Origin of the sequence: Roseomonas sp. CAU 1739, assembly GCF_039839775.1 — a bacterium.
Taxonomy (GTDB): domain Bacteria; phylum Pseudomonadota; class Alphaproteobacteria; order Acetobacterales; family Acetobacteraceae; genus Neoroseomonas.
Map to the genome: position 1 here is coordinate 1 of NZ_JBDOQQ010000027.1, position 52,971 is coordinate 52,971.

At 69.9% G+C, this 52,971-nt stretch carries 49 protein-coding genes and 1 pseudogene; 30 read left to right on the top strand and 20 right to left on the bottom strand.

Annotated elements, in window-relative coordinates; genetic code table 11:
- Positions 1-305 (top strand): integrase core domain-containing protein (locus AAFN86_RS27235; RefSeq protein ID WP_347546768.1); only part of this gene is annotated, 305 nt, incomplete at its 5' end.
- A 335-nt stretch (positions 306-640) separates the two neighbouring features.
- Here AAFN86_RS27235 and AAFN86_RS27240 read toward each other — a convergent pair.
- Both AAFN86_RS27240 and AAFN86_RS27245 read right to left on the bottom strand, forming a co-directional pair.
- Positions 641-2,128: a DASS family sodium-coupled anion symporter gene (locus tag AAFN86_RS27240; RefSeq protein ID WP_347546769.1), complete on the bottom strand. Its 1,488-nt coding sequence runs from the start codon at positions 2,126-2,128 to the stop codon at positions 641-643.
- Between the two features lie 87 nt (positions 2,129-2,215).
- Complete coding sequence (locus AAFN86_RS27245; protein ID WP_347546770.1) at positions 2,216-3,016, bottom strand: SDR family NAD(P)-dependent oxidoreductase; 801 nt, start codon at positions 3,014-3,016, stop codon at positions 2,216-2,218.
- 105 nt (positions 3,017-3,121) lie between these two features.
- Here AAFN86_RS27245 and AAFN86_RS27250 point away from each other — a divergent pair, with 105 nt between their 5' ends.
- Complete coding sequence (locus AAFN86_RS27250; RefSeq protein WP_347546771.1) at positions 3,122-3,892, top strand: helix-turn-helix domain-containing protein; 771 nt, start codon at positions 3,122-3,124, stop codon at positions 3,890-3,892.
- 153 nt (positions 3,893-4,045) lie between these two features.
- Here the strand turns inward: AAFN86_RS27250 and AAFN86_RS27255 are convergent, their stop codons facing one another.
- The 3 genes from AAFN86_RS27255 to AAFN86_RS27265 all read right to left on the bottom strand — a co-directional run bounded on the left by AAFN86_RS27255 (position 4,046) and on the right by AAFN86_RS27265 (position 10,748).
- The gene (locus tag AAFN86_RS27255) at positions 4,046-5,014 is read right to left on the bottom strand and encodes a tripartite tricarboxylate transporter substrate binding protein (protein WP_347546772.1); all 969 of its coding nucleotides are present in this window, start codon (positions 5,012-5,014) and stop codon (positions 4,046-4,048) included.
- Positions 5,015-5,054: 40 nt separating this feature from the next.
- Positions 5,055-5,618, bottom strand: coding sequence for a carboxymuconolactone decarboxylase family protein (locus AAFN86_RS27260; protein ID WP_347546773.1), 564 nt, complete (start codon positions 5,616-5,618; stop codon positions 5,055-5,057).
- A 444-nt stretch (positions 5,619-6,062) separates the two neighbouring features.
- The gene (locus AAFN86_RS27265; protein ID WP_347546774.1) at positions 6,063-10,748 is read right to left on the bottom strand and encodes an NAD-glutamate dehydrogenase domain-containing protein; all 4,686 of its coding nucleotides are present in this window, start codon (positions 10,746-10,748) and stop codon (positions 6,063-6,065) included.
- 106 nt (positions 10,749-10,854) lie between these two features.
- On the opposite strand from AAFN86_RS27265, the gene AAFN86_RS27270 reads away from it, so the two are divergent.
- From AAFN86_RS27270 to AAFN86_RS27285, 4 genes are all read left to right on the top strand, one after another.
- On the top strand, positions 10,855-12,075 hold the full coding sequence (locus AAFN86_RS27270) for a JmjC domain-containing protein (protein ID WP_347546775.1): 1,221 nt from the start codon (positions 10,855-10,857) through the stop codon (positions 12,073-12,075).
- Positions 12,072-12,494, top strand: a complete 423-nt coding sequence (locus tag AAFN86_RS27275; RefSeq protein ID WP_347546776.1) for an OmpA family protein — start codon at positions 12,072-12,074, stop codon at positions 12,492-12,494. The genes AAFN86_RS27270 and AAFN86_RS27275 overlap by 4 nt, the downstream gene beginning before the upstream one ends.
- Positions 12,495-12,863: 369 nt before the next feature.
- Positions 12,864-14,324 carry a hypothetical protein gene (locus AAFN86_RS27280; protein ID WP_347546777.1) on the top strand — a complete coding sequence of 487 codons (1,461 nt, stop codon included), beginning with the start codon at positions 12,864-12,866 and terminating at the stop codon, positions 14,322-14,324.
- Positions 14,321-15,145, top strand: a complete 825-nt coding sequence (locus AAFN86_RS27285) for a hypothetical protein (protein WP_347546778.1) — start codon at positions 14,321-14,323, stop codon at positions 15,143-15,145. Before AAFN86_RS27280 ends, AAFN86_RS27285 begins: the two co-directional genes overlap by 4 nt.
- A gap of 296 nt (positions 15,146-15,441) precedes the next feature.
- On the opposite strand, the gene AAFN86_RS27290 is transcribed toward AAFN86_RS27285, so the two are convergent.
- The 6 genes from AAFN86_RS27290 to AAFN86_RS27315 form a co-directional block, all read right to left on the bottom strand.
- Positions 15,442-16,392: an alpha/beta hydrolase gene (locus tag AAFN86_RS27290; protein WP_347546779.1), complete on the bottom strand. Its 951-nt coding sequence runs from the start codon at positions 16,390-16,392 to the stop codon at positions 15,442-15,444.
- Between the two features lie 130 nt (positions 16,393-16,522).
- Positions 16,523-17,047 (bottom strand): dihydrofolate reductase family protein, encoded by a 525-nt coding sequence (locus AAFN86_RS27295; protein ID WP_347546780.1) that lies wholly within the window; start codon positions 17,045-17,047, stop codon positions 16,523-16,525.
- The gene (locus AAFN86_RS27300; RefSeq protein WP_347546781.1) at positions 17,044-17,619 is read right to left on the bottom strand and encodes a hypothetical protein; all 576 of its coding nucleotides are present in this window, start codon (positions 17,617-17,619) and stop codon (positions 17,044-17,046) included. Before AAFN86_RS27300 ends, AAFN86_RS27295 begins: the two co-directional genes overlap by 4 nt.
- 10 nt (positions 17,620-17,629) lie before the next feature.
- Positions 17,630-19,300: a glucans biosynthesis glucosyltransferase MdoH gene (gene mdoH, locus AAFN86_RS27305; RefSeq protein WP_347546782.1), complete on the bottom strand. Its 1,671-nt coding sequence runs from the start codon at positions 19,298-19,300 to the stop codon at positions 17,630-17,632.
- Positions 19,301-19,568: 268 nt separating this feature from the next.
- Positions 19,569-20,540: a tripartite tricarboxylate transporter substrate binding protein gene (locus AAFN86_RS27310; RefSeq protein WP_347546783.1), complete on the bottom strand. Its 972-nt coding sequence runs from the start codon at positions 20,538-20,540 to the stop codon at positions 19,569-19,571.
- Between the two features lie 394 nt (positions 20,541-20,934).
- Entirely contained in the window at positions 20,935-22,176 is a 1,242-nt protein-coding gene (locus tag AAFN86_RS27315; protein ID WP_347546784.1) for a methyltransferase, read from the bottom strand.
- 429 nt (positions 22,177-22,605) lie between these two features.
- Here AAFN86_RS27315 and AAFN86_RS27320 point away from each other — a divergent pair, with 429 nt between their 5' ends.
- Positions 22,606-23,130, top strand: coding sequence for an invasion associated locus B family protein (locus AAFN86_RS27320; RefSeq protein ID WP_347546785.1), 525 nt, complete (start codon positions 22,606-22,608; stop codon positions 23,128-23,130).
- Entirely contained in the window at positions 23,103-24,308 is a 1,206-nt protein-coding gene (rlmN, locus tag AAFN86_RS27325; RefSeq protein ID WP_408906636.1) for a 23S rRNA (adenine(2503)-C(2))-methyltransferase RlmN, read from the top strand. Before AAFN86_RS27320 ends, rlmN begins: the two co-directional genes overlap by 28 nt.
- Positions 24,309-24,342: 34 nt before the next feature.
- On the opposite strand, the gene AAFN86_RS27330 is transcribed toward rlmN, so the two are convergent.
- The 4 genes from AAFN86_RS27330 to AAFN86_RS27345 all read right to left on the bottom strand — a co-directional run bounded on the left by AAFN86_RS27330 (position 24,343) and on the right by AAFN86_RS27345 (position 26,062).
- Positions 24,343-24,720 carry a rhodanese-like domain-containing protein gene (locus tag AAFN86_RS27330; protein WP_347546786.1) on the bottom strand — a complete coding sequence of 126 codons (378 nt, stop codon included), beginning with the start codon at positions 24,718-24,720 and terminating at the stop codon, positions 24,343-24,345.
- 67 nt (positions 24,721-24,787) lie between these two features.
- Positions 24,788-25,180 (bottom strand): MAPEG family protein, encoded by a 393-nt coding sequence (locus AAFN86_RS27335; protein WP_347546787.1) that lies wholly within the window; start codon positions 25,178-25,180, stop codon positions 24,788-24,790.
- Positions 25,180-25,659: a YbaK/EbsC family protein gene (locus AAFN86_RS27340; RefSeq protein ID WP_347546788.1), complete on the bottom strand. Its 480-nt coding sequence runs from the start codon at positions 25,657-25,659 to the stop codon at positions 25,180-25,182. Before AAFN86_RS27340 ends, AAFN86_RS27335 begins: the two co-directional genes overlap by 1 nt.
- A 10-nt stretch (positions 25,660-25,669) precedes the next feature.
- Positions 25,670-26,062, bottom strand: coding sequence for an MAPEG family protein (locus AAFN86_RS27345; RefSeq protein ID WP_347546789.1), 393 nt, complete (start codon positions 26,060-26,062; stop codon positions 25,670-25,672).
- Between the two features lie 50 nt (positions 26,063-26,112).
- On the opposite strand from AAFN86_RS27345, the gene hemW reads away from it, so the two are divergent.
- Positions 26,113-27,267 carry a radical SAM family heme chaperone HemW gene (gene hemW, locus AAFN86_RS27350; protein ID WP_347546790.1) on the top strand — a complete coding sequence of 385 codons (1,155 nt, stop codon included), beginning with the start codon at positions 26,113-26,115 and terminating at the stop codon, positions 27,265-27,267.
- A 117-nt stretch (positions 27,268-27,384) separates the two neighbouring features.
- Positions 27,385-28,097: pseudogene (locus tag AAFN86_RS27355) on the top strand (IS5 family transposase).
- Between the two features lie 206 nt (positions 28,098-28,303).
- Here the strand turns inward: AAFN86_RS27355 and AAFN86_RS27360 are convergent.
- The 3 genes from AAFN86_RS27360 to AAFN86_RS27370 form a co-directional block, all read right to left on the bottom strand.
- Positions 28,304-29,362 (bottom strand): NAD(P)-dependent oxidoreductase, encoded by a 1,059-nt coding sequence (locus AAFN86_RS27360; protein ID WP_347546791.1) that lies wholly within the window; start codon positions 29,360-29,362, stop codon positions 28,304-28,306.
- Between the two features lie 70 nt (positions 29,363-29,432).
- Complete coding sequence (locus tag AAFN86_RS27365; protein WP_347546792.1) at positions 29,433-29,750, bottom strand: cytochrome c; 318 nt, start codon at positions 29,748-29,750, stop codon at positions 29,433-29,435.
- 57 nt (positions 29,751-29,807) lie between these two features.
- Complete coding sequence (locus AAFN86_RS27370) at positions 29,808-30,551, bottom strand: SDR family oxidoreductase (RefSeq protein ID WP_347546793.1); 744 nt, start codon at positions 30,549-30,551, stop codon at positions 29,808-29,810.
- Between the two features lie 97 nt (positions 30,552-30,648).
- On the opposite strand from AAFN86_RS27370, the gene AAFN86_RS27375 reads away from it, so the two are divergent.
- From AAFN86_RS27375 to AAFN86_RS27415, 9 genes are all read left to right on the top strand, one after another.
- Complete coding sequence (locus AAFN86_RS27375; protein ID WP_347546794.1) at positions 30,649-31,416, top strand: SDR family oxidoreductase; 768 nt, start codon at positions 30,649-30,651, stop codon at positions 31,414-31,416.
- Between the two features lie 75 nt (positions 31,417-31,491).
- Positions 31,492-32,703, top strand: coding sequence for an acyl-CoA dehydrogenase family protein (locus tag AAFN86_RS27380; RefSeq protein ID WP_347546795.1), 1,212 nt, complete (start codon positions 31,492-31,494; stop codon positions 32,701-32,703).
- Positions 32,696-33,682, top strand: a complete 987-nt coding sequence (locus AAFN86_RS27385) for a phosphotransferase family protein (RefSeq protein ID WP_347546796.1) — start codon at positions 32,696-32,698, stop codon at positions 33,680-33,682. Before AAFN86_RS27380 ends, AAFN86_RS27385 begins: the two co-directional genes overlap by 8 nt.
- Positions 33,672-34,004 (top strand): DUF6285 domain-containing protein, encoded by a 333-nt coding sequence (locus tag AAFN86_RS27390; RefSeq protein ID WP_347546797.1) that lies wholly within the window; start codon positions 33,672-33,674, stop codon positions 34,002-34,004. Before AAFN86_RS27385 ends, AAFN86_RS27390 begins: the two co-directional genes overlap by 11 nt.
- Before the next feature lie 5 nt (positions 34,005-34,009).
- Positions 34,010-35,614, top strand: a complete 1,605-nt coding sequence (locus tag AAFN86_RS27395) for an AMP-binding protein (RefSeq protein WP_347546798.1) — start codon at positions 34,010-34,012, stop codon at positions 35,612-35,614.
- A 627-nt stretch (positions 35,615-36,241) separates the two neighbouring features.
- The gene (locus AAFN86_RS27400; RefSeq protein WP_347546799.1) at positions 36,242-37,192 is read left to right on the top strand and encodes an ABC transporter substrate-binding protein; all 951 of its coding nucleotides are present in this window, start codon (positions 36,242-36,244) and stop codon (positions 37,190-37,192) included.
- A 1-nt stretch (position 37,193) separates the two neighbouring features.
- Positions 37,194-37,967 (top strand): ABC transporter permease, encoded by a 774-nt coding sequence (locus AAFN86_RS27405; protein WP_347546800.1) that lies wholly within the window; start codon positions 37,194-37,196, stop codon positions 37,965-37,967.
- Complete coding sequence (locus tag AAFN86_RS27410) at positions 37,964-38,776, top strand: ABC transporter ATP-binding protein (protein ID WP_347546801.1); 813 nt, start codon at positions 37,964-37,966, stop codon at positions 38,774-38,776. The genes AAFN86_RS27405 and AAFN86_RS27410 overlap by 4 nt, the downstream gene beginning before the upstream one ends.
- Positions 38,777-39,384: 608 nt before the next feature.
- Positions 39,385-39,780, top strand: coding sequence for a hypothetical protein (locus tag AAFN86_RS27415; RefSeq protein ID WP_347546802.1), 396 nt, complete (start codon positions 39,385-39,387; stop codon positions 39,778-39,780).
- A gap of 96 nt (positions 39,781-39,876) precedes the next feature.
- Here AAFN86_RS27415 and AAFN86_RS27420 read toward each other — a convergent pair whose 3' ends face one another.
- The gene (locus AAFN86_RS27420; RefSeq protein WP_347546803.1) at positions 39,877-41,322 is read right to left on the bottom strand and encodes a S8/S53 family peptidase; all 1,446 of its coding nucleotides are present in this window, start codon (positions 41,320-41,322) and stop codon (positions 39,877-39,879) included.
- Between the two features lie 161 nt (positions 41,323-41,483).
- On the opposite strand from AAFN86_RS27420, the gene AAFN86_RS27425 reads away from it, so the two are divergent.
- From AAFN86_RS27425 to AAFN86_RS27475, 11 genes are all read left to right on the top strand, one after another.
- On the top strand, positions 41,484-43,316 hold the full coding sequence (locus AAFN86_RS27425) for an adenylate/guanylate cyclase domain-containing protein (protein ID WP_347546804.1): 1,833 nt from the start codon (positions 41,484-41,486) through the stop codon (positions 43,314-43,316).
- Positions 43,317-43,362: 46 nt separating this feature from the next.
- Entirely contained in the window at positions 43,363-44,439 is a 1,077-nt protein-coding gene (locus tag AAFN86_RS27430; RefSeq protein WP_347546805.1) for a phosphatase PAP2 family protein, read from the top strand.
- A gap of 151 nt (positions 44,440-44,590) precedes the next feature.
- On the top strand, positions 44,591-45,283 hold the full coding sequence (locus AAFN86_RS27435) for a Crp/Fnr family transcriptional regulator (protein ID WP_347546806.1): 693 nt from the start codon (positions 44,591-44,593) through the stop codon (positions 45,281-45,283).
- 381 nt (positions 45,284-45,664) lie between these two features.
- Entirely contained in the window at positions 45,665-46,438 is a 774-nt protein-coding gene (locus AAFN86_RS27440; RefSeq protein ID WP_347546807.1) for an SDR family oxidoreductase, read from the top strand.
- Positions 46,435-46,827 carry a dihydroneopterin aldolase gene (locus AAFN86_RS27445; RefSeq protein ID WP_347546808.1) on the top strand — a complete coding sequence of 131 codons (393 nt, stop codon included), beginning with the start codon at positions 46,435-46,437 and terminating at the stop codon, positions 46,825-46,827. Before AAFN86_RS27440 ends, AAFN86_RS27445 begins: the two co-directional genes overlap by 4 nt.
- Before the next feature lie 286 nt (positions 46,828-47,113).
- Positions 47,114-49,009 carry an excinuclease ABC subunit UvrC gene (gene uvrC, locus AAFN86_RS27450; RefSeq protein ID WP_347546809.1) on the top strand — a complete coding sequence of 632 codons (1,896 nt, stop codon included), beginning with the start codon at positions 47,114-47,116 and terminating at the stop codon, positions 49,007-49,009.
- 12 nt (positions 49,010-49,021) lie between these two features.
- On the top strand, positions 49,022-49,639 hold the full coding sequence (gene pgsA / locus AAFN86_RS27455) for a CDP-diacylglycerol--glycerol-3-phosphate 3-phosphatidyltransferase (RefSeq protein ID WP_347546810.1): 618 nt from the start codon (positions 49,022-49,024) through the stop codon (positions 49,637-49,639).
- 52 nt (positions 49,640-49,691) lie between these two features.
- Positions 49,692-50,285, top strand: coding sequence for a hypothetical protein (locus AAFN86_RS27460; RefSeq protein ID WP_347546811.1), 594 nt, complete (start codon positions 49,692-49,694; stop codon positions 50,283-50,285).
- A gap of 4 nt (positions 50,286-50,289) precedes the next feature.
- Positions 50,290-50,541, top strand: coding sequence for a molybdopterin converting factor subunit 1 (moaD, locus tag AAFN86_RS27465; RefSeq protein ID WP_347546812.1), 252 nt, complete (start codon positions 50,290-50,292; stop codon positions 50,539-50,541).
- 1 nt (position 50,542) lies between these two features.
- The gene (locus AAFN86_RS27470) at positions 50,543-50,998 is read left to right on the top strand and encodes a molybdenum cofactor biosynthesis protein MoaE (RefSeq protein ID WP_347546813.1); all 456 of its coding nucleotides are present in this window, start codon (positions 50,543-50,545) and stop codon (positions 50,996-50,998) included.
- The gene (locus tag AAFN86_RS27475) at positions 50,995-51,363 is read left to right on the top strand and encodes a VOC family protein (protein ID WP_347546814.1); all 369 of its coding nucleotides are present in this window, start codon (positions 50,995-50,997) and stop codon (positions 51,361-51,363) included. The genes AAFN86_RS27470 and AAFN86_RS27475 overlap by 4 nt, the downstream gene beginning before the upstream one ends.
- A 499-nt stretch (positions 51,364-51,862) precedes the next feature.
- Here AAFN86_RS27475 and AAFN86_RS27480 read toward each other — a convergent pair whose 3' ends face one another.
- On the bottom strand, positions 51,863-52,843 hold the full coding sequence (locus AAFN86_RS27480; RefSeq protein ID WP_347546815.1) for a DUF2950 domain-containing protein: 981 nt from the start codon (positions 52,841-52,843) through the stop codon (positions 51,863-51,865).
- Between the last annotated feature and the right edge of the window lie 128 nt (positions 52,844-52,971).

The window sequence follows — 52,971 nt, forward strand, 5'->3', positions numbered from 1 at the left end:
TCATGACCGACAATGGCTCCGCCTACAAAAGCAAAGCCTTCGCCCAGGCCATCGCGGCCCACGGCCTGAAACACAAGCGAACCCGACCCTACACACCAAAAACCAACGGCAAGGCCGAACGCTTCATCCAGACCAGCATCCGTGAATGGGCCTACGCCTCGCCGTTCTCATCCTCCGCAGATCGCACCCGCGCCATGCACCCCTGGCTGCACGCCTACAACACCCTCAGGCCCCACTCCGCACTCAAGGGATTGCCACCAGTCTCCCGCATCCAAAGGGACAATGTCCTTGGCAATGACAACTAAAGCGCGATCGCCGCAGGTGGGATCACCGGAGGCGTGAATCACACCATCAGACAAAGGCATGGAGCAGGAGGCGTGAGCGAAAGCGAACGGATCCTGCTTTATGGCACATTCGGTTCGTCCAGGCCTCCGGCATCCGCTCCAGCCCCAAGTCTCAGCGAGCCTCGTCACCCGATCAGGTGAATCCATCTGATCGGGATCTGCTCGAAGGAGGGCTGATGGGGGCCTTGCCCCTCATCGCATCAACGGCGGCCCGGCGACGTTGCGCGGCAACGCCGGAGCGCGCCCCTGGCCCTGATTCTTCGATGGATGCTTACGGGCGTCGCGTGTCGATCGAATCACAGCACCCCCATCATCGGCCACAACGTCGCGGACAGCAGCACGATCATGGCCAGCCCCGCGATGGTGACGATCACTCCTACCTTGGCGAATTGCGCGATGGAGAAGGCGCCCGTGCCGTAGCACAGCATGTTCTGCGGCGCGTTGGTCGGCAGGATGAAGCCGAAGGACACCACGAAACTCTGGATCAGCACGATGCCGAACGCGGTTTCCTTGCTGACCGGCAGGGTCTGCGCGAAGGCGATCATGATCGGGATCAGCGTGCTGGCCAGCCCGGTCGCCGAGGCGAAGCCAAGATGCAGCACGATGCTGAACAGCGACAGCGTACCCACCACCACGAAGACCGGCAGCGCCGACAGGCCCATCTGGCCCAGCGTGACCTGCGCCAGCCAGGCCGCGGCCCCGGTCGTCGCCATCAGCGTGCCGAGCGAAATGCCTGCGGCGAACAGGATGATGGTCCCCCAGGGCACCAGCTTTTCCGCCTGCGACCAATGCATCACGCCGAAGCGCGGCATCAGCAGCAGCGCGATGCCGATCTGCGTCGTGGTGGTGGTGTCGAGCGGATGCAGCATGCCCTCGGTGGACCACAGCAGCAGCAGCAGGCCGGCGACCAGCATCAGCCGCCGCTCGGCCGGCGTCACCGGCGCAAGCTTCGACAGTTCCTCGGAGAGCCGCGCCTCGGCCTCGGCCTTGCCTGGCACTTGCGGACGCAGGATGACCATGGATGCGAGGTAGAGCACCATACACATGCCGATGGTGAAAGGCAGCGCGGTGATGAACCAGCCACCCCAGGTCATGGCATGGCCGAAGGATTGCTGCATGAAGTTCAGGCTGATCAGGTTCTGCGCTGCACCGGTCTTGATCGCCATGTTGAAGATCGAACAGGCCGATGCGGTCACGATCATCAGCGTCGCGCCAAGGCTGCTCGTCACCGGCAGCCCGAGGGCCGCGGTCACGCCGACCATGATCGGGATCACCGCGCCGACACGCGCGGTGGCGGATGGGATGAACAGCGCCAGCACGAAGCCGACCAGCATCGCGCCCAGGATGAGCCGTGACGGCGAAATGCCGACCTTGTTCATCACCAGCAACGCCATGCGCTTGTCGAGACCCGTCAACTTCAGCGCCACTGCAAGGAACAGCGCCGCCGCAACCAGCAGCACCGCGGTGGAGGAAAAGCCCGTCAGCATGGTGGTGAGCGCGCCGGCGGAGGAAAGCGGCGGTCCGCCGGCATGCAACGGCTTGCCCATGAGCCCGAGCACTGCCGCACCGGTCAGCACGATGGCGCTGTTGGCCGGGGACACGCATTCGCTGATCCACAGCACGATAACCAGCATCAGCAACCCGAGCGCCACCTGGCCTGAAGCCGAGAGACCCGCCGGCGTGGGCAGCAGCAGCATGCCGAGATACAGGGCGATGGCGACACCGAGCCAGGCGAGCTTGCGGTTCGAATCGGGTTCGGCAGGCGAGACGAAGGTGAAGGACATGGTGCCGCTATCCCCGCGCTTGGCGGGCACACAGTCACCCGTTCGGGGTCACCCCGTCTTGACCAGGATCAAGAGGCTGGCTGCGCATCAGCCGCAGCGCACCGACATGCCCCCATCGACCACGAGTTCCGTGCCGGTGATGAAGCGCGCTTCATCCGATGCCAGGAACAGCACGGCATTCGCCGTGTCCCGCCCATCCCCCGCGAAACCCATCGGGATGCGCGCCACGCGCTGCTTGACCAGCGCATCCACATCGCCGCCGGTGCGCTGTCCGGCGAGCCGCACCTCGACCATCGGCGTGTGCATCTGCCCCGGCACCACCGTGTTCACCCGAATGCCCTTGGCCGCATACTGCACGGCAACGACGCGGCCGAACTGGATCACGCCCGCCTTGCAGGCCGCATAAGCCACCTGCGCCGAGCCGGTCCAACGGATGCCGGATGTCGAGGCGAGGTTGACGATCGCGCCGCTGCTCTGCGCCTCCATGATCGGCAGCACATGCTTGCAGGTCAGGAAGACGCTCTTGAGGTTGAAGTCGACCTGGGTGTCCCAGACCTCCTCGCTCATCTCCACCGGGCCGCCGGCGGCCGATCCTCCGACATTGTTGACCAGCACGTCGATGCGGCCGAAGCGCGCATGGCAGTCGGCCACCATGTCCCGCACCGCGGCGAGGCCGGTCACGTCGCATTCAACCGGTGTGAAGCTGCCGCCGAATGCCGCGATCCGTTCGGCGGTTTCCGCCATGGCGGCGAGGTTGCGGTCCACGCCATAGACCTTGGCACCTTCCTGCGCGAACAGCACCGCCGCCGCACGGCCATTGCCCCAGCCGGGACCGACCGACCCCGCGCCGCTGACAATGACGACCTTGTCCTGGAAGCGCTGGGACATGGGGGCTACTCCTTCGGGCATGCGGATGCGCGCGGACCGTAGTGACGACTTCCATGCCATGCAACGTGCTTCCGAAACCGGCCCGTCCGCGATAGCGTCGCGCTCGTGACACGCCTTTCCCCCCGCGCACCCAAGGGTGGCCTGCTGCCGGACAAATCGCGCGGCGCGCTCGCCGATGGCAGCGTGCGCGCGGTGGACCGGGCACTCGCCCTGCTCTGCGCTTTCCGCGACGATGACGGGCCGCTCGGCCTGGCCGAGATCTCGCGCCGCGTCGGGCTGAACATGACCACGGCGCTTCGGCTGCTGCAAACGCTCGAAGGGCAGGGCTTCATCCAGCGCCTGCCCTCCGGCGGCTATCTGCTCGGCGCCGCGCTGCTGCTGCTGGGCGAACGCTTCCGCCGTTCCCTCCGGCTCGACGACCACGTCATGCCGGCCTTGGAACGGCTGCGCATGGAAAGCGACGAAAGCGCCGTCTTCTTCGTCCGCGACGGCAACCGGCGCCGCTGCGTCTATCGCCTCGATTCACCGCAACTGGTGCGCGCCTATGCCCCGATCGGGGAAGTCTTCGCCCTCGGCCACGGCGCGCACGGGCGCGCGCTCATCGCCCTGGAGGCGGCCACGCGCCAGCCCTTGCCGGTGGTCACGCGTGCCGAGCGCCACCCCGACCTGGCCGCTATCGCTGCGCCGGTCCTCGATGCCGCGGGACAGGTGGCGGGGTCGATCGGCATCTCCGTACCCCTGTACCGCTTCACGCCGCGGATGGATGCGCTGTGCCAGCGCCTGACGATGCGCGAAGCCCTGCAGGTGACACGCGAATTGGGCGGCCCGGTCGAGCGGCTGCTGGCGGCGCAAGGGGCCATCCCTCCAGGACCTTAGAACAGCGTCCGCTCGCCCTGTCTGGCGAAACCGCCTTTCATGCATCGCTTTCGCGACCATCGGCACCCGACCGGGTGATCCCATCCGATCGGCCATCGACAGGGTGAGGTTGGCACGGGAACACGCCCGTCTCCGCAACCCCACCTCGCCGGCTCACTCGGGTGAAATGTTGTTCCGCCGGATCACCTCGCCCCACTTCCGGCCTTCGCTGGCGATGAAGGCGCCGAACGCCTCCGGGCTGTTGCCGCCGGGCACGGCGCCCTGCTGATTCAACCGCTGGCGCACCTCCGGGTCCTGCAGCGCGGCGATGGCGGCGCGGCGCAACGCATCAAGCGGCCCGGCCTGGGTGCGGGCCGGGGCAACCAGCCCATGCCAGTTGCTGGCATCGACACTTGGCAGGCCGAGTTCGGCGAAGGTCGGCACATCCGGCAGCCAGGGCATGCGTTCCGGCGTTCCAACCGCCAATGCGCGCATCGTGCCCGCCTGGATGTTCGGCAGCAGGACTGGCAGGTCGGCGAAGCCCAGCTGAACCTCATTGCGCAGGATCGCGGTGGCGAGTTGCCCACCGCTGTTGTAGGCGATCTGCACGAGGTCCAGGCCAGCGGCGGCACGCAGCTGCTCAGCGGCCAGATGCGGCATCGACCCGTTGCCGGTCGATCCGAAATTCAGCGCACCGGGCCGTGCGCGCGCATCGGCGATCAGGTCCTGCAGACTGCGGAAGGGCGACGCACCCGGCACCACCAGGGGTTCGGGCACCAGCACCCCCAGCGTGATCGGCGCCAGGTCCGTCAGCGGATTGTATGGCGTGCCACGGCCGAGGCTGGGCGAGATCGCCAGCGCCCCGGCACTGCCGATGCCCAAGGTGTAGCCGTCCGGCGCGGCCTTCGCGACCACATCCACCCCGGTCACGCCGCCGGCGCCCACGCGGTTGTCGATCACCACCGGTTGGCCGAGCGTCGCCGACATGTGCGGCGCCATGATGCGGGCGACGATGTCGCTCGGCCCGCCAGCGGCGAACGGCACGACATAGCGGATCGGCCGCGTCGGGAAACGGTCCTGCGCGGTGGCCGGCAGGGCGGCCAGGCCGCCCAGCAGGGCGGCCAGGATGGCGGTCAATTTCATTGTCGTTCCTCCGTGCTGCATTCGGTTCCGAACGCGGCCATCAGGCGAAGTCGGGATCCTCGAGTTCCGGCGCCACGCTGCCGGGCAGGCCGAGTTCGAAGGTGTTCAGCGTCAGCGCGACCATGCAGTAGTAGCCAAGGATGCCGACCAGCTCGACCATGCCGCGCTGGCCCAGCGCCGCGACGCCGCGCTCATAGACAGCTGGCGCCACCCGCCCGGTGGCGAGCAGCGTGGTCGACACGTCATAGACCGCCTGTTCACGGGCATCGCCCAGCACCGGCGAGCGGCGCGCGGCGATCGCGGCGATCACCGCCGGATCCATGCCGGCCTTCAGCCCTTCGCGCTTATGCGCGGTCCATTCGTGGTGGGATGTCCAGTGCCGCCCGCAGACCAGGATGGCGAGTTCCGACAGGCGGGGTTCCAGCGTCGTCTGGTAGCGCAGCAATTCGCCGAGCTTCTGGCCGCGGCTGGCAAATTCGGGGTTCTGGATCCAGGCAACCATCGGCGCCGGAACGCGGCCACGGATGCCGGCCACGGCCTCGGCGCAGGCGGCCTTCTGCGCATCGGACATCTCGGCCTCTGGCGGCAGCTCCAGGCGGGGCATCGGGCTCACTCCTCGGTCGGTGGGATGGCGTGGGAATGGGTGGCTGCGGCGCTGTCCGGCAGCACCGGGCCTGCATGGCGCGGCCTGCGCGCAAGCGGCGCGGCCAACGTCTTTCCGGTGTCCCTCACGCAATCCCTATAGGCGCGTCTTCCACCAGTTGGAAGGTTGCTCCATGCAATGGAGGTCTCGCGAGGCCGGGCAGTGCCGATGACCGTCAATGGCCCTGCCAAGCAGTCCTGCCCTGCCGCGACCACGGCGACCGGCCTCACGCCAGGAAGCGCCTGTCGGCCATCAGCGTCACGACCGCGGACCGCGCACCGATTGCCCTCCCATCATCCCTCGCTGAAGACCCAAAGACAGCATTCCAAAGGCCGATTGGCCCGCGCCGGGTTGGCCTGGGGAGGCCATGCCCTCCCCAAGCCTTCGGCAACGCGTCCGCACCCTTCACCCGCCCAGCGTGGCAAGCCCCCGCACAGCCACCGTCACCGCCGCGAGGTCCCGCGCCGTGGCCGCTTCCTGCACCAGGGCAGCGACCGAGGCCGCCCGACTGGCCGGCGGCGCCCCGCCGGCCAGTCGCTGGGCCGCCAGTCGCATCTGGCTTGCCGCCAGTTCCTCGGCCAGGACCGCCCGGGCGCGCGGGCCATAGGCACCGGGGGCCGGTGCCGCGGCGATCCCGATACGCAGGGCATCCAGAGCATAGGCGTCCTCGATGGCCGCCCAGGCACCGGCCGCGGTGGCGGCATCGACCCCGGCATGCCCTGCCAGGCGCACCACGGCCGGCGCCGCGGCCAATCGTGGCGCTGCGGCGGCGAGGGCTGCGGCCTCCGCCGGCAGGCTGGCCGGCGGGGCGGGCAGGCTTGCTGCCGCGGCCGCCGCCAACGCCGCGATGCCTGGCCGCAGCGTGGCCAGCGCCTGCTCCAGCGATTGCACGGGCGCGCCGAGCAGGTCGTGCGCCGCTGCTTCCTGCAGTCGCCGCAGGGACAGCAGGGCGGTCAGCCGCGTGTCGGCGGCGGCGGGCGCGGCGTCGATCGCGTCGCAGGCGGCTTCCAGGCCGAAGGCCTCGGCGGCGAGCAGCGCGGCGCGGCAGGCGGCGACAGGGTCGGCGGCCATCGTCAGTCGCGCCAGCGCGGCGCAGCCCAATCGGTTGGCCACCGCATTGGCGACGATGGTCGCCACCAGGTCGCGGCGCAGCCGGTGGCGTTCGATGTAGCGCGCATAGGCATCCCGCAACGGATGCGGGAAATAGGCGACGAGTGCGGGCAGCAGCGCCGGTTCGTCCGGCAGGTCGGAATCGCCCAGCGCATCGGTCAGCCACAGCTTGGCGAAGGGCAGCAGCGCGGCGATCTCGGGCCGTGTCAGCGCATCGCCGGCGCCGATCCGCCGCGCCATCGCTGCCGCATCCGGCAGCCCGGCCACCGCGCGGTCGAGCAAGCCGGCGTGTTCCAGCGTGTCCATCAGCGCGGCCTGCGCCGACAACTCATCCGCACCGCCCATCTGTTCCAGGGTGACGGCGAGCGACTGCTGGTGGTTGTCGCGCAATACCAGCCCGGCGACCTCGTCGGTCATCGCGCGCAGCAACTCGTCGCGGTTGCGTCGCGTCAGCACGCCCTCGCCTTCCGCATCGGCAAGCAGGATCTTGATGTTCACCTCATGGTCGGAGGTGGACACGCCGGCGGAATTGTCGAGCGCATCGGTGTTGATGCGGATGCCCTGGCGCGCCGCCTCGATGCGTCCGGCCTGGGTGACGCCGAGATTGGCACCCTCCCCCACCACCTTCGCGCGCACCTCGCTGCCGTTGATGCGGATGCTGTCGTTGGCACGATCGCCCGCATCGGCCTGGGATTCGGTGCTCGCCTTCAGATAGGTGCCGATGCCGCCGAAATAGAGCAGGTCGACCTCCATCCGCAGGATCGCCTGCATGATGACGACGGGTTCGGCGCGTTCGGCGGCGATGCCAAGCATGGCCTGCGCCTGCGCGCTCAGCGGAATCGTCTTGGCATTGCGCGCGAAGACACCGCCGCCGGCGCTGATCAGCGATGCCGTGTAGTCCGCCCAGGACGACCGCGGCAGCGCGAACAGCCGCTCGCGTTCGACGAAGGACGCCTCGGCATCCGGATCGGGGTCGAGGAAGATGTGGCGGTGGTCGAAGGCGGCACGCAGCCGCGTCTGGCGCGACACCAGCAGCCCGTTGCCGAACACGTCGCCCGACATGTCGCCGACGCCGACCATGTCGAAGGGCGCATCCTGCACGGAACGGCCGAGCGTCTCCTGGAAATGCCGGTCGATCATCACCCAGGCACCGCGCGCGGTGATGCCCATGCCCTTGTGGTCGTAGCCGGCGCTGCCGCCGGAAGCGAAGGCATCACCCAACCAGAAGCCGTATTCGGCCGACAGCCCGTTGGCGATGTCGGAGAAGGTCGCCGTGCCCTTGTCGGCGGCGGCGACGATGTAGGGATCCTCCCCATCGCGGCGGATGATGCCTGGCGGCGTGACAACGGCGGTGCCCTGGTAGTTGTCGGCAAGGTCGAGCATGCCGCGGACGAGCAGCTTGTAGCAGGCGATGCCCTCGGCCTGGAACGCCTCGCGATCGGAGGCCGGCGGCGGATGCTTCAGCACGAAGCCGCCCTTCGCCCCGGTGGGGACGATGATGACGTTCTTCAGCCGCTGCGCCTTCATCAGCCCGAGGATCTCGGTGCGGAAATCCTCCCGCCGGTCGGACCAGCGGATGCCGCCGCGTGCGACCGGGCCGGCGCGCAGGTGGCAGCCTTCCATCCGCATGCCGTGTACGAAGATCTCCCGCCAGGGGCGCGGCAGCGGCATCTCGCCGGCCAGCGCGCTGTCCAGCTTGAAGGCAATGGTGTCCTTGTTCTGGAAGAAGGTGGTCCGCAGCATTGCATCCAGCAGCACGCGCAGCCGCGTCAGGATGCGGTCCTCATCCGGGTTCTCGATGCCATCCAGCAGCATCGTCCACGCGGCCTCAGCCTTGGAGGTGTCGCGGTCGGTCGCGTCGGGGTCGAAGCGGCGACGGAAGATCTCGACCAGCAGGCGCGCGGCTTCCGGTTGCGCCGACAGTGCGGCTTCCACGGATGCCTGGGCGAAGGGAAAACCGACCTGCTTGGCCCAGCGGAACATCGCCCGCAGCAGCCAGCATTCGCGCCAGTCCAGCCCCGCGCGCAGCACCAGCCGATTGAAGCCATCGGCCTCCGCCGCGCCATCCAGAAGTGCGGACAGCGCGCCGAGGATTTCGTCGAAGCGATCCTCCGGGCAATCCGCACCGGCTTCCAGCCGATAGACATGCAGCACGGTGGGCGGCCCCTCGGCGGGGGTCAGGTGGTAGGGTTGTTCCTCCACCGCCCGCAGGTCGAGGCTTTCGAACAGCGGCAGCGCATCGGCCAGCGCCAGCGGCCCGCCCGCATTGGCCAGCCGCAAGGTCAGCGCACGCGGCCCGGCACCCGGTGCGCGCTGCAGGTCGGCGCGCGGCCGGCCGGCGGCGATGGCGCGTTCGCTCAAATGGATATCGGCCACGCCCTGCGCCGCCGTCACCGTCTCGCGATAGGCGGCGGGGAAGGAGTCCCGCCAGCGCGCCAGCCGCGCCGCGGCCTCGGCCTCGCCTTCGGTGGCGGTCAGCGCCTCGGCCAGCCTTTCGCCGAAGCCGCGCGCCGCCTGGGCGATGGCGGATTCCAATGCGGCCGTATCGACCGAGGGCACCTCGCCCGGCTTGGTGGCGATGATGTAGTGGATGCGCGCCAGCGGCGCATCGCCGAGCGCGATGTAGAAGGCGGACAGCCGCCCACCGAAGGCGCGCGCGATCATCTGTCCGGCACGTTCGCGCAGCCTGGTGTCGAAGGTGTCGCGCGGCAGCCAGGCGATGGCGGAGACGAAACGCTCGAAGGGATCGTGCCGCACCACCAGCGCGGCACGCGGGCGGATGGTCAGGTCCAGCGCACGGCGCGCGCCGTCGAGTATCACCTCGGCCGGTGCCTGGAACAGCTCGTCGCGCGGCCAGGTATCGAGGATGTTGCGCAGCGCGCGGCCGTCATGGCTGTCGGCCTCGACGCCGGCGATCGCCAGGATGTGGTCGACCTTGCGCCGCAGCAGCGGAATGGAGCGCGGGTTGCGGTTGTAGGCCGCCGCCGCGAACAGCCCAAGGAACAGCCGTCCGCCGATCACGTTGCCGTCGGCATCGAAGATGCGCGTCGCCACCACATCGGCATGCTGCGGGCGATGCACCGTCGATCGCATGTTGGCCTTGGCGACGGCGACCGGGGTCGGGTGCGCCAGAGTCGCGCGCACGGCGGGCGGGATCGCCGACAGGTCACGCAGCGCGTCGAAGACGGGCACCGCGGGGTCGCGCAGCAGGCCGAGATTCTCCTCCGGCACGATGGCGATCGCGCCATCCGCGGCCAGCGCGAAGCGGCGGTGGCCGAGCAGCACGAAATTGTCCTCCGCCAGCCAATGCAGGAAGGCGGCGGCTTCCTCGGCATCGGCACTGCCAGGGGCGGCAACCTCGCTCTCGGCGGTGTGCAGCAGGTCCAGCATGGTCGGGAAGGCAGCCGTGGCGGCGCGCACATCGATCAGCGCGCCCGCCAGCGCCTGTTCCAGCCGGTCGAGCGCTTCCGCCGGTCGGGCGGCGGCCCCCGACAGTACCGGCCCGGCGGCGCCGAGGGTGACGCGCATCATGCTCTCGCGCGTCGACGCGGCGGGGTCGAGGGCCAGCAGGCGCCCTGCCGGGTCCCGCCGGACGCGCAACACCGGATGCAGCAGGGACGCCACCGCGCGGCCGTGCAGCGCCAGGGCGGAGAGCACCGTATCGACCAGGAAGGGCATGTCGTCGGTGACGATTTCCGCGACCGGCCGGGGGCCGCTGCCGGGGCCGGCCGGCAGGATGCGGACCTTGGCCGTGCCAGGCGCGCGGTCGGCGGCGAAGCCGTAGAGGCTGGCGGCGGCGGTGGCCAGAGCCTCGGGCGGGGTGGCGGCGAGTTCGGCGGTGGGCACCGCGGCATGCAGCGCCCGCAGCAGGTCCGTTGCATCGGCGGGCAAGGCGGGGGCCTGGGCGGCCAGGGCCTCGGCGGCGGCGCGCAGGACTTCCTCCCGCGTCGTGTCGGGCAGGGCTCGGGCGTCGTCAGCCATGGCGTTTCCTCCAGTTTATTGGCCCCGGCGGAGCCTGCGCCGGGGGTGACCCCGGCGTCCAGCCCGACGCTGACGCGGTCGCGTGATCCAGGCTAGACTTCGCGGCATGAAGATGACGTTGCAAGACCTGCTCGCGCCGATCACGCCCGAACGCTTCTTTGCCGAGTTCCACGACCGGCAGCCACTCCACATCGAAGGCCACCCGGCGCGCTTCGCCGAGGTGCTGGACTGGGCCGGCATCAACCGCCTGCTCGACATGTCCCACATCTGGACCGAGACCAGCTTCCGCTTGGTGCTGGACAGCGTTCCCGTGCCGCCCTCGCAATACAGCGTGAAGGCGACATCGCGTGACGGCGCCTCGGTGCTGCAGCCGGTCGCGCAGAAGGTGCAGGACTGGGTGCGGCGCGGCGCCTCCGTCGTGATGAACGACGTGGACAGCCTGACGCCCGGCCTCGCCGCTGTGTCGGACGCGCTGGAGGGCGCCGGGCTGGGGAAGGCGCAGGCCAACGTCTACATCTCGTTCCAGCAGCACAAGGCGTTCCACTCGCACTATGACACCCACGATGTCTGGGCGGTGCAGGTGGAAGGCGAGAAGACGTGGAACATCTGGGAAGGCCGCGCGGACTACCCCATCCCGCACCCGATCTTCCGCGGCCAGAAGCAGGACCATCATGACCGTGCGAAGGGCGCGCTGCGTGGCCAGGTGCTGCTGAAGAAGGGCGACATCCTGTACCTGCCGCGCGGCTGGTATCACGACGCGCTGGCCGAGGCGCCGAACTCCGTCCACATCGCCTATGGCGTGCATGCGCCGCTTGGGATGGATGTGCTGAACATCCTGTCGGAGCGCGCGATCTACGACACCGAGTTCCGCAAGCCGCTGCCGCGGCAGGACGGGTCCGCGGCGGCGAAATACGCGCTGTCGCAGCAACTCGCGGCGCTGGGCGCGCGGCTGACCGACCTGGCGAAGGACCCCAAGGTGCTTGAGGTGCTGGAGGGCTTCATCCGCGACTACCGGTTCCAGCGTGGCGGCTTCGACCTGCTGGCCGCCCGCGGTGGCGCGCCTCCAGCCGCGATGGACGCCACGCCGACAGGCCCGCGCTTTCGCGTCGCGGAACCAGGCGCCAAGCCAGTGCGGCGCGGCAATGATTTCGGCCTGCGGACCGCCGGCGGCGTGGTCCCGCTATCCTTCGGCGAGGTCGAGGCCACCGCCTGGATCCTGGCCCGTCCGGTTGTCGCGGAATCCGAGTTGGCGGCAGCCTGGCCGGGGCTCGACGCACCGGCGCTGATCGCGCGGCTGCGCAAGGCGGGGGTGCTGGCCGGCCCATGACCCGCCTCGCGCTCCTGCTCGTCCTGCTGGCCGTGCCGGCCATGGCCGAGGTCGCCCCGTTCAATTGCGTCGGCGCCCTGCAGATCGAGGACGACGTCTTTTCCATCCCCTTCGCGCGTGGGTCGGCCCGCATGGGGGATGCCACGCGCACGCCGCTCGAGTCCGTGCTCGAAGCGCTGGCCGGTGATCCGGCGCGGGTCGCCTGCATCCTGGGTCATGCCGGGCAGGAAGGGGGTGCGACCACCTCCATCCGCCTGGCCGCCGAGCGTGCGCGCGCGGTGGCCGATGCGCTGGCCGGCCGTGGCGTATCGCGCGACCGGCTGCGCTCGGAAGCACGCAGTGCGCAGTTCAGCCCGCGCGTGCGGGCGGAGATGCCGCCCTCCCGCACGGTCACGGTGGTCGTGCTGCCCGCGCCCTGACCGCCGCATCCCTTCACATCTGCCGGGCTGAAGCGTCGGCCGCGGCCTTCGGGACGCGTGCGTGCCCCCCCTGCGCACTGTGCGCCTGAACCCCGTGCCTCCCTCCCCCCCTTCGGCCCAACGCCAACAGATCGCGGTCCAGGGGGCCGCAGCCCCCTGGCGGGGTGGTGTGGAGGGGCAGAGCCCCTCCAACCTTCCGGCGCCAAGCGTCGAAGGAACCGGCGCCCCCCCGAACGCCCGCCTGAGAACGCGTCGCAACCCGGCCTTCCGCATGCATTTTTCCCGCCGACCGTGTCGTGGCTGCGCTTGCGGAGGCCCGGCCCCGGCCTTCATTCTCGACGACGTCTAAATCCCCCCGAAAGGCCCTTCATGCGCCTGCCTTCCCTGGCGATGGCCGTCTGCATCGCCCTGGCCCCGCTTGCGGCCCTGGCCCAGCCCGCGCCCCGTTCCGCCGCCCCCGCCCCCCAGGCCCAGCCGCGCGAACGCGAAGCCACCATCACCAACCAATCCGGCCAGACGCTGCGCGAACTCTACGCCGCACCACCGGGTGCCGCCGATTTCGGGCCGGACCTGCTGGGCTCCGACACGGTGCCAGACCGCGGCACCTTCCGCGCGCGCATCCAGGGTGCGGCCTGCGACCTCGAATTCCGCGCCGTCTACCAGGACGGCACCGAGGATCGCCGCCGCCAGAACATCTGCCAGAACCGCCGCGTCCAGTTCGGCGACACTGCCATCCCGCTGCGCGAGGTGACGGTGCGCAACGAGACCGACGCGATCCTGCTGCAGATCTTCGCGGCCCCCCCCAACGCGCCCGGCCGCGGCCCCGATCGGCTCGGCGAGAACGTCATCCCCGCCGGGCGGGAATGGCGTGTCCGGCTTGGCCGCACGCGCGACTGCATCTTCGACGTCACCGCGGTGTTCGAGGACGGCGAGGAGGAGACGCGCCCCGCGCTCAACCTGTGCCGCGAGGCACGGGTGATGTTCGGCGACCCCAATGCGCCGCGACGCGAGGCGCGCATCAGCAACAGCGGCGACCGTGCGATGCGCGAATTCTTTGCCTCGACCCGCGCGCCGCTCGCCTGGGGTCCCGACCGGCTCGGCACCGACATCCTGCCCGCCGGCGGCGACTTCACCCTGCGCGTGCGCGGCGCGGCCTGCCTTTGGGACCTGCGCGCCGTCTATGAGGATGACGCCGAGGAAGTGAAACAGGGCGTCGACCTGTGCCGGAACCGCGATGTCGTCTTCGACGGCTCGGGCGCGCCGCGCCCGCCGGAACGCCGCGTCACCCTGGTCAATCGCCACGGCGCCGCGGTGCAGGAGGTCTACATCTCCGGCAGCGCCGAGGAGGATTGGGGTCCCGACCGCCTGGGCGAGGAGGTCCTGCCGCGCGGCCAGCGAATCGAGGTCTCGGCCCGGCTGCGCGAATGCGAGGCCGATCTGCGCATCGTCTTCGAGGAACGCCGCGCCGCCGAGGAACGTGCCGCGATCAATCTGTGCGAGACGCCGGTGATCGTGCTGCGGCCGGGTTGGACGCTGGCCGACCGGCTCGATGCCGATGAACCGCAGGACACCGGCCCGCGCCCGGGGAGCGTGCGGCTGCGCAACAGCGCGGATGTGCCGGTCGCCGAGTTGTACGCCTATCCAGCCGGTGGCGAACGTGGGCCGGACCGGCTTGGCCGCACCGTGCTCGGCGTGGGCGAGACGCTGGACTTCGCACCGCCCGAGGGGACCGGCTGCCAAGCCGAACTGGCCGTGGTGTTCCGCGACGGGCGGGAGGTGATCCTGACCGGGATGGATCTCTGCGCCGGGGTGGAGCTGGTGTTGCAATGAGGCGCCTCCTGCTGGCGGCGCTGCTGTTCATGGCGGCGCCGGCAGCGGCGCAGGGCGTGCCCGAGGCACTGCGCGGCAATTGGGCCGCCGGATCCTGCGCCGCCCCCGAGGCCCTGTTGCATGTGACGGCGCGCGGTGTCGTGCGGCTGCCCGCATCCGGGCCGGCGCGACTGGTGCGGTTTCGCGCCTTGCGCCTCCAGGACGGGTGGACGCTCGGCACCGGCGCCGGGGCCGAGGCACCACGGATGATGCTGCGGCCGAATGCGGATGCACTCGACCTCGCCGAACCGGACGCCAAGCTGCGCGACGACCGGTTGCCGGGGGCAACGCCGGTGACGCGCTGGCTGCGCTGCCAGGCGGGGTCCACCGGGCTGGCGCTGCTGCATGGCGAGGGGCTCGCCTTCCTCGGCACGCTGGAGAAGCTGGAAGCGGTCTGCCAGGCAGGGCCGATGCCCATCTGCATCGCCGGGCTGATCGCCGAGGCGGATGTATCCGGCGACGGTTTGCTGAGCGTGGCCGAGGTGGCGCGGCTGCTGCGGGGTGCGACCTGGGCGCTGGCGGCACAGCAGGGCAGCGAGCCCGAGGCGATCGCGGCGGCCGGGGGGCTCGGCAGCATCGCGGCGCTGGCGGCGGCGCGGCTGGTGGTGGCGAGCCTCGACTACGATGGCGATGGGCGGCTGTCGGCGGCGGAACTGGCGCAGGACCGGCTGGTCTTTCCGCCCGGGACGGGCAGCGCGGATGGTCAGCCGGCGATGATCGAAGCCCTGGCCGAAGGGGCGGGGCTGCTGCGGAACCTGATCGAGCGCCTGGCGACGGAGTAGGGGCGCAGCAGGCGCTGGAAGGGATCGGGGCGGTGCGGAACCGGAGAGGGCCTTGCCCCCTCCGGACCTCCCCAACCAAAGGCCAGTGGGCCTTTGGAAACCGTCACTTGGCGCCATGCCGATGGAAAGTCGCCCTGGGTGCCGGGGGGTCCCGGTACTACGCTCGCTGCTGGTGCCCTGTGCCAAAGCATTGGTTTCCAAAGGCCCTGGGCCTTTGGCGGGGTGGCTTGGAGGGGCAGCGCCCCTCCAACCTTCAACCTATCCCACGACCAACGGACTGCCGCCCCTGCAGCGCGTCACCCCACGCCCCAATGCGCCCGCAACGCCGCCGCCGCCTGGCGCAGCGTCAGGTCCGAGGTCGGGATCAGCCGGCCCATCGTCAGATAGGCGTGCATCTGGTTCGCCACATGCAGATGCGTCACCGCCACGCCTTCGACATCCAGCCGCTCCGCGAAGGCGATGCCTTCGTCGCACAGCGGGTCGTGCCCACAGGTCATCACGAAGGCCGGTGCGACACCGGCCAGTGACGCGGCGCGCAGCGGGGAGGCCCGCCAGTCGATGCGCGTTTCCGCCTCCGGCAAATAGTGGTCGATGAACCAGCGCATCGTCGCTGAGGTCAGCGGATAGCCGTCGATGCACCGATCGTAGGAGGCGCGCGTTCCGCCGGCGAGATCTGTGGCCGGATAGAGCAGCAACTGGAAACCCGGCGCCGGCACGCTGCCGTCGCGGCCCATCAGCGCCAACACGGCGGACAGGTTGCCGCCCGCGCTGTCGCCGCCGACCGCGATGCGCGACGGGTCGATCCGCAGTGCCGCCGCCGCGGCGTTGATGAAGCGCAGCGCGGCGGCGCAATCGTCCACCGCGGCGGGAAAGCGATGTTCCGGCGCCAGGCGGTAATCCACCGAGATCACGCAGGCGCCGAGGTGGTTGGCGAGGCTGCGGCAGAGCTGGTCATAGGTGTACAGGCTGCCGATCACCCAGCCCCCACCATGGATGAAGACCAGGCAGGGCAGCGCGGCGGCGGGGTCGGTGCCGAGGCCGCGATACCGCCGCAGCCCGATCGGGCCGGCCGGGCCCGGGCAGGCCAGGTCCTCGACTTCGGCGACATCCGGCGGATCGGGCTGAAGTATGGGGGTGGAGGCGGTGGAGACCTCGCGCGCCTGGTCGGGCGTGAGGGTATGCAGGGCGGGGCGACCGCTGTCGCGGATCAGGTCGAGGACGCTCTGCGCGCCGGGATCGAGGGGCATGGTCTCTCCGTGATTGCGCGACGCGGGGTCCAGTGCGGCAAGGCCCGCGACCTGCCGGGGGGTGCCGATGCCCATCTACCCGGGCAGGCCCGTGGGGATCAAACGGGACCGCGACAAGGACCCACCCGCCTCAGCCGTGCCGGTATTCCAGCCCGACCACGCCATTCGGGAAAGGCCGCGCTGCATCCAGGCGCCAGCCCCGCGGCACGCCTTCCCGGCCAAACAGACGGATGCCATCCCCGAGCGTCACCGGAATGACGAAGATTTCGAGTGTATCCACCAGCCCCTGCGCCAGCGCGGCCTGAGCCACCGCAGCACCGCCCAGCAGCCAGATGTCGCCCGTCGTCTCCACCCGCAGCCGCGTGACGATGGCGGCCAGGTCGCCGGCGGCGGCCTCAACCCCTTCCGGCGGATCGGAGTCGAGCGGCCGGTGCGTCAGCACCACGACCCGCTTGCCCGGATACGGCCAGTCGGCAAAGTCGCGTACCTGATCATAGGTCGCGCGCCCGGTCAGCAGCGCGCCGATGCCGGACAGGAAGCCCACCATCCCGTAATCCTGCGCGTCGAATGGCGCGAGCCAGGCAATGCCGCCCTCGGCATCCGCGAGGCAGCCATCGATCGACATCGCGGCATAGAGCCGGACGCGCGCCGTCATGCGCGGCGCTTCCATTGCGCGCGCACGGCGCGGACACGGTCGATCAGGCCGGGTCCATTGCCGAAGACCAACGCCCGAGCGCGCGCAGCGAAGGCGCGCGCCAGCATCTTCATCCGCCGCATCGCCCGCCGCGCCGCACGCCAACTGGGCGAGGCATCGAGATAGGCATGTGCGCGCGCCAACAACCCGAACACGAAGTTCCGCACCCGCGCAAAGACCGCGATCTGCATCAGCTTCGGTTCCGCCACGTTGTAGAGATGCGCCGAGATCGCGGTGCCGAGGAATTTCGCGGCGACCAACAGCACGACGCCCTTGATCGGGTGTCCGCCGCCGATCAACCACACCGCGGCGAATTTCAGCGGGATCAGCCCGAGCAGCGGCACCAGGAACAGCAGCAGCACGACCCAGGGGTCGAGGCGCAACACCAGCCGTTCCAACCCGGCGAATACCGGCAGCCGGGCGATCTGCGCGCCGAGCAGACCGGCCCAGTGCCAGATCGTCTCCTCCAGCACGACCCAAAGGAAGGCCAGCAGCAGGAGCGGGGCGCGCAGTAGGCGACGGAGATGCAGCATGGCCGGCAGCTTACCCCGTCCGGCCGGGGAATTCCTCAGGCAAGGCGCAAATCTCCTCCCGCCGCAGCCAGGCGGAGAAGCCGGCATCCGCCGTCAGCACCGCGAAGGGAATGGCGAGCAGCAGCGACAGCAGCACCGGCATGGCCAACAGCAGCGCCAGCGGGGAGGCCGCGGCGAAGGCGATGGCCAGCACCATCCCGGCCAGCGTCGGCGGCCAGAACTGCCGCGCCGCATCGGCCCATGACACGCCGCGATCGGCGCGGTTCTGCGGCACCCAGCCGACCTTCAACCCGAAAGGCAGGGCGACCATGAACAGTGACTGCGCCATCAACCGTGCCGGTTCCATCAATGTGGTGAAGGCGATCTCGGCCGCCACGCTGCGCAGCACATCGTCGCGGCCGCCATGGACCGCGGCCAGGGCCGGCTTCACCAGCAGTTCGACATAGCCGGCCAGTTTCGGCGCGTAGTGGCACAGCCAGCCGGCCAGAAGCAGCAGGACCAGCAAGCCGGTCGGCGTCGCCGCCCCGCCGCCGGTCAGCGCATTGACCGCCGCCAGCACCAGGATGGCGCACCACAGCGGCGCGCCGACGAACAGCAGCATGGCCTGCACCAGTTGCCAGCGCGCCATCCACGTCTGGCCCGGCAGCCGCAGCAAGGCCAGGTATTGCATGTTGCCCCCCGCCCAACGCAGGTCGCGGGTGACGAAATCGCCGAAGGTGGGCGGGTTGGCCTCGCTGCTGCCGGTGTCGTCGGGCAGCACGCGCACCTTCCAGCCGACCGCGGTCAGCCGCGTCGCCTCCACCTGGTCATGGGACAGGATGCGTGACCCGTCCGGCAGCGGCGCGAGCCGGCAATGGTCGCGGAAGGGCACGATGCGGATGATGGCGTTGTGGCCCCAATACGGCCCCTCATCGCCCTGCCACCACGCCTGCCCGGTCGCCCATGCGCGCATGCCGTGGCGCATGCCGAACTGGAACAGCCTCGGGAAGGCGGCGGTGGCCGGCCGGCCATGGATCAGCTGCTGGACGATGGCGATCTTCGGATCGGCCTCGATGATCGCGACCAGGCGCAACACCGCTTCCGGCGTCATCTCCGAATCGGCATCGAGGCAAACGAAGAAATCGAGTCCCTCGGCATGGCGATCGAGGAAGTCCATCACATTGCCGGCCTTGAAACCGTCATTGATCGCGCGACGGCGGTAGTTGGTGTCGGTGCGGCCAACGGCGAAGGCGCGGATGGCGGCTTCCTCGGCCTTGGCTGCCGGGCCGGCCGGCGTGTCGGACAGCAGCCACAGCGCGAAGCAGTCGGCCATGCCGCGCGCCGCCAGCCCGTCCATCAGCCGCGCCAGCGGCGGCAGGACGACGTCCATGTCCTCATTGCGAATGCAGATGGCGACGGCAGTGCGGCCGCGCGGCGGGCCGGGCTGCGCCTGCCGAAGCGCCGGCAACACGGCCGCGACCGGGTCCTTCGCCAACAGCCGGATGGCCAGGCCGACCAGCGCATTGGCGGCCGACAGCGCGCTCCAGGGCATGGTGCCGACGAAGCCGAGCAGGATCAGCGCTTCCCACAGCGTCCAGCCGCCCGGCGCCAACACCGCCACGGCCAGGCGCAGAAGCATCACCATGATGGCGAGCGCGAGAGCGATGAAGGTGATGCGGCGGAGCAGGATCGGTTCAGTCACGGCCCAGGTCTATGCCCGCAGCGTGGCGGGATTGCGAGGGCAGCGACGCCAGGCACCGGCCGCGTCGCTCGCCGCCCTTCGGATCGCGGTAGCCGATGAAGGAGGAGACAACCCCGGACCATTCGCGCAATGCCTGGCACCGGGCGGCAAGCGCACCCGGTTCGCCCTCCGCTGCCGATGCGGCAGTGCGAGGCGGGAGGGCACTTGGCCGGGATGGGCCTCGCCCGCCGTCGGATGGTGCCAAAACCGCCGGAGGCGGCCATCGCGGTCAATCGATCTGCGCCCCCGATGCCCGGACCACCGGCGCCCATTTCGCCACCTCCTCCCGCATGAAGGTGTCGAAGGCCGCTGGCCCGGCCGGCCATGGCTCCGCACCATAGTCGCGCAGCCGCTGCGCGATGCCGGGGTCGTTCAACGCGGCGACGATCTCCGCGCCGAGCCGGTCGCGGATCGCCACCGGCACCGCTGCCGGCATGGCGACGCCATACCAGGAAGCGACATCGAAATCCGGCACGCCCTGTTCCATCAGCGTCGGCAGTTCCGGCATGGTGCTGGCGCGCCGCGCGGTGGACACACCCAAAGCGCGCAGCATGCCCGCAAGCACCTGCTGGCGGGAGACCGGGGCGTTGTCGATGTTGAACAGCACCTCCCCGTTCAACACCGCGGCCATGGATGGCGCCGTGCCCCGATAGGGCACATGGGTCACGTCGATCCCCATCCGCATGCCGAACAGCAGCCCGCCCAGATGCGACGACGTGCCCGATCCGGCCGAGGAGAAATTCGCCCGCCCCGGATTGGCGCGGCAGAAGGCCACCAGTTCCTGCACCGTCTTCACCGGCCCGTCGCCCTTGACGATCATGACGTTCGGCATCGCGGCGATGCGCGCCACCCCCGGCAGGTCCTTCAGCGGGTCGAAGGACAGCCGGCGATACAGCGTCGGCCCGATGCCGTGCGAGGCGATGTGGTTGACGTAGTAGGTGTAACCATCGGGTGCCGATCGTGCCGTCACCTCCGCCCCTACCATGCCGCCGGCGCCGGGGCGCGGGTCGATGACGATGGGCTGGCCGAGCGTCTCGCGCAGCCGGTTCTCCATCATGCGCAGGAAGATGTCCGACACGCCGCCGGCCGCACCGCCGATGATGAAACGGATCGGCTTGTCGGGCCAGGCGCCCTGGGCGCGGACGGACGGGACGGCCAGCAAGGTGCCGGCGGCGCCGACCAGGGCGCGACGGGTGATCATGCGTGTTTCCTCCTGCCTCGTGGGCTTTGGAGGAGAGCCTATGACAGCGCCGCGGCGCCGCGAAACCGCTGGTTGCGGCTTTGACGGGGATTTCGGAGAAACGCCGCCCCGGTCGCGCCAGGACAGCGCGGCGAGGCGGTGGGACCGGAGAGGGCTTTGCCCCCTCCGGACCTCCCCCACCAAAGGCTTAAGGCCTTTGGAAACCTCGACTTGATGCCTGGAGGGCGGCTTCGCCACAACGACGAAGGTCACGCTTGGCGCAAGACCAAATCCGGGCATTGATGCTGACCGTCATGCCCTACGCCAATTGACGGTTTCCAAAGGCCCACTGGCCTTTGGTGGGGTGGCTTGGAGGGGCAACGCCCCTTCAACCTTTAGTCCAAGCCCGCGCACGCTACCGCGCCGCCAGCAACATCCGGTTCACCCGCTCCATCGCCCGCGCCACCGCCGCGAAATCCTTCGCGAAGGCCTCCCGCGACACGCCCTTCTCCGCCAGCGCGTCGCCGATCGCGCCAATGCTGCGCTGCCCATCCACGCGCGCCAGGATCGCCTGCGCCAGCCGCGGCAGCGCGACCGGCGCGGTCAGCCCGTCGAACGCGATGCGCAGCACCCCATCGGCCGGAATCGTCGCGGCGAGCTTCGCGCCGTCCAGTTCACGCAGCACCGGCACCGACTCCGGATCCGTCCAGGCCGGCGCCGGCGGCGTTTCGCCGGCACGCACGCAATAGGCGATGTGGATGCCCATGTTGCCCGCGGCTGCCTCGGCCAGGGCGGCGCGCTGCACGGGGTCCAGCACAGCCGTGCGTTCGCGCAGCCGCGGGTCGGTCAGGAAGCTGTCGGGGTCGTAGCGGAAGGGCTCGACCATGCAGCGGATCTCGAGCCCCGCGGCGGCGACCAGGGCGGCCAGGTCTGGGACGGTGAAGGCGACGTCGCGCGGGTTCAGCAGCAGGTCGTAGATGCCGGCGTCGCCACCCTTCACGTGGTCGGTGATCCAGGGGTTGCGGCGCAGCCAGTTGGTCTCGGGCAGTTGGCGCCACAGCCGCTTGGCGACCTCGACCCGGTCACGCGGGGGCTGGTCGGCCGGGGCGAGCAGCCGCAGCGCCTCCTGCACCATGTAGACGCCGGTGCGCCCATGCGGCGCATAGACCATCAGCCCCACCCCGCCGCCGGGCGCCAGCACCGACACGAGCGCCCGCAGCCCCGCCAGGGGGTCCGGCAGATGGTGCAGCACGCCGCAGCAATCGATGTAGTCGAACGGTCCCAGGCCGCTCCCCGCCAGGTCGAGGATCGAGCCTTCCTCGAACATCACGTTGCCGAGAGACCGCGCCGCGACCCTCGCGCCCACCACTTGGCGCGCGGCGGCCGATCGGTCGAGCCAGGTCACGCTGCCGGCCCGTCCGGCCGAGGCCATCTGCTGGGCCAGCATGACCGTCGCGTCCCCCGAGCCACCGCCGGCGACCAATGCATTCAGCGGCCGTGCTGCCGGACGCCCGGCACCGAAGATCCAGTGGTCGATTTCGCGCAGATGGCTCGGGCTGCCGACGATCAGGCGCTTCGCCTCATCCCGCGGGTCGCGCTGGGGATAGGGGTAGGCTTCGTATTGGGCGGCCAGGGCGGCGTCGGCGGCGTCGGTCATGCGCCGCCTGTTAGAGCAGATCACGATGAGGTGGAATCACCCGCTCGGATGAAGATGCCCGGTCAGACATGGGGTCTGGACCCGGTTCCGGGGCCGGGGCGAAGGCAAGCCGCACTGGAACGTCGCCAGGCAGCCCGGCATTAGCCGGACAATCAAAAAAGGCGGCGAGACAAGGCCTCGGCCGGAGCGCCTCTTTCGCTCGAACCGGACCGGCACCAGTGCGCCCCCCAGCCCGGCCGCCCAACGACACTACCCCGGCAGGGCTGACGGCCTGCGCCGCCCGAACGAAAAAGCGCCCGCTTGCATTCGGCGCAGGACCGCCCCGGGCCATGCGGGCCGCGCCCCCGCCGGGGGCAGGCGCAGGGTGGCAGCGCGATGCGGATCGCCGCCGTGGTTGCCCCGGGGGGCCGGGCTTCGTATCTAGGGCCCATGCGAACGCTCCTTCTCGTTCCGGCCCTGGTCGCCCTGGCCGTCGTTCCCGCCCTCGCGCAGCAGCGCAGTGGCGCGGCAACGCCCCAGGCCCCACGCCGCCTGGGCGATTTCCAGTCCTGGACCGCCGCCGTCCACACGGAGGGCGGGCAGAAGGTCTGCTACGCCTTCACCCGCGCATCCCGCACCGACCCGTCGCGGGAGGGCGTCATCCTGACCGTCGCGCACCGATCCAGCGGGCGTGACCAGGTGGCGCTGTCGGCGGGCTATGCCTATCCGCGCAACGCGGCGGTCACCGTCACGGTCGGCCAGACCCAGCTGCCCTTCTACACAGGCGGCAATTCGGCCTTCGCGCGGGATGGCCGCGCGGCTGTCGCCGCCTTCCGCAACGGGTCCCAGGCCGTGGCACGCGGGCCGCGGGCCGGCGGGCGCGGCAATGCCACCGACACCTTCACCCTGACCGGCTTTTCCGCCGCCTACGACGCGATCAGCCAGGAATGCCCGGCGACAGCACCGCGGCGATGAGCGCGGTCCTCGCCACTGACGGGCTGGAAGACGCCGAGCGCGTACGCATCCTGGCGAAGGCGGCGATCTTTGCGCCGCCGCCCGCCATGCTGCCCGACGGGCGGCGCGACCTGGTCGGCCTGTCGCGCGACGAACTGATCGCCGAGATGGCCGCGATCGGTGAGAAGCCGTTCCGCGCCAAGCAGATCTGGCACTGGATCTACCACCAGGGCGAGACCGACTTCGGCAGGATGACGACCATCGCCAAGCCGATGCAGGGCAAGCTGGCGGAACGCTTCGTGGTCGGCCGGCCGGGCGTGGCGACCCAGCAGGACAGCGCCGATTCCACCCGCAAATGGGTGTTCTCCTTCCGCGACGAACAGCGGGTGGAGACGGTGTACATCCCCTCGGCGGATGAGGATCGCGGCGCGGTCTGCATCTCCACCCAGGTCGGCTGCACCCTGTCCTGCAAATTCTGCCACACCGGCACGCAGAAGCTGGTGCGTAACCTCGGCGCGGCCGAGATCGTCGGCCAGTTCATGGCGGCGCGCGATTCCTATGGCGAATGGCCCTCGCCCAAGGATGGCACGGCACGGCACCTGTCCAATATCGTCGTCATGGGCATGGGCGAGCCGCTCTACAATTACGAGAACGTCGCCAAGGCGCTGAAGATCGTGATGGACCATGAGGGCATCGGGCTGTCGCGCCGGCGCATCACGCTGAGCACGAGCGGCGTCGTGCCGATGATGGATCGCTGCGGGGCGGAACTCGGCGTCGGCCTCGCGGTGTCGCTGCATGCGGTCACGAACGAGTTGCGCGACGAGATTGTGCCGCTGAATCGCAAATACCCGATCGAGGAACTGCTCGCCGCCTGCCGCCGCTATCCCGGCGCGTCCAATGCGCGGCGCATCACCTTCGAATACGTCATGCTGCGCGGCGTGAACGACAGTGAGGCCGAGGCGCGCGAGTTGGTGCGCCTGATCCGCGGCATGCCGGCCAAGGTGAACCTGATCCCGTTCAACCCGTGGCCGGGCAGCGCCTACAAGACCTCGACCTCCGAGGCGATCCAGCGCTTCGCCGCGATCCTGAACGATGCTGGCTACGCCAGCCCGATCCGCCGGCCGCGCGGACGGGACATCCTGGCGGCGTGCGGGCAGTTGAAGACGGAAAGCGAACGCAAGAAGGCGTCAGCCGCCTGAGATGGGTGGGGGAGGCGAAACTCCCCCGCCGGCCTCACTTCTCGATCGCACCGCCCGCATCCACCCAGCCCTTGAAGCCGCCGAGATTGCGGACATTCGCATAACCCATGTCGTGCAACGTCTTGAGCACCAGCGCCGAGCGGCCGCCTGAGGCGCAATAGGCGACGATCGTCTTCGCCCGGTCGAAATTCGCGTCATGCATCGGCGAGGCCGGGTCGGCGCGGAATTCCAACAGGCCGCGCGGGATGGCGAGCGCGCCCGGAACCTTGCCCGACGCGGCGACCTCATTGGGTTCCCGCACATCCAGGAAGACGACGTCCGGCCGACCGACCAGGCCTTTCGCCTCATCGGCGGTGATGCGGGGCACCACGGCTTCGGCGGCGGCGAGCATCTGCTGGACGGTGACGGTCATGGGCGATTCTCCTGTGGGTGGCCGGTCGGCGTCGCGGATTGCGGCGGCGAAGCCACTGGTGCGGATGCTACCCCCAACGCCCGAGCGAGGCGACCAGGCAGGCCACGGCGCCCAGCGCGATGGCGGCGAAGGTCGCCACCATGCCCGTCGCGCGGATGCGGAAATCCTCGGGGTCCCGCGTGATGCCCCAGCCATGGATGACGCGCCCGGCCAGCAGCACGGCGCCGATCAGGTTCACCGCCCAGCCCGGCGTGCCGCCGGCTTCGGCCAGCGCCAGCAGGATCAGCGCGAAGGGAACGTATTCGGCGAAATTCGCCTGCGCACGCACCGCCCGTTCCAGCGCCGGATGGCCGCCGGTGCCGATGGCGATGCCCGTCGCATGGCGCAGCGGCACGATGCGCATCGACAGCCACAGGCACAGCGGCGCATGCAGCGCCGCCCACAGGGCGGTGGCGTGCATCAGGCTTCCTCCTTCACATCGGCCGACGCCGCACCGGTGATGCGCAGCAATTCGGCCGGCGTCGATCGGAACACATGCATCGGCGACCCGGCGGCGGCCCAGACCTGGTCCAGCGCCAGCAGGTCCTGATCCAGCAGCAGGATGGGCGGCGCCAGGTGCCCGACCGGGGAGACGCCACCGATGGCGAAGCCGGTCGTGTCGCGCACCCAGACCCCGTCGGCGCGCCTGACCGGCAGGCCAATGGCGACAGCGATCTTGGCCATGTCCACTCGGTTGGCGCCGGACGCGATCACCAGCACCGCCCGCGTCCCAGCCCGGAAGACGATCGACTTGGCGATCTGCGCGACATCGCAACCGACCGCCGCGGCTGCATCCGCGGCGCTGCGCGTGCCGTCGGGGAAGACCTCGATGGTGTCCGGATGTCCGGCGGCGGCAAGGGCGGCGCGCACGCGCTCGACGGAGGGGAGGGACGCGCTCATGCGCCGGCCGCTACCACAGCCCCGCCGCGCCGCCGAGGGCGAGGGCGGCCGCGAAGACCAGGCCCGTCAGCGTCAGGATCATGCCGCCGGCCCGCAGCGGCACGATGTCGGGGTCACGCGACATGCCGGCCGCATGCGCGACGCGCCCGGCCAGCATCGCCAGCCCGGCCGCGTGCAGCGCCATGGCGGGCGCGCCGCACAATTCGGCGGCGAGCAGCGTGGCGAGAAAGATCGGAACATATTCGGCGCAATTGGCATGCACCCGCGCCACCCGTTCCAACATCCGGTCGCCACCGGTGCCAAGCACCACTTGCGCCTTGAAGCGCCGCGCCAGGACCCGGGCGGTCAGCACCAGGAACAACACCAGAAGCAATCCGGCATAAAGGGCGGTGATACGCGGCACTGTGGTCCCCCGGTTCGACAGACAGGCCCCGGCACGCCATATCCCCCGGCGTGACCGAACCCCTCGCCCTATACATCCACTGGCCGTTCTGCGCCGCCAAGTGTCCTTATTGCGACTTCAACTCGCATGTCCGCGACCGCGTGGACCAGGCCCGTTTCCGCGACGCGCTGCGGCGGGAACTGGCGCATGAGGCCGCCCGGGTCGGCCGTCGCATGCTCGCCAGCATCTTCTTCGGCGGCGGCACGCCATCGCTGATGGACCCCGACACGGTGGCCGCGCTGATCGCCGATGCCCGCGCGCTGTTCGACGCCGCCCCCGATATCGAGATCACGCTGGAAGCCAACCCGACCAGCGTCGAGATCACCCGTCTCGCCGCCTTCCGCGCGGCCGGCGTGAACCGCGCAAGCCTCGGCGTGCAATCGTTGGATGAGGCGGCGCTGCGCTTCCTCGGCCGCAAGCACGACACCGCGCAGGCGATCGCCGCGCTGGAGGCCGCGCGCAGAATCTTCCCCCGCCTGTCCTTCGACCTGATCTATGCCCGCCCCGGTCAGGACGAGGCCTCCTGGCGCGGCGAGTTGCGGCAGGCGCTGGCGCTCGCCGCCGACCACCTCTCGCTGTACCAACTCACCATCGAGCCGGGCACGCAGTTCCATACCCTGCACGCTCGCGGCGCCTTCACCCTGCCGGAAGGCGACGACGCCGCCCGGCTGTACTTCGCGACCGCCGAGGAAGCCGCCCGTTTCGGCCTGCGTCCCTACGAGGTCAGCAACTATGCCAAGCCGGGGGCGGAGAGCCGGCACAACCTCGCCTATTGGCGTTATGGCGACTACCTCGGCATCGGCGCCGGCGCCCATCAGCGGATTCTAAGCGATGGCGCGATGATCGCCACACGCCGGCACCGCGCACCCGAGGAATGGGCCAGCCGCGTCGAGCGCGACGGCCATGCGGCTGTCGAGGAGGAGGTGCTGTCCCCGCAGGACCGTGCGCGGGAGGCTCTGCTGATGGGCCTGCGCCTTGCCGAAGGCATCGACCCCGTGCGCATCGCGGCGCGCTCCGGCCTGGCCTTCGAACAGACGATCGACCCGGCGATGCTCGCCGCGCTGCTGGATGAGGATTACCTGGCCTGGACGCCCGAAGGGCGGCTGCGCGCGACGGAGGAAGGCATCGTCAGGCTGGATGCACTGCTGCCCGTGCTGTTGCGCTAGGTCGTGTGGACTCTAGGGATTCCCTGGCTGATGGAAGCATGATTCAAAGCTGCCTTTTGGAGGCGGCGGATGGGCGTGCTGGATCGGTTGATCCTGGATGACGCGGCGTGGGCGCGTATGGCGCCGCATATCATTGGCGATGAGAGGACGCGCGGCAGTTCGGGCCGCGACAACCGGATGTTCGTCGAGGCGGTGCTGTGGATCGTGCGGACCGGCTCGCCCTGGCGCGACCTGCCGGAGGCCTTTGGTAGTTGGAACAGCGCCTTCCGCCGCTTCAGCCGTTGGAGTGCCAAGGGCGTCTGGCGCCGCATCTTCGCCGCGATGGCCGATGACCCGGACTTCGAATACCTGATCATCGACAGCACCATCGTGCGGGCGCATCAGCACGCCGCGGGAGCAAAAAAGGGCCTGAGGATCAGGCCATTGGCCGATCCCGCGGCGGTCTGAGCACCAAGATCCACCTCGCCGTCCGCGGCCTGGGGTGTCCGGCCAGGATCATCCTCACTGCCGGTCAGCGTGGCGATGTGCCGCAGGCCGCAGCGCTGCTCGGCGAGGATCGGCCCGCCGCCGTGCTGGCCGATGCCGCCTACGACGCCGACCACTTCCGCCAGGCCATCGCCCAGGCCGGCGCTGTCGCCGTCATCCCCAACAATCCATCGCGCACGAAGAAGCATCCGCTCGACCGCCAGCTCTACAAGGAACGCCACCTGATCGAATGCTGCTTCTCCAAGCTCAAGCAGTTCCGCCGCGTCGCCACACGCTACGAAAAGACCGCCCGCAACTTCCTCGCCGTCGTCACCATCGCCGCCACCGGCCTTTGGCTCAGGTAACTGTCCACGGAACCTAGAGCTGAGGGTGCGTGCCCGGACAATGAGCGAGATCAGTTCCCCGCCGCGATGGACCCGCTGCCCACATGCAGCACGATCCCCGGCACCGCATCATGGCGCCGGACCCGCAGCGCAGGGCACCAGACGATCGCGGTCCAGGGGCCCGTTGGCCCCTGGTGGGGTGGCTTGGAGGGGCAACGCCCCTCCAATCACGCGATCGTCCGCCCCAGTGCGGCCTGGTACCGTTCCGCCACGCGCGCCTTCACCGCCGGATTGATGATGCGCGGCGGGAAGCGCCCGGCCGCGAAGTCGGAAAACGCCTCCGCCGCGATGCGCGTGATCATCGACCGGCTTTCATGCGTCACGCCGGCGGTGTGCTGGGTGCAGATCACGTTGGATAGCGACAGCAGCGGATGGTCGCCCGGCGGCGGTTCCTGTTCCCACACATCCAGCCCGGCGGCGGCGATGTGGCCCGACTTCAGCGCAGCGACCAGCGCCGATTCGTCGTGGATCGACCCGCGCGCGGTCGTCACCAGCACCGATCCCGGCTTCATCGCGGCAAAGGCGTTGGCCGCCAACATGGCGCGGGATTCCGGCGTCAGCGGGCAATGCAGGGAGACGATGTCGCACTGCGCCAGCATGGTGGCGAGGTCATCCACCTTCTCCGCCCCGCGATCGGCAACCGTCGCCGCATCGACATAGGGGTCATAGGCAAGCACGCGGCAATGGAAGGCGGCGTTGAGGATGGCCGCGGTGCGGGTGCCGACATTGCCGATGCCGACGATGCCAATGGTCTTGCCGTAGAGGTTGCGGCCCATGAATTCCTCGCGCCGCTGGGCGCGGCCCTCGCGCATCGCCGCGTGGCATTCGCCGAAGCGCTTGAGCAGCGAGAGCATCATGCCGACGGCGTGCTCGGCCACGGCCTCGGCATTGCCGCCGGCCTGGTTGACCAGCAGTACGCCGGCACGGGTGCAGGCGGCGGGTTCGATGGTGTCGTAGCCGGCGCCCTGGGACGCCGCCATCAGCAGGTTGGGCAGCCGGCCGAGCAGCTCGTCATGCACATGCATCGGCTTCGGCAGCTCGTCGCGGGAGGCGCGGACGTAGTAGCCCTGGCAGGTCTCGAGCAGCTTGAGCGCCGCGTCCACGCCGTCATCCAGCGTCATGCGCACCACCTCGAGCGCAGGGTCCTTCGCCGCGGTATCGAGGAAGGTCTGGTGCGGCACCTTGATCAGGTAGCCGATGCGAAAGCGGGCGTTGGATGCGGACACCTGGCGATTTCCCCGTTTGGACGACCCGCCCTGGGTAGCGCGGGTTGCCGGGTCGCGCCAGACGGCCGGATCAGCGCCGCAGGCTCAGCAGATAGGCAACCACGTCATCGATTTGCTCCCGCGACAGCCGGTAGTCCGGCATGGATGGGTGCGGCGTCTGGAGAAAGGCGCGCAGCGCCATCGAGGTGGTGGAGGGCATCTGCGCGACCGCGGCGAAGGCCGGCGCGCCGTCGCTGGCAGGGCCCGGCCCGGCCGGCGCGACGCGGTGGCAATTGGCGCACCATGCCGAGGCCAGGCGCAGCCCGGCGGCAGGATCCCCCGCCTCGGTCTGTGCGAGGGCCGGCATCACCGCGCCTGCGAGGAGCATCAGGACAGCAAGGCCACGCATGGGAACCTCCGTTTTCCAGACGGCACCATGGCCCGCCGCGGCCTGCGAAACCAGCGATCAGGCCAAGTACACGCCGCCGTTTATGTGGTAGACTTGGCCGGTGATCCACGCCGCCGGTTCCGAGGCCAGGTAGGTCATCAGACCGGCGATCTCCTCCGGCCGGCCCATGCGCCCGAGCGGCAGGGCCTTCGCCATCTCGGCCAGTTCCGCATCCGTGTTGCCGTAGCGCGGCTGCGCCGTGTCGGTCAGGCCCGGGGCGATCGCGTTCACCCGGATGCCATGCGGCGCCAGCGCCAGGGCCATCGACCGCGTGATGCCGATGACGCCGGTCTTGGTCGCCGAATAATGTACCCCGAGCACCGCACCGCGTACCGAGGATGACGACAGGTTCAGGATCACGCCCTTGATCCCGGCCGCGACCATGTGCCGCGCCGCCGCCTGCGCGCAGAAGGCGCTGCCCTTGAGGTTGACGTCCAGCACGGCGTCCCATTGCGCCTCGGTCATCGCGAGGAAGTCGACGCGGGGGAAGATGCCGGCATTGTTCACCAGCACGTCGATATGGCCGAGCCCGTCGATGGCGGCCTGCACCAGCGCGGCGCAGGATGCGGCGGTGCCGACATCGCCCTGGACCAGCACGGCCCGGCGGCCGGCGGCAGCGATGTCGGCGGCAATCGCTTCGGCCGCGGCGCGGTCGTCCAGCCAGTTCACCGCCACGTCATGGCCGGCGGCGGCGAAGGCCCGGGCGGCGGCGGCGCCGATCCCCTGCTGCGCGCCGGTCACCAGCACTGTCTTGGCGGTCATGCGGTCCAACTCCTGATGCTGCGCAGCAGCATCGCGGGGCTTGCGGGCGGGCGCAACGGGTGGCACCCCTGGTCGCAATAGCGGGAAGGAGACGGGCGTGGACATCGCCGGGCTGTTCGGGCTGCAAGGCCGGCGGGCTTTCGTGACGGGGGCTTCCGGCGTGCTGGGGGCGCATTTCGCGCGAGTGCTGCATGGCGCCGGGGCGCTGGTGGCGCTGGCCGCGCGGCGGGCGGATGCGACGGCCGCCCTTGCCGCCGAACTCGGCGCCGGGGCGGTCTGCGTGCCGCTCGACGTCACCGATGCGGCCTCGGTGCCCGCCGCCTTCGACGCGGCCGAGGCTGCGCTGGGCGGGCCCTGCGACGTGATCGTGAACAATGCCGGCATCGCGGTGACCAAGCCCTTCCTGCAACAAGGGATCGAGGACTGGGACGCGGTCCTCGACGTCAACCTGCGCGGCTGCTTCCTGGTCGGGCAGGAAGGCGCGCGCCGCCTGGCGGCGGCGAAGCAGCCGGGGTCGATCATCAACATCGCGTCCGTGCTCGGTGAACGCATCATCCCGGGCGTGGCGGGATACACCGCCGCCAAGGCCGGGCTGCTGCATCTGACGCGGCATATGGCGGTGGAGCTGGCGCGCTTCGGCGTGCGGGTGAACGCCATCGCGCCGGGCTATGTCGCCACCGACATCAACCGCGACTACTTCGCCTCCGAACCCGGCCAGGCGATGATCAAGCGCATTCCGCAGCGGCGACTTGGGTCTCCGGATGACCTGACCGGGCCGCTGCTGCTTCTTGCCTCCGCCGCCGGCGCGCATATGACGGGCGCCACGATCACGGTGGATGGCGGCCATTCGGTCAACCCGCTGTAGACTCTTGCTCAATCGCCTGATTCAGCTCTCCGGCGCCTTCGCGCCTGCGACCATCAGGCTTTAGGACGACGCGCCATGGATTTCGTGCTGCCCCCGGACATCGAGGCGATCCGCCTGCGTATCCGTCGCTTCGTCGATGAGAAACTCATCCCGCTGGAATCCGACCGCGCCAACTACGACGAGCACGACAACATCGCGCCGCATGTGCTGGCCGACATGCGCCGCGCCGCCAAGGCGGATGGGCTGTGGGCGTTGCAGATGCCCAGGCGCCTGGGCGGGATGGAACTGCCGCGCATCGGCATGGCCGCCTGCTACGAGGAAATGAACCGGTCGATCTTCGGACCCGTGGTGTTCAATTCCGCCGCCCCCGATGACGGCAACATGATGATCCTCGACCGGGTGCTGCCCGAGGCAATGAAGCCGCGCTGGTTGCAGCCGATCGTCGATGGCGCCGTGCAATCGGCTTTCGCGATGACGGAACCGGATGGCTGCGGGTCCGATCCCAACCTGACCTATACGAAGGCGGAGCGCGTCGGCAACGACCGCTGGCGCATCGCCGGGCGCAAGCACTTCATCACCGGCGCTGGCAATGCGAAGATCTTCATCATCATCGCGCGCACCTCGGACGACGAGCGCAAGGGCCTGTCCGCCTTCCTGTTCGATGCCGACACGCCCGGCTGGGAGATCGTCCGCCGCATCCCGATCATGGGGCCGGAGGAACATGGCGGGCATTGCGAATTGTCCTTCGACGGGATGGAGATTCCCGACGAGCAGCGCCTGCTGAACGTCGGCGACGGGTTGAAGCTGACCCAGTGGCGCCTGGGCGTCGCGCGGCTGACGCACTGCATGCGTTGGACGGGCCTTGCGCGGCGATCGCTGGAGATCGCGATGGAGCGCATCAAGCAACGCGATTCCTTCGGCATGAAGCTGATCGACCGCGAGAGCGTGCAGGGCCTGGTCGGCCAGGCGGCGATGGAGATCGAGATCGGCCGCATGCTGACCATGCGCGCCGCCTGGGCGCTGGACCAGGGATCCTTCGCGCGGAAGGAGGTGTCGATGGCCAAGATCGTCGTGGCCGACGCGCTGCAGAAGTCGGTGGACACGGCTCTGCAGCTGCTCGGCGCGCGGGGCTATTCGAAGGACACCGTCATCGAGTGGATCTACCGCTACGCCCGCCAGGCGCGGCTGGTCGATGGCGCGTCGGAAGTGCATCGCATGGTGCTGGCGGGGATGCTGCGCGCCGAAGGCGACGGCTTCTTCCGCTGGGGCGAGACCGGACGTGGATGAGGCCCGCCGCGCACGGCTGACCGATTGGCTGCGCGAAGCCGCCGGCGATGCGTCCCTGATGATCGAGGGCGCGTCGTTGCTGTCGGGCGGCGCCATCCAGCAGAACTGGGCGCTGGACGTGAATGGCGGGCGCGCCTGGGTTCTGCGGACGGACAATGCCGCGACGCTGGCGGTGTCGCATGGCCGCGCGCAGGAATATGCCTTGCTGCGTGCCGCCTTCGCGGCCGGCGTGAGCGTGCCGGAACCGCTGTTCCTGTGCGAGGACGCGAGCGTGATGGGTGCGCCCTTCTTCGTCATGCGGCGCGTCGCCGGCACGGCGGCCGCGCATCGCCTGGTGCGGTCCGACACGCTCGGCGGGGGGCGCGAGGCCTGCGTGCGGGCGCTGGGCCGCGAACTTGCGCGCATCCACACCATCACGCCACCGCGCGCCGATCTTGCCTTCCTCGGCGATGCCCCGGCCGATCCCTGCGCCGCCTTCATCGCGGACCAGCGCGCCGCGCTCGATCGCCAGCGGGTGCCGCGCCCGGTGCTGGAATGGGGCCTGCGTCACCTGGAACGCACCGCCCCGCCGCCGGTGCCGCCCGTGCTGGTCCACAATGACTTCCGCACCGGCAACCTCATGCTGGACGAGGCCGGCGTGACGGCCGTGCTCGACTGGGAATTCTCGGTGTGGTCCGACCCGCATGCCGATCTCGGCTGGCTCTGCGCGAAATGCTGGCGCTTCGGCAACGACGCACAGGAGGCCGGCGGCATCGGTCCGCGCGCCGCGCTGTATGAAGGCTATGGCGCGGTGGACGACGCCCGCGTGCGCTGGTGGGAAGTCGCGGCCCATATCCGCTGGGCGTCGATCGCCGTGGACCAGACCGAACGCCATATTTCCGGCATCGAGCGCAACCTGGAACTGGCGCTGACGGGACACATGGTCCCAGGGCTGGAATGGGAGATCCTGCGGATGGTGGAGGCCCGCGATGCTGCATGAGCAACCGCAGGCGGCCGACCTGCTTGCCACGGCGCGCGACGTGCTGCTGAAGGACCTGTTGCCCGCCTTGCCGCCCGACAAGGCGTTTGCCGCGCGCATGGTGGCCAACGCCATGGCGATCGCCGCCCGCGCCGCCGCGCAGGACGGCGCCTGGGAAGCCGCCGCGCTGGCGCGCATGCCGGGCGACCCGGCCGCATTCGCCGCCGCCATCCGCGAGGGCCGCTTCGACCCTGGCACATCGCACCATGCCGAAGCCGCCGCACTGCTGGACGAGATCACCCGCGCGCGCTGCGTCGTCAGCGCCCCACGCGCCCTCGGATGACCGCCATGGATGACGACCTGCCGCAGACGCGGGCGAATCATGTCCCGCTCTCGCCCGTATCCTTCCTGGCGCGCGCGGCGCGCATCTGGCCGCAACGCACCGCCATCATCCATGGCGCGCGGCGCATCACCTATGCCGAGTATGCCGAACGCAGCCGGCGTCTTGCCTCCGCGCTGCGGCGCGCGGGGGTCGCACCTGGCGAGGTCGTCGCGGCCTTGCTGCCGAACACCCCGCCGATGCTCGAGGCGCATATGGGCGTTCCCATGGCGCATGCGGTGCTGTGCCCGATCAACACGCGGCTCGATGCGCCGACGGTGCGCTTCATCCTCGGTCATTCGGGCACGAAGGTGCTGCTGCTGGACCGCGAATTCGCCGCGGTAGCGGCCGCCGCGCTGGACGGTGTGGCGAACCCGCCGCGCGTCGTCGTCGTCGACGACGACATCGAAGGTGCCGCGATCGACGCGACGCCCTATGAGGAATTCCTCGCCACCGGCGATGCCGCGTTTCCCGTGGAACCGCCGGGCGATGAATGGGCGGCGATCTCCTTGTCCTACACCTCGGGCACCACGGGCGATCCGAAGGGTGTCGTGGTGCATCATCGCGGCGCGTATCTGAACGCCTGTGGCAATGCGCTGGCCTTCGGCCTGTCGCCGCACAGCGTCTATCTGTGGACGCTGCCGATGTTCCACTGCAATGGCTGGACCTATACCTGGGCCGTGACGTTGCAGGGCGGCACGCATGTCTGCCTGCGCCGCGTCGAACCCGCGCGCATCTTCGCGCTGATCGCCGAGCACGGCGTCACCCACCTGTGTGCCGCGCCGGTGGTGCTGACCATGCTGATCCATGCGCCGCAGGATCAGCGCCGCAGCTTCCCGCAGCGCGTCGGCATCGCGACCGGCGGGGCCGCGCCACCCTCACCCGTCATCGCGGCGATGGAGCAGCTCGGCTTCGACGTCACGCATCTGTATGGCCTGACGGAATGCTACGGGCCGTCGCTGCTGTGCGCCTGGCAGCCGGCACTGGCGAATCTTGCGCTGCCCGAAAAAGCGGCCTTCATGGCGCGACAGGGCGTCCCGCTGCCGACGCTGGAAGACGCCGCCGTGATCGACACCGACACCGGCGCGCGCGTGCTCGCCGACGGCGTGACGCTCGGCGAGATCGCGCTGCGCGGCAATACGGTGATGAAGGGCTATCTGCGCAATCCGCGCGCCAATGAAGCCGCCTTCGTCGATGGCTGGTTCCGCACCGGCGACCTCGGCGTACTGCACCCCGATGGCTACATCGAGGTGAAAGACCGCGCCAAGGACATCGTAATCTCGGGCGGGGAGAACATCAGCAGCCTTGAGGTCGAGGAGGCGCTGTACCGCCACCCCGACGTGATGGAAGCCGCCGTCGTCGCCCACCCCGACCCGAAATGGGGGGAAGTGCCGCACGCCTTCGTCACGCTCAGGCCCGGTGCGATCGCGACGCCGGCCGAGATCATCGCGCATTGCCGCGCGCATCTCGCGCATTTCAAGGCGCCGCGGCACGTCACCTTCGGCCCGCTGCCCAAGACCGCCACCGGCAAGATCCAGAAATTCGAACTGCGCCGGACCCTGCGCGGGGACTGATACCAACGGCACGAGTCATGGACTCGTACCGAGGCCGCGAAGGCGGCCCGCCGGCAGTCCGGCCAAAGCCAAGCAAACCGGAGGTTTGCGCCCGCCGTCTGAGGGCACGCCGAAGCCCAATACCAACGGTCGAAGAATTCGACGGTAGGTATGACTATTTGCCGGGCGTCTGCGGTGCCGGCTGCGGCTTGGGTGCGGGCGGTCGCGGCGGGCCGGACGGGCCGGAGATGACGTCGAAATCGTATTCGGTGCGCTGCATGATGGCCTCCTGAAGATGGGGCCGCCTTGCACCTGGTGTCTTGCAGGAAGCGGGATGTCGAAGGTCCCGAAACGCGAAAGCCGCCAGGGCTTTGGCGGCTTTCGGGGAAACTCGGTCGCGTGACTGGTCCCTAGGCCGCTGGAATATACCAGCGGTACCAAAATCGAGCGGTCGGGAGACGGTTCGCAACCATGGGGAGCAGCCTAATACCGGCCGCGACACCAAGGCAAGCCCATGTTTCGCGCATCCCGTGCCGTGCCGGCGGGCAAAGCCGGTGCAGCCGCGACCGGTCGCGCCTTCGTGACGCTTGCACCGGATGACCGCTCCGATGGATACGATCATCTGCCCTTCCGCACGGAGCATGTGACATGGACCGCCGCCTCCTCCTCGGCGCCGCCGCCGGCCTGCTGGCCGCCCCGGCCGCCCTGCGCGCCCAGACCCTGCCCAAGATCACCATCGGCATGTCGGGCTGGACCGGCTTCGCGCCGCTGACGCTCGCAGAACAGGCCGGGCTGTTCCGCGCCAACGGCATCGAGGTGGAGACGAAGTTCGTCCCGCAGCGCGAGCGCAACCTCGCACTCGTCGCCGGCGCGCTGAACTGCGTCGTCACGACGGTCGACACCATGATCCTGTGGGCGTCCGCCGCACCGCTGGTGCAGGTGCTGGTGCTGGATCGCTCGCGCGGCGGCGACGGCGTCGCGGTGCGCCCGGCGATCAATTCCTGGGCCGACCTGAAGGGCAAGACGCTCGCCGTGGATGGCGCCGGCACCACGCCCTATTTCGTGCTCGCCTACATGATGCGCGAGAACGGCATGTCGATCCGCGACATCACCGCCGCCACGCTCGCCCCGCAGCCCGCCGCGCAGGCCTTCGTCGCCGGCCAGTTCGATGGCTGCTCGACCTACGAGCCCTATCTGTCGCAGGTGCGCGGCATGGGTGCGGACAAGGGCAAGATCCTGGCCACGACGCTCGACTATCCCTGCGTGGTCGATACCCTCGCCTTCCAGCCCGCCTTCATCCAGGCGAACCCCGAAGCGGTGCGCCGCGTGGTGACATCCTGGTTCGACGCGCTGTCGATGATCGCCAACGAGCCCGACCGGTCCTTCGAGATCATGGGTCGCCGCGTCAACCAGACCGGCGAGCAGTTCAAGGCCAGCGCGCAGTTCATCGAATGGCTCGACCAGGGGAAGAACAAGGACTACGTCGCCAGCGGCCTGCCGGAGTTCATGCAGAAGGCGCACACCGTGCAGCGCGAGACCGGCGTGATCCGCCAGGACGTGAACCTGGCACCGCTGCTGAACACATCCTTCCTCGGGTGAGATGAAGCCGCTCGTTCCAGTCTCGACCGGCGCCCGCATCGTCCTGGGCGCCGGTTTCTTCGTGGTGTTCGTCGCCATCTGGGGGGCGGCGACCTGGTCGGGCTGGGTGCCGCCGCTGTTCCTGGCCTCGCCGGACCGGACGCTGCGCGCCGGCTGGTCGCTGCTGACCGAATTCGGCTTCGCGGGCGACATCGCCATCACGATCGTCCGCGTGGTCGGCGGCTTCCTGATCGCGGCGGCGCTGGGCGTGCCGCTCGGGCTGATGATGGGCGCCTTCAAGCCCATCGAGGCCTTCTTCGAGCCCTTCGTCTCCTTCGCGCGCTATCTGCCGGCCTCCGCCTTCATCCCGCTGCTGATCCTGTGGGCGGGCGTCGGCGAAGCGCAGAAGCTGTCGGTGATCTTCATCGGGTCGTTCTTCCAGGTCGTCATCATGGTCGCGCTGATCGCCGGTGCGACGCGCATGGACCTGGTCGAGGCCGCCTACACGCTCGGTGCGCGGTCGCGCGGCATCGTCCGGCGCGTAATCATTCCATCGGCCGCACCACAGGTGATGGAGACGCTGCGCCTCGTGCTCGGCTGGGCGTGGACTTACGTCATAGTCGCGGAACTGATCGGCGCGACATCGGGCATCGGCCACATGATCATGGACAGCCAGCGGCTGCTCGATACCGGGCAGATGATCTTCGGCATCGTGGTGATCGGGCTGATCGGGCTTGTCACGGATTTCCTGTTCAAGGCGCTGAACCGCGCGCTGTTTCCCTGGGCGGTGCTGTGAGCCGGAAGACGCTGCACATCTCCGGGGTCACCCGCAGCTTCCCCGCCAGGGGACGCGCCGGGCCGACGCTGGCGCTGCAGCCGACCGACCTGGCCGTCGCGCCGGGCGAGTTCGTTGCCATCCTCGGCCCATCGGGCTGCGGCAAGTCCACGCTGCTGCGCATCGTCGCCGGGCTCGACCGGCCGACCGCCGGCACCGTCACGCTCGATGGCGTGACCGTCACCGAGCCGGGCCCGGATCGGGGCATGGTGTTCCAGTCCTACACGCTGTTCCCCTGGCTGACCGTTTCACAGAACATCCGCTTCGGCCTCGCCGAACGCGGCGTGCCGGAGGCGGAGCAGCGCGCCACCGCCGAGCGCTTCATCGCCCGCACCGGCCTGCGCGGCTTCGGGAATCACTGGCCGCGGCAGCTCTCGGGCGGCATGCAGCAGCGCTGCGCGCTGGCCCGCGCGCTGGCGAACGATCCCGAGATCCTGCTGCTCGACGAACCCTTCGGCGCGCTGGATCACCAGACCCGCGAGCTGATGCAGGAATTGCTGCTTGAAATCTGGGAGGAAGGCGACGATTCCGGTGCCGCCGGCGGCCACAAGACCGTGCTGTTCGTCACCCATGACATCGATGAGGCGATCTTCCTGGCCAACCGCGTCGTGGTGATGTCTGCACGTCCCGGCCGCATCAAGGCGGATGTACCGGTCCCCCTGCCCTATCCGCGCGACTGGACGATGAAGACAACGCCCGACTTCGCCGCGCTCAAGGCCCGGCTGATGGGTGAGATCCGCGAGGAAGTCCGCAAGGCGGCGATGGCGTAGGGCCATTCGGGAGAAGGTCGGCGCGCGGCCGGCCAATGTCGAGCAGACGCGATCTGAGGCAAGAAGAAAGCACCGGGGAGGACACCTCCCCCGAATCCCCCACCGTTCTTTGGCAAATGCCCACCCCTGCGGTCGGTCTTCGACAGGCAGAAACGGGATGAGGGATCGGGCGTTTGCCGATTGGTACCGAGCGCATATTCGCCTGTCGCGACGAACCTGGTGCGGCGTTCGACAACGATGTTGATCCGTACGCCGTCGCGGGTCTGCGTCTGATACCAACGGCACGAGTCATTGACTCGTGCCGAGGCCGCGAAGGTAGTCCGGCGAAAGCCAAGCAAACCGGAGGTCTGCGCCTGGCGTCCGAGGGCACGCCGAAGCCGATACCAACGGTCGAAGAATTCGGCCGTTGGTATGAGGGCGTGAACGGCCGCTGATCCAAGCCATCTGTGCTTCGAGCGCGCGGAAGCGTGGCCTTGCGCACAAATGATGACGCACCATGCCCGACAGACAGCCTTCTGTGCGCGTTCGCACCGAATTGCCTGCACACTCCGCGCATCTTCCTGTCACCGCTTCGGCGAAGGGTCGTCGGGCGAGCAAGGAGACAGGCTATGACGCTCACCAACACTGCGATGCGCTCCGCCGTTCTCGCGAGTGCTCTCCTCGGTCAGCCGGTCCTGGCACAGGATCGCGTGGCGATCTTCATCGGCAGCGGCGAGAGCGCCGAGATCACCTACGTCGCCCCGAGCGATCCGCGGGCACGGAGCGCGCTCGGCAACGTGCCCGACCTGAAGGCGCCGTCCATCGCGGCCTGGGTCGGCCAGGGCGAAAGCGGCGGGGTCTCGTATTTCGAGGCGACCTCGGCGGCGGCGAACCTGCCACACTCGGCCTTCAGCGTGATGCCGCTCGGCGCCAGCGCGCCCACCCGGCGGATCGCGACCTATGTGGGCTCCGGCGAAAGCGCCGAGGTCGTGTACACGGAGGTTCCGGCGGCTACGGCTCGGTGATCCGTGGCGGGCGATCCGCATCACGCCTCACGACAGGAACGGAACCCGGCCGCGATCGCGGCCGGGCTTTCCGTGTTCGTGCCCGGCCGGATGCGCTCAGATCGCGTTGAGCGCCGCCGCCGCCGCGGCGACGTTGATGACGCCGTGGCCGGTGCGTTCCTGCCATCCCTGCGGGCCATAGGGTTGCACGGCCGTGTCGCGCAGCACGGCCCGGAGCGTCGCGGGGTCCACCGTCGCCGACGGCCATCGCGTACGCAGCAGCGCCACCGCGCCGGCGGCCAGGCCGCAGGCCGCCGAGGTGCCGGTGTTCGACCCCGCATCGTCGTCGTTCTCGAACTGGCTTGGCGCGCACAGATCGGGCTTGTCGTGCGCGAGGCCCGTGATCCCCGGCCCCTGGCTAGAATAGCCGAGCCACAGCCCGTCGCTGCGCACCGCGCCCACCGTCAGCGCCTCGGGCATCGCGTTGGCGCCGTTGATGCTGCGGCCGGGGCCGATGAAATCAGGGCCGCAGCGATTATTCGGGCAGAACTGCCCGCAATTGCCGGCGGCGAAGACAATATCGACGTCCAGTTGCGCCAGGTCCCGGAACGCGGTCGTCAGGGGATGATTGGGGTCGCTGGAATACGGGACGCTCGAGGATTCGCGGCTAGGGTCGAAGACGCCCCAGGCGTTGCAGACCACCCAGCTTCGCGGCGGCCGTCCCTCCTGGATATCGTCGCCCTTCAGCAATTCCACCGCGTCCGTCACCCTGTGCATGGCGGCGACGAGGACGCCAAGAAACAGGTCGAGGTTCATGATGCCGTCCGGGATGACCGGGCAATCCAGGACCGTGACGCCCGGCGCGCAGGCCAGCGCATTGCTGGCCACCATCGCGCCATGGCCGGTGAGCGGATCGCCCGGCCGGCGGACCGTCGTGCCCGACGCATCGGTCACTTCGATGTTCCAGCCCGGAAAGGTGCCGATGGGCCGGATCAACGACATCGGCAGGCCGGTATCGACGGACACCAGGTTCACCCTCAGCGACGAAGGCCCAGGCACCGGCAATCCGGCATTCGCCAAATGCTGTGCCGTCGCCCCCATGGCACGAAGCGCCGCGCCACGCCTGCCGAACAGGCCGTACGGCGCCTCGCCCGGGCACCAATGGGTCCAGAAACGGTCGATATCGACGACGGCGGCGGCGCGCACCGTCAGGTCGGCGCCGATCGCGGCCTCGTCGCCGTAGGCGCGCCGGATATTGACGGCGAGCAGTTCCGCGGCGCTCTCGCCGCCCGTCATGACGATGCCGCAGACGAGCCGCCGCCGCAGCGCCGCCGGCTCGATGGTCAGCCCCACCGGGACAGTCCCGTTCGAGGCCAGGTAGTCCACGCGGAAATCGCTCACCAGCGCGCGCTCGCCATCCGTCAGCGTCGTCATCAGTCGATCATTCAGACGCTGCTTGAGTTCCTCCTCGACGCCCCGGAGATCGCGATCCGCATAGGCATTGTCGAGGTCCCGCCAGTTCGGCACGACCATCACCAGCCTCGGCATGTCGTGGTCCGGCATCGTCAGGCCCTCCGTCGGGATGGAGCGGCACGGCACGCGACGGGCGCAGGGCCGACCGCGTGCAAAAGCCTAGCATCCTCGTTTCACCAGCGCCATGATAACGGGGGTGCGACGCATGGTCGTCGCGCCAAGCCGGCGACCATCCGGGGTTCGCTGCTGTCATGACCATCGCTGCCAAGTTCGATGCGCCTGAATCCGATGCGGATGCATCCGATCGAGGCCTGAAGGCCCCGCCCGCCGCGCCACGGCGTCCGGTGGCGATCGTGTTCGCCGATGTGGTCGGCTACTCGACCCTGATGGCGTCGGATGAACACGCCACCTACACGCGCTGGATGGCGCTGCTGCGCACGCTGATCGAACCCGAGACCGCGCGGCGTGACGGGCGCATCGTGGACCTGGCGGGTGACGGCGTGCTCGCCGTATTTCCCGACCTGGCCAATGCGCTCGGTTGGGCGCGGGCCATCCAGCGCGGCGTTCGCACCGGCCTCGAAGGCCATGGCATCGATGACGCGGTCCCCATTGCGCTGCGCATCGGCCTCCATCAGGGGGAAGTATTCGAGGACGGCGCGCGCATCTTCGGCGATGCCGTGAATTTTGCCGCCAGGCTGCAGACCCATGCCGCGCCTGGCGGCATCGTGCTTTCCGAGCGCGTGCGGGTGGCGCTGGGCGACACGGTTCCCGAGGCCGACCTGCGTGACCTTGGCTATGTCGATCTCAAGGGCTTCGAACGCCGCGCGCGCATCTTCTCCATCGAGACCGACCTGGTGCACGTCACCGCGCCGCTGCACCCTGCCGGCGGCCTTCCGTCGATCGCCGTTCTCCCGCTGCTCGAACAGGGCGGGAATCCCGAGGACGCCTATTTCGGCGAGGGCATCGCGGAGGACATCGCGATGTCCTTGGCCGGGCTGCATGAATTGTTCGTGGTCTCCACCGCCTCCAGCGCGATGTTCCGTGGGCGCCTGCCCGACCCGCGGGAGGCCGGGCGCGCGCTCGGCGTGAGCTACGTGCTGCTCGGCCGCGTCCATCGGCGGCCAGGCGGGATTGGCGTGTCGATGCAGCTTTGCGACGGGCGCGACGGCGCGACGCTGTGGGGCGAGCGGATGCAGGTGCCGATCAGTGGCATCTTCGAGGTGCAGGACGAGATCGTGCGCAAGGTGGTGACGGGCCTCGCCCCCCATGTGCGGGCGGCCGAACTGCAGCGGGCGATCCGCAAGCGGCCGGAGAGCCAGACCGCCTACGACCGGATGCTGCGCGCGCTGAGCGTGATCTCAAGCGCGGACCGCGACACCTTCGACCGCGCGCGCGGCTTCCTCGACGAAGCGATGCTGGAGGAACCGGGCTTCGCCTTGCCGATCGCCTGGGCCGCGCGTTGGCACAGCGTACGCATCGGTCGTGGATGGTCGCCCGACGAGGATAAGGATGCCGCCTGCGCGCTCGACCTCGCCTCTCGCGCGGCTGCGCTGGACCGGTCCAATGCGCTCGCGCTCGCGACGCTGGGGCATCTGAATGCCATCCTGCTGCACGATTGCGACGCCGCCATGGAATGCTTCACCGAGGCCCTGGCCGCCTGCCCGAACCATGCGCTGGCCTGGACGCTGTCGAGCGGAACGCTGAGCTACATAGGGCGCGGCCTGGATGCCGTGCGGCACGCCGAGCAGGGGCTGCGCCTGTCGCCGCGCGATCCCATGCGCTACTCACAACTGATGTTCCTCGCCATCGCGCACTACGCGAGCGGAGACTATTCCGAGGCGGTGCGCTGGATCCGGCGTTCGGCCGCGGAGAACCCGCTGCACGGCGCGACGTTGCAGGTCCTGGCCGCCGGCCTGGCCGCAGGCGGCAGGCCGGCGGAGGCGCGGGAAGTCGCGTCGCGCTTCCTCGCCCTGCGACCCGGCTTCTCGCTCGAACTCTACGCGCGCAAGCGCATGCCATTCCGCGACCCTGCATTGCGCGAGGGCTTCCTCGCCCATCTGCGCGAAGCAGGGCTGCCTGACTGACACATCGCCACCCACCGGCGGCGACACTTTCGGGAGGAACAGCGACATGACCCAGGGTGCGGCTTTCGGACCGATGGACGGCGTGGACGGGGTCGATGGTGTGGACGGGGTGGAGGCGCTCGACCTCCTCAGTGGCGGCGCGCGACAGGCGGCATTCCGCCCGATCGGCGTCGGGCCGGAATTTGCGCGCCGGGCGGGCGAGGTCGACTACCGCGGCCATCGCTGGCCGCCGCGCCTGCCGGGTGCTGCGTGGCCGCCGGCTGTCGGTGCGCTGCCCGGCGCCTGGCCGATCGACTGGCCCGGCAACTGGCCTGCCACCCCGAGCCCGATCGCACCGCGGCTCGCCGACTTCACGCCGGACAACGCTTCGCTCCTCGTGCTGGCGGAGTTGGTGCAGCTTCCGATCGGCTCGAGCCCGCCTGCCTGGACCACGCTGTTGACGCACAATGCCGGGAACCCGGCGCTCGACGACATGGCAAAGGACATCGATGCCCAAGGCCCCGGCGGAACAGGCGGCACGGTCGCCATGGAGCTTCACGAACTCCGCCTGCTCGCACAATTCCGTGCCGGCGCGATGGCCGAGGCGCTGGCGCAGCGCAGCGGCATCATCGGCTATTTCCGCGGCGTGCTGCAGTTCAGCCTGGCGACGCATCCCTACACCTACTACCTGGCGGCGGCGGCGCTGCGCGTCGGGCAGTTCCTGTGCATGCACTACAAGGGCGTGTTCAACCGCCCGCGCCCGAGCCGCATCGACCCCAGCCTGATGCCGCCCATCGACCACCCCGGGCATCTGGCCTATCCGAGCGGCCACTCCCTCGAATCCTTCCTGATTGCCCATTGCCTGGAACAGGTGGTGCCGGCGGCGCTGGGCACCGGGCTGACACCAAGCCCCTTCGTGATTCTCGCCCAACGCATCGCCAAGCTGCGGGAGGTGCTCGGCATGCACTATCCGAGCGATACCGAGGCCGGCCGGCGCGTCGCGCGAAGGGCATTCCCCCTGCTGCTGACCTGTGGCCGCATCAACGGTAGCGGCGGCGGCACCTTCTCCGTGACATTCGATGGCCAGACGATCAACCTGCACAATGATGGCTGGCTCGGACGCGCCCGCGCGGAGTGGTCGTAGCCGGGTGCCCATCCGTCCACGGCAAGCCGAGGTGTCGGCGATGCAGGCAATCGAGACCGGTGGCGACACGTCAGGTGTCGCCGCGCCCGTCAGCTCGCAGGCGGAGGATGCACCGCCTGCCGGAACCGCGCGTGGGGATCGCCTGCGCCGCATGCCGGTCTTGCGCGAGGCATCCTCCGAAGCGCTCGACCGCGCGGCCGCAAGATCGGTCTGGCGGGACTATGCGGCGGGCGCGATGATCCTCGACCTCGACGACCCGTCAGGCGATGTCTGGTTCGTCATCGAGGGCTCGGTCCGCATCCAGGTTCGCACGCCGGCCGGCCGCGACGTGATCCTGAGCGACATCGTCGCAGGCGGCATGTTCGGCGAGGTCGCGGCGATCGACGGCGCCCCGCGGACGGCGGCCGCCACGGCGCTGGTCCGGTCGCGGCTCTGCGCTGTTCCGGCCGCCGCCTTCCTGGAAGCCGCCTGCAGCACGCCGGCAGCCTGCCTCGCGCTGCTGCGGACGGTCACGGCGATCCTGCGACGCCAATCGAAGCGCCTGGTCGAGCGGGAGACCCTGCCCGTTCGCCTGCGCATCTACGCGGAACTCCTGCGCCTGTCGCGCCCGCGCCTCAGCCGGGCCGCGGATGCGAACCAGGATGAACGCGTGGTGAGCCCGCCGCCGCGGCGACACATCCTCGCGGCACGGATCGGCGCGCGGCGAGAAGCGGTTTCGCGCGAATTCGCCGACCTGATGCGCCGAGGCCTGATTGCGAAGGAACGCGGTGCGATCGTGCTGCGCCAGCCGGCGGTGCTCCGCCACGCGGTCGAGACAGAACTGGAAGCGGAAGCGGGCCTGTGACCGCGGTGACGGGCAGCGGGGCGCGACCCTCCCTGCATCCACGAACCTGACCCTTCGCAGTTTCGCCTGGCGTTCAGGACTGGCCGGACGAACGTCGTCGAATCCATGATCGGTGGGACGACACCGAAGATTGAGCAGCCCGATGGATTGAACCGGACACGATCAATATTCATTCGGCAGATGAGGCGCGCTGTTCCGCGAAGGAGGGCATTCCCTTCGCCGACCGTCCGTGTCCTTCGCGCCCCTCCCCCTTCGCGTGCCCGTCCCCAGCCATCGCCACCAGGCGTGCCGGCGCTGCCGCGAGGATCGTGACGCAGCGTCGCGCGATGGCAGCGGAGAAGGGCGTTGCCCCGGCGCGTGGGAAGCGCCATTCACTGCCGCATGGAGATCTCGCCCGACATACCCCGCACCGCGCTGGTCACCGGCGGGGCGAAGCGGCTCGGCCGGGCCATGGCGCTTGCCCTGGCGGAGGCCGGCTTCGACCTCGCCATTCACTACGCCGCCAGCGTGACGGAGGCGGAAGCGACGTTGGCCGAGATCCGCGCCCTCGGCCGCCGTGCCGTGGCGCTGCCCGCGGACCTCGCGATCGAAGCCGAGGTGGCACGGCTGCTGCCCGCAGCGACCGCCGCACTCGGCCCGATCGGCCTGCTGGTGAACAATGCCTCGACCTTCGAACGCGATGAATGGCACGACGCGACGCGCGACAGCTGGGACCGCCACATCGAGCCGAACCTGCGCGCGCCCTTCGTGCTGACCCAGGCTTTCGCCGGCGCGCTGCCAGATGGGGCACAGGGCGTCGTGGTGAACATGCTGGATCAGCGGGTCTGGTCGCTGACGCCGCATTTCCTGTCCTACACGGTGTCGAAGGCCGCGCTGTGGACGCTGACGCAATCGCTCGCGCTGGCGTTGGCTCCGCGCATCCGCGTGAATGCGATCGGCCCGGGTCCGGCGCTGCCCAGCCCGCGCCAGTCGCAGGGCCAGTTCGACCGCCAGGCGCGCTCGGTGCCGCTGCGCCATGGCACCTCGCCCGCGGAAGTGGCGCGCGCGCTGATGGCCATTCTGGCCTTGCCATCGATGACCGGGCAGATGGTGGCCCTGGATGGCGGACAACATCTGCAATGGTCGCCTGCCCAAGGCACGGAGCCCGAGGAATGAGTATCGAACCCGATGCCGCCGCCGGCCTGCGCCACGTCTTCGTGCGCGGCCTGACGGTGCAGGCGCGTCTCGGGGTGCATGCCCACGAGAAAGCGCAACCGCAACGCGTGATAATTGGGATCGACCTTGCGGTGCGCGACCCGCATGCTCCGGCCGCGGAAGGGCCCGATGAATTGTCACGCGTCGTCGACTACGGCGTCGTTGCAAAAACAGCGCGACTCATCGCATGCGCGGGACACGTCCGGCTCGCCGAGACCCTCGCCGAACGCATTGCGCTCGCAATGCTGGACGATGATCGCGTGCAGCGCGTGCGCGTGTCGGTGGAAAAGCCGGACGTGTTGCGTGACGTCACAAGCGTCGGCGTTGTCGTTGAAAGGACGCGATTTTGAAATTGGCCGCGGGCAGATTTTGTCCACCGCCCGGCGGCAGCGCGATGGCGCCGGGGCAGGTCAAGCAAAGAAAGGCCCTTGACGCCGAGAAAGACTGTGATCACGAAATTGTATGCTTTAAATTCAATTACTTAGCTGCCCAGCGCGCAACCGCCCAATTCCGTGGCAAGTCGATGAAACCCTTTTGTAACCTTGAGATACACGCATTCGACGTCCCTTCGCCCACAGACTTATCCACAAACTCCGTGGACAAATCCTCCGCCCCTGCCTGCACATTGGCCGCTGCATGAGCGACGCCCCGGAAACTCGACCGCCACAAGACGGGTTCGCCGTTATCGAGGCCGCCCTGGCGACCGTGCCGCTCGCACCGGGTGTGTATCGGATGCTCGATGCCAAGGGCGATGCGCTGTACGTCGGCAAGGCGCGGTCGTTGCGCAAGCGCGTCGCGTCCTACACGCAGGTCTCACGACTTTCCGAACGACTACGCCGCATGGTGTTCGAAACGCGCAGCCTCGAGATCGTCACCACCGCCTCGGAAGCCGAGGCACTGCTGCTCGAGGCAAATTTCATCAAGCGGTTGCGGCCGCGCTTCAACATCGTCCTGCGCGACGACAAATCCTATCCCTGGCTGCTGATCACCGACGACCATCCCTATCCGCAGATCGCCAAGCATCGCGGGGAACGGCGCAAGGGCGCATCCTACTACGGTCCCTTCGCCTCGGCTTGGGCGGTGAACCAGACCATCACGGCATTGCAGCGCGTCTTCCTGCTGCGATCCTGCCGCGACACCGTGTTCGACAGCCGCACGCGGCCGTGTCTGTTGTTCCAGATCAAGCGTTGCTCGGCGCCCTGCGTCGAACGCATCGGCCAGGCCGACTACGCAGCACTTGTGCGTGAGGCGAAGGAGTTCCTGTCCGGTGGAACGCCCTCCATCCAGAAGCGGCTGGCGACGGAAATGGAAGACGCCGCCGCGCATCTCGAATTCGAGCGTGCGGCCGCGCTGCGCGACCGCATTCGCGGCCTGACGCATGTGCAGGGGAAGGATCGCGTCAACCTCGATGGCGTGGGCGATGCCGATGTGGTCGCCTTGCATCAGGCAGCGGGACAATCCTGCGTGCAGGTCTTCTTCTTCCGCGGCGGGCGCAACAACGGCAACCGCCCGTATTTCCTGAACCATGCGAAGCAGGACGATACCGCGGAGGAGGTGATGGGCACCTTCCTCGCCCAGCTCTATGACGACCTGCCGCCGCCGCCGCTCGTGCTGGTCTCCCACGAACCGCCCGAAGCGGCGCTGATCGCCGAGGCGCTGACGCTCAAGGCCGGCCGCCGCGTCGAACTGCATCGGCCACAGCGCGGCGAGAAGAAGGACGCGATCGACCACGCCGCCACCAATGCGCGCGAGGCGCTGGAACGCCGCCTTGCCGAAGGCACCGCGCAGATCCAGTTGCTCGACGGCGTCGCCGAGCTGTTCAAGCTGCCTGCGCCGCCCGAACGCATCGAGATCTACGACAACAGCCACATCCAGGGGGCCAATCCCTACGGCGTCATGGTCGTTGCCGGGCCGATGGGCTTCATGAAGCAGGCCTACCGGAAGTTCACCATCAAGTCGGCCCAGGGCAACGACGACTTCGCGATGATGCGGGAGGTCTTCGACCGCCGCTTCGGACGCGCCCTGCGCGAGGACCCGGGCCGCGAATCGGACAGTTGGCCCGACCTGGTGCTGATCGACGGCGGCGCCGGCCAATTATCCGCCGCCCAGGCCGTGATGGCCGAGTTGGGAGTCGAGGACGTCCCGCTGGTCGCCGTCGCCAAGGGCCCGGACCGCGACGCCGGGCGCGAGTGGTTCCACATGGCCGGGCGCGAGCCCATCCAGCTGCCGCCGCGCGACCCGGTGCTGTATTACCTGCAGCGGCTGCGCGACGAGGCGCACCGTTTCGCGATTTCCGCCCATCGCGCCGGGCGTTCCAAGGCATTGACGAAGTCCGAGCTGGACGACATCCCCGGCGTGGGCACCGCGATCAAACGGCGGCTGCTCAACCATTTCGGCTCGGCGCGCGGGGTGCGCAACGCGGCGCTGGCCGACCTGCTCGCCGCCCCCAGCATCGGCCCGACGGTGGCGCGGCGCATCCATGAGCATTTCCACCCCGGCGCCACGGTGGCCCCGCGTGACGGGACGGGCTAATCAGTCAGCTGCATGCCGACCGACCTGCCCAACCTGCTGACGCTTTCCCGCATCGCGGCCATCCCTGTGCTGGTCGCCGTCGCGGCGATTGGCACGCCCTGGGGCGACATGGCGTCCTGCGCGGTCTTCGCGGCGGCCGGCATCACCGACTATTTCGACGGCAAGATCGCGCGCGACCGCGGCGTCACCTCCTCCTTCGGACGCATGCTGGATCCGATCGCCGACAAGCTGCTGGTCGGCGCTGCCCTGATGGTGCTCGCGGGACTTGGCCGGCTGCCGAATGCGACGCTGTTTCCGGCCATCGTCATCATGCTGCGCGAGATCATGGTCTCCGGCCTGCGGGAATACCTGGCCGAGTTGCGCGTCGGCCTGCCGGTGACGAGGCTGGCCAAGTGGAAAACCGGCTTCCAGATGGGCGCGCTCGGGACGCTGCTGGCGGGCGATACCGGCGCGTCGGTGATCGGGCTCGGCGTGCTGCCTGTTTCGCTGATCGGCGAAGCCGGCCTGTGGGTCGCCGCCGCGCTGACACTGGCGACCGGATGGGACTACCTCCAGGCCGGGCTGCGCCATGCCGGCCAGGCGGATGCACGGGCCGCCCGCGCCACCGACAAGACAGTGGCCCGCCCTTGAGCGTGGCAGGCCGCAGGCGCATCTTCACACCATGATCGTGGAGCGAAATACCATGGGGCGCGCATCCCGAGGCGGTGTCCTGCTAACCCTGGCCGTGCTGGCCGGCTGCGGCCCCGACTGGCAGCCATCCTGGAACATGTCGAGCACGCCCGCCGTGGAAGGCGACAGCCTGACCATCGCCCGCGTGACCGGGCAGGAGCCGGAATTCACCCCGCTGCAATCCGAAAGCATGGTCGAGTTGCGCCAGGCAGTCGGCACGCTGCTGAATTCCCCGCCCCGCGGGCCGGATGCGGCGATGACCTCGGTTCCCGAATACCGTCCCGTGCCGCGCCCCGATATCGACGCGCAGACGCGCCGGCCGGGATCCTCCACCCCGCCGGACGTGCTGGCCACGCCGTCGCCGCCACCGCCGCGCCCCCCTGCCCGCGCCGTGGCGCCCACGCTGCCGCCTGACGCCGCCCGGGTCGAAGGCGTACCGGTGATCGTGCCCGGACAGCCCGCCGGCACCACCACCGGCGGCACCGACCGCGTGCAGACCTTCAACCAGCCGAACAGCGCCGGCGGCGGTGTCGTTGTCCGCGACGGCGGCACGACCACCGTCATCCAGCCCGGCGGCCGCGTGACCACCATCCCGACGCCGCGCTGATCCCATGCGCGTCCTTTACTTCGCCTGGCTGCGCCAGAAGGTCGGACTCTCCGAGGAGGAAGTCGCCCCACCCCCCGAGGTGCGCGATGTCGCCGCGCTGGTCCGCTGGCTCTCCGCCCGGTCGGCCGGCCACGCGACAGCCTTCGCCGATCCGCGCCAGGTGCGCGCCGCGGTCAACCAGGATTTCGCCACCCCCGACGACCCGGTCGCGGCGAATGACGAGGTCGCCTTCTTCCCACCCGTCACCGGCGGCTGAGATGGCGCGCATCCTGGTGCAGGACGCGGCCTTCGACCTGGCCGCCGAGACCGCGTCGCTGACCGCCGGGCGGCAGGATGTCGGCGGGGTCGCCTCCTTCCTTGGCGTCTGCCGAGGCGATGACGGGCTAACCGCCCTGGTGCTCGAGCATTATCCCGGCATGACGGAACGCGCGATCGCGCGCATCGCCGAGCAGGCGGAGGCGCGCTGGCCACTGACCGGCTGCACGGTCATACACCGCACCGGCCGCATCCTGCCCGGCGAACCCATCGTGCTGGTGCTGACCGCATCGGCGCATCGCGCCGCGGCGCTGGAAGCCTGTGCCTTCCTGATCGACTGGCTGAAGACGCGTGCACCGTTCTGGAAGCGCGAGGAATTCGCCTCGGGCAGCCACCGTTGGGTCGAAGCCAAGGCCGAGGATGACGCCGCCGCCGACCGCTGGACCGGAGCCGCGTGAACAAGCCCCCGCATCTCGATGCCGTGGTGATCCCCTGCCGCGACATCAATCGCCAGCGCGCCTTCTATGAGCGCATCCTGGAGGGGCCGCCGGCCGAGACCGGGTCGGGCTGGCTGCGCTTCGACCTCGGCCATGTCAGCCTGGCGCTGCGCGCGCGCGGCGACGCGCTGTTCCCGCGGGAAGGACAGCCGGGGGTGATGCTGGCCTTCCACCTCGAATCGCGCGACGAGGTCGAACGCTGGCACCGCCGGCTGCTGATGGCGAAGGTCGCCGTGCTGGACCCGCCCGGGCCGCTGCCCTCGGGGGAATTCGCCCTGCATGCGGCGGACCCGGAAGGCAACGTGCTGTGCCTGTTCGCGCCGTGACTCCAGAACCAGAGAAGCCTATCGCGCTTCCGGGCTTCGAATGGTGCAGCAGGCCCGTTGAGCGAAACGACATCAACGCGAACATTCGGCCGTGTCCATCCGGCGCTGTTGGCGGCCCGGTCGCTGCCGGGTGATGCGGCGGGACCGGAGTGGGCGTCGCCCCCTCCGGACCACCCCCACCAAAGGGCTACGGCCCCTTGGAATGCGGGATTCCGGCGCCGGGCGCGGAAGATTGCGGCAGCGCCGGGGCGCGTTCCCGTGCCCGGACCGCGCCCGAGGGCCAGTACCATCGCGGCCGGTTGCGGCCACGATGCCGTGCCGGCGGCTCCCTTGGGCACGACCTGCAAACCGCCGGTTGCTTGGCCTGCGGGCCGCATTGGCCGCGGCGCCGAACTGCTGCCCCGGCGCCAAACCCCCATGGTCCAGGGGCCCATTGGACCCGGACGGGCTGGTCTGGCGGGGCAGTGCCCCGCCGATCTCCAACCCGCATCCGGCGCCTTCAGTCTGCCACCCGCGTCCACCCCTCCTCGGGGTTGAAGGTGGTGATCCGCGCCGCCGCCCGCGCCGTGTCCGGCCCAAGGTCGCGTTCCCACACGACCCCGCTGTGGCTGACCAGGAAGGTCTTGATGCCCGACACGCCGTAGCTGGCCGGCCAGGCGATCGTCGCGAAGCCGCCGATCATCCGTCCGTTCACCACATAGTCCATCGCGCCGCCTGGTGCGGCCGGCCCCTGTGCCTCCAGCATGCGGAACAGGTACCCATGGAAGGGTTGCGGCGTGTCGCCGCGGCCGCGGGCATAGCCCCCGGCACTCGCCGCCGCGGCCAGCGGCCCGAGCGGGCTGTCCGGCTCGCCCGGCCCGGACTGCCAGTACAGCCCGTCGCGCTGCCCGGGGGTCGAGAAGAAGCGCCGCGCATAGGCCCGCAGCGCGCCGGACCGCCCGGCGGTGCGCGCATACTCGTCCTGCGCATCCACCAGTTCGCGCAACGCATCGATGGTGTCGAGTTCGTTCCGCCCGATGCGGCGGTCGACCATTTCCTGCGTCGCGGCGGCGGTGTCGAAGCGCCATACGCCCCCGCGCTGCAGCAGCGGCAGCGGCAGCGGCCAGCCATCCTCGCCGACCTGCAGCACCGCGCGGTCGGGGGACGGGCGCAGGATCTCCGCCTTTTGACCATAGGCCGTGAGAAAGCGTTCCCGCGCCGCACGGTCCGCGACCGGGTCACCGGAGCGGATCAGACGCGTCCCGGCCGTGCCGAGAACGCGCAGGGCCTGCCGGTCACCCGGCGCGCGCAGCGCCGCGACAAGGGCGGCGAAGCCTTCCTCCGGCGAGCGAAAGGCGGCCGGCGGGATCGGGCGCGGCGCCGCTGGCGGTGCCTCGGCGGCCGGTGCCTCGGCCGACATCGCCGGGGCCGGCGCCTGGGCCAGCGCGGCCGAGGTCGCAAACAGGGCGGCGAGGCCGCCGATCAGGGCTGTCCTGGTCATCGCGTTGCTCCTCACCGCCGCCCGCCGCGTCCGCCGCCGCCACCGCCGCGCCCGCCGCCGCCACCGGCGCGCGCGCCACCGCCACCGCCACCGCCGCCGGCGGCCCGTGCGCCGCCACCACCGCCGCC

Coding starts and splice junctions, on each gene's coding strand:
- AAFN86_RS27255 (WP_347546772.1), bottom strand. CDS start 5,014: ATGAAATTGACCGCCATCCTGGCCGCCCTGCTGGGCGGCCTGGCCGCC.
- AAFN86_RS27315 (WP_347546784.1), bottom strand. CDS start 22,176: ATGACCGACGCCGCCGACGCCGCCCTGGCCGCCCAATACGAAGCCTAC.
- moaD (WP_347546812.1), top strand. CDS start 50,290: ATGCGCGTCCTTTACTTCGCCTGGCTGCGCCAGAAGGTCGGACTCTCC.
- AAFN86_RS27420 (WP_347546803.1), bottom strand. CDS start 41,322: ATGCCGGACCACGACATGCCGAGGCTGGTGATGGTCGTGCCGAACTGG.
- AAFN86_RS27270 (WP_347546775.1), top strand. CDS start 10,855: ATGAAGATGACGTTGCAAGACCTGCTCGCGCCGATCACGCCCGAACGC.
- AAFN86_RS27370 (WP_347546793.1), bottom strand. CDS start 30,551: ATGACCGCCAAGACAGTGCTGGTGACCGGCGCGCAGCAGGGGATCGGC.
- AAFN86_RS27415 (WP_347546802.1), top strand. CDS start 39,385: ATGACGCTCACCAACACTGCGATGCGCTCCGCCGTTCTCGCGAGTGCT.
- AAFN86_RS27460 (WP_347546811.1), top strand. CDS start 49,692: ATGGGGCGCGCATCCCGAGGCGGTGTCCTGCTAACCCTGGCCGTGCTG.
- AAFN86_RS27330 (WP_347546786.1), bottom strand. CDS start 24,720: ATGACCGTCACCGTCCAGCAGATGCTCGCCGCCGCCGAAGCCGTGGTG.
- AAFN86_RS27320 (WP_347546785.1), top strand. CDS start 22,606: ATGCGAACGCTCCTTCTCGTTCCGGCCCTGGTCGCCCTGGCCGTCGTT.
- AAFN86_RS27470 (WP_347546813.1), top strand. CDS start 50,543: ATGGCGCGCATCCTGGTGCAGGACGCGGCCTTCGACCTGGCCGCCGAG.
- AAFN86_RS27280 (WP_347546777.1), top strand. CDS start 12,864: ATGCGCCTGCCTTCCCTGGCGATGGCCGTCTGCATCGCCCTGGCCCCG.
- rlmN (WP_408906636.1), top strand. CDS start 23,103: ATGCCCGGCGACAGCACCGCGGCGATGAGCGCGGTCCTCGCCACTGAC.
- AAFN86_RS27390 (WP_347546797.1), top strand. CDS start 33,672: ATGCTGCATGAGCAACCGCAGGCGGCCGACCTGCTTGCCACGGCGCGC.
- AAFN86_RS27435 (WP_347546806.1), top strand. CDS start 44,591: ATGCCGGTCTTGCGCGAGGCATCCTCCGAAGCGCTCGACCGCGCGGCC.
- AAFN86_RS27400 (WP_347546799.1), top strand. CDS start 36,242: ATGGACCGCCGCCTCCTCCTCGGCGCCGCCGCCGGCCTGCTGGCCGCC.
- AAFN86_RS27425 (WP_347546804.1), top strand. CDS start 41,484: ATGACCATCGCTGCCAAGTTCGATGCGCCTGAATCCGATGCGGATGCA.
- AAFN86_RS27275 (WP_347546776.1), top strand. CDS start 12,072: ATGACCCGCCTCGCGCTCCTGCTCGTCCTGCTGGCCGTGCCGGCCATG.
- pgsA (WP_347546810.1), top strand. CDS start 49,022: ATGCCGACCGACCTGCCCAACCTGCTGACGCTTTCCCGCATCGCGGCC.
- AAFN86_RS27335 (WP_347546787.1), bottom strand. CDS start 25,180: ATGCACGCCACCGCCCTGTGGGCGGCGCTGCATGCGCCGCTGTGCCTG.
- AAFN86_RS27395 (WP_347546798.1), top strand. CDS start 34,010: ATGGATGACGACCTGCCGCAGACGCGGGCGAATCATGTCCCGCTCTCG.
- AAFN86_RS27430 (WP_347546805.1), top strand. CDS start 43,363: ATGACCCAGGGTGCGGCTTTCGGACCGATGGACGGCGTGGACGGGGTC.
- AAFN86_RS27380 (WP_347546795.1), top strand. CDS start 31,492: ATGGATTTCGTGCTGCCCCCGGACATCGAGGCGATCCGCCTGCGTATC.
- uvrC (WP_347546809.1), top strand. CDS start 47,114: ATGAGCGACGCCCCGGAAACTCGACCGCCACAAGACGGGTTCGCCGTT.
- AAFN86_RS27265 (WP_347546774.1), bottom strand. CDS start 10,748: ATGGCTGACGACGCCCGAGCCCTGCCCGACACGACGCGGGAGGAAGTC.
- AAFN86_RS27445 (WP_347546808.1), top strand. CDS start 46,435: ATGAGTATCGAACCCGATGCCGCCGCCGGCCTGCGCCACGTCTTCGTG.
- AAFN86_RS27480 (WP_347546815.1), bottom strand. CDS start 52,843: ATGACCAGGACAGCCCTGATCGGCGGCCTCGCCGCCCTGTTTGCGACC.
- AAFN86_RS27245 (WP_347546770.1), bottom strand. CDS start 3,016: ATGTCCCAGCGCTTCCAGGACAAGGTCGTCATTGTCAGCGGCGCGGGG.
- AAFN86_RS27340 (WP_347546788.1), bottom strand. CDS start 25,659: ATGAGCGCGTCCCTCCCCTCCGTCGAGCGCGTGCGCGCCGCCCTTGCC.
- AAFN86_RS27285 (WP_347546778.1), top strand. CDS start 14,321: ATGAGGCGCCTCCTGCTGGCGGCGCTGCTGTTCATGGCGGCGCCGGCA.
- AAFN86_RS27310 (WP_347546783.1), bottom strand. CDS start 20,540: ATGATCACCCGTCGCGCCCTGGTCGGCGCCGCCGGCACCTTGCTGGCC.
- AAFN86_RS27300 (WP_347546781.1), bottom strand. CDS start 17,619: ATGCTGCATCTCCGTCGCCTACTGCGCGCCCCGCTCCTGCTGCTGGCC.
- AAFN86_RS27290 (WP_347546779.1), bottom strand. CDS start 16,392: ATGCCCCTCGATCCCGGCGCGCAGAGCGTCCTCGACCTGATCCGCGAC.
- AAFN86_RS27295 (WP_347546780.1), bottom strand. CDS start 17,047: ATGACGGCGCGCGTCCGGCTCTATGCCGCGATGTCGATCGATGGCTGC.
- AAFN86_RS27440 (WP_347546807.1), top strand. CDS start 45,665: ATGGAGATCTCGCCCGACATACCCCGCACCGCGCTGGTCACCGGCGGG.
- AAFN86_RS27260 (WP_347546773.1), bottom strand. CDS start 5,618: ATGCCCCGCCTGGAGCTGCCGCCAGAGGCCGAGATGTCCGATGCGCAG.
- AAFN86_RS27405 (WP_347546800.1), top strand. CDS start 37,194: ATGAAGCCGCTCGTTCCAGTCTCGACCGGCGCCCGCATCGTCCTGGGC.
- AAFN86_RS27365 (WP_347546792.1), bottom strand. CDS start 29,750: ATGCGTGGCCTTGCTGTCCTGATGCTCCTCGCAGGCGCGGTGATGCCG.
- AAFN86_RS27240 (WP_347546769.1), bottom strand. CDS start 2,128: ATGTCCTTCACCTTCGTCTCGCCTGCCGAACCCGATTCGAACCGCAAG.